The sequence below is a fragment of the Lawsonella clevelandensis genome, from assembly GCF_003241315.1.
In the GTDB taxonomy this organism is placed as follows: domain Bacteria; phylum Actinomycetota; class Actinomycetes; order Mycobacteriales; family Mycobacteriaceae; genus Lawsonella; species Lawsonella clevelandensis_A.
Genome location: NZ_QFOZ01000004.1, coordinates 1 through 57,671, shown reverse-complemented (window position 1 = coordinate 57,671; position 57,671 = coordinate 1). Strand labels below are relative to the sequence as shown.

Sequence of the window (57,671 nt, the reverse complement as noted above, 5' to 3'; positions counted from 1 at the left end):
ACACGCCATCAACGCAGCACTATTCAGTGTCCTTGCAGCATTCGGCGGTATCAACGCGTTTGGTTTCACCAAAGCCAACATTCGTAGTGCTCTCCTCTCCCTGGCAATCTTTGCCATCACAGCACTGGCAGGACTTGCTATCAAGGCACTGAGCAGCAGTGTTGGTACCACACTCGGCGCACTCGGCGGTGGAATCTCACTAGCAGCCCTCGGCGCAGGCGTAGGTGCCACCATCACAGGCGCACTCGGTGCCGCAGCTGCCCTTGCCTACCGCTACTACAAGACGAAGACGACGACAGCTCCCGCCCCCCATGCCTGCCCCGAAGAAAAAGGGAGGAAACAGCAAGGGCAACAAAGGTGGTAAGAAAGGCAGCAACGCCAAGAAAAAGAAGGCCATGAGCCTTCACGGCAACTACGCTGCCCAGGGCGACTACGTGCTAGCCGCCTAGCATGGGAAACCACTAGATAGGTGCAGGAAGTTCATTACAAGCCGCCAAAAACATCAAATACGACGGCAAAATAATGACAACAAAAATAAAAATAAGGACACTACTAGGACACTAACAAGAAGAACGACATCGAGAAGAATAACAAGATTCTCATCGTTCACACTGGCACTGCCCTAACTGCCCAAAATCCTGTACCGCTAGAACAATTCCAGACAGAACTACAACACGAACAATAATTTAATAAGACCAGTATGTGGCGCTTTTCCTAACAGGAGAGGCGCCACATATGTATGCAGCCTATATAACAAGCAACAGCACATATAGCACACATAACTAGATAGCGTTTACGCAATAACATTATGTTTCCTACATATGTCCAGGACATAAACATATGCACCAAAAACAACAAAGAAACGCGTAATTTATCACACCCCCACGCTAAGTTCGGTAGAAACTCTTACTTTCCCCCCTCGAGAGAGCTACGTTAAAAGTAGGCAACTATTTGACAATACCTATTACTAAACCTATTACTAGCTTTCTCACGGAGGAGAACACCATGAGAGGAATAACCAAAGTGGCCCTCGGATTCGCCGCAGCCACACTATCTCTCAGTGCTGGTGGCGCGATAGCAAACGCACAAGAGGTACCCACTCCACCATCGCCCACAACGCATACTGTTGTCCACCATGAGCCGCTAGCACTAGCCGGCACCATTGAACAACACATACAAAACCACCCAACGGTGCCCGCAGGAGAAATCCTCGACTTCCTCTCCCAGTCACTCACCCTCATAGGGCGTGACGTCCTAACCAACACCGGCAGCAACACCGCCCACCCTGCACAAAAGAGTGACGGGACCACCACAGACGGCTCCAACGAGGACATCCTGGGAGAAATTACCACCGCAGCCACAGGCACTCTTGTTGGTGCACTAACAGGAGGTACTGCCGGAGGACTCCTCAGCCTACCCGGAGCGCTCATAGGCGGCGGAACTGGCTCACTCGCCGGCATCGTCATCGGCAAAATCGGTGGCGGCCTTACTGGCACAGCTATAGGCACCGTCACAAAAACCATTATTGACCTACCACTAGCAGTACCCCTAGCACTAGCACACGCAGTTGAAGGCGGCATTGTCGGAAAACTAGCACTACCCCTTACTAAAGGGGGAATATCTGCCGTCGCCGGGGCACTACCCGGCGTACGAAATGCTGGAATAGCAGGCGTACTGTCCTTTATCCCAGGACTAGTAGTAAACGGCATCTTCGGTGGTCTACTCGGCAAGCCGATACTCATCATCGTCAAGAACATCGCCGACCTCGCAAACGCCACCATCATTCCGGCTGTAACAGGACTCCAAGGACTCCTAGTAGGCAACGTGTTGGGAGGCTTGCTTTCTGACGGTATTCACTTCATTGAAGGAAGCATCGTTGGCCAGGCTGTTGGCGCAGGTATCGCCCTCCTCAACGACGGAATAGCAGCCCTCGCCGGAGGACTCATCGGAGCAGGAATTACCGGCCTTATTGCTGCCAGCATTAATGCCCTCATCGGACTCTTCAACAGCTGGCCAATAGGAGCCACAATAGGGGCTATTGGGGCTGGCGTTGCTGGCATCATCACCGCCCTCCTCGGTGACGGCCTCGCTATCCCACTACGCTGGATCGGCGCCCTCGGCGGATTCCTCACCGCCCCCATCGCCGGCATCATCACCGCCCTCCTCGGTGACGGCCTCGCTATCCCACTACGCTGGATCGGCGCCCTCGGCGGATTCCTCACCGCCCCCATCGCCGGCATCGGAGGACTATTAGTACCTACTGCTATACCTTTTGCAATCGGAGTCTTTGGATCTCTGATGGCAAGCTTTGTCATGGTTCAAGTTGGTGCGATTATGGCCATAATTGGTCTCCTCCACATCACAGGTATCAACATCTTCCTACTCGGTGTAGCAATAGGCTTTAACAATCTGCTTAATGGTCTAGGACTAGCAGTACTGTTCCGTGTAATACACGGTCTCATCGGACGTGTTCTCGGATTCCTCGCCGGAGCAGCCATCGGCAAACTCCTCGTCTTCGCCGCTAACATCGGCCTCGCCCAACTCCTCGGCCTCACCGCACGCATCCCCGGATTCCTCCTCGGAGCAGCCATCGGCAAACTCCTCGTCTTCGCCGCTAACATCGGCCTCGCCCAACTCCTCGGCCTCACCGCACACATCCCCGGATTCCTCCTCGGAGCAGCCATCGGCAAACTCCTCGTCTTCGCCGCTAACATCGGCCTCGCCCAACTCCTCGGCCTCGCCGCAGCAGCCTTCGCCTTCCTCCCGGTGGCTGGTATCGGTAAGGCTCTTGCTGCAGGATTCGGCTTGGTCGTGGCTTTCATCATTGGTCATATAGCAGGGAAGCTGGCTTTCCTGCCTGCCGCAATCATCGCCCCGCAGATCATCTTCGCTATCGGCCTGCTGGTTCCCCTAGCTGTCGGTTTCATCGGTGGTATTGCCGGTGTTGGTCTACTTCACTGGATAGCCCGCATTGCTGGCTGGATCGTTGGGCCCATGGGTGCCATGCTGTTCGGTATTGCAGGTTTCAATATTGCTGTAGCCATCAACACTGTTTGCTGGTTCCTCCTTCTGCCTCTCTTGCTCACACCGCGCCTCGGTAAGGGACTGCTTGTTCTGCCCCTCGCCCTCGTGTTCGCACTGAAGATTGCTGGTCTGGCCTTCATCATCACTGAGATGTTTGTTGGTCTCCCCGTAGCAGGCCTTGTCTTCATCGGGCTCAGCGTAATAAACGGTCTCATCGGTGCAGGCGTCTTCGCCGCAGTCGGTGCTGTCCTGGACCTGGTGCTGAATGTACCGTTCGCCTTCATCACCAGCCTGCTCGTAGAACGACTGATAGGTGCCACAATCTTCGGATTCTTTGGCCCCATCCTGGGAAGCCTGATCGGTGCAGTTCTTGGATCCATCATCGGCATTCCCGGCGCCATCATCGGGGCTATCATCGGGGCTGTTATCGGAGCTATCTCCGGTACTGCCAGCGGGCTCCTCTTCAGCAAGGGAATTCCCTACATTCTGCAGACTCTCATCCCGCAGATATGCGCACAGATCGGTCGCCCCGAACTTGCCAAAGACATCAAGAACACTGTTATCGGCGTCCTCAAGATTGTTGGTCCGATCCTCTCCATAGCGCCCGCCACCTCTGCTGGGGCACTTGTTGGATTCGGCCTCGGAGTTGTTATAGGAACCGGAGCCATCATCATTGGCACAGTAGCCGGAGCCATCATTGGCAGCATCATCGCCGTCATTATCCCGATCCTCTTCATTGCCGCACCCATCGGCTCCATCATTGTTGGATTCGGCCTCGGAGTTACCGCCTTCGTTATCTCCGCTGGAGTTGGAGCAGTAGTTGGTGCCGTCATCGGGACAATCATAGGCAGTGTAGTTACCGCTATTCTTCAAGGAAACAAGAAGAATCCCGCCACTGTACTGGCAGAAAAATTGCAGACCACCACTTCGGTTGACACCCCAGTTACCGTCCGCAATAACACCATCCAAAACGACTACGCGCTAGCCACCTAACAACCACAACCACATAAACAACTCAATACATAACAAAACTGGGGTGCCCTCCACCAACGGACGGGCACCCCAGTTTTATGCATGGGGGGCAGCGCACAGACCGCTGCGCCCCGGCACAGCTGCAGCGCGCAGGCTACACCACCCCCTGAGAGGTACTCTGCACACACCCCACCTAAGCGGTCCAAGTCACAGTGCGCACTGTACAGTCAGCTGCACCAATGCGAGTAGACTCGAAACGAACCTATGAACTCATGGAGGACAACAGTGAGCACTCCGTCACAACCCCCATACGACCTGCACACCCAGGCAAAAACCCTAACCGGCTGGGGACGCACCCAGCCCTCCACTGCCCAGGTACTCTCCACCAGTGACCCGGAGGAGATTATCCGTGCCGTCAGTATGGTCGCCGATGACAACCAGACGAAACCCAGCTACCTGAAACGCGGTGTTATCGCCCGCGGCCGCGGCCGCTCCTACGGCGACCCCGCCGCCAACTCCGGTGGACTCGTCATCGACATGGAGCCGCTCAACACCATTCACAGCATCGACCCCGACACCGCCATCGTTGACGTAGACGCCGGCGTCACCCTCGACCAGCTGATGAAAGCCGCCCTCCCCTACGGCCTCTGGGTCCCCGTCCTCCCCGGCACCCGCCAAGTCACCATCGGCGGTGCCATCGGACCCGACATCCACGGCAAAAACCACCACTCCGCAGGCTCCTTCGGCAACCATGTGCGCAGCATGGAACTACTCGTCGCCGACGGCCGCGTCCTCCACCTAGAACCCGCCGGCACCCCCGACGACCCCGACGGCAGTCTCTTCTGGGCCACCGTCGGCGGCATGGGCCTCACCGGCATTATCCTGCGCGCCACCATCGAAATGACGCGCACCGAAACCGCCTACTTCATTGCCGACGGCGACGTCACCCACACCCTGGACGAAACCATCGCCTTCCACTCCGACGGCTCCGAAGTAAACTACACCTACTCCTCCGCCTGGTTCGACGCCATCAGCGCCCCACCCGCACTCGGGCAGGCCACCATCTCCCGCGGCTCCCTCGCCACCCTCGACCAGCTGCAGGAATACGCCCCCAAACTGGCGAAAGACCCCCTCAAGTTCAACGCCCCCCAGCTGCTCACCGTCCCCGACGTGTTCCCCAACTGGTGGATGAACAAATACATGATGATCGCCATCGGCAAAACCTACAGCGCCCTCGGCGGCACCTACCGCAACAAGATCAAGAACCTCACCCAGTTCTACCAGCCCCTCGACCTCATCGGTGAGTGGAACCGCGGCTACGGCTCCAACGGCTTCCTGCAATACCAGTTCGTGGTACCACGCGAAGCCGTCGACCCGTTCAAAGAAATCATCTACGACATTCAAAAATCCGGGCACTACTCCGCCCTCAACGTGTTCAAACTGTTCGGCGAAGGCAACCAAGCGCCCCTCTCCTACCCCATGCCCGGCTGGAACGTATGCGTGGACTTCCCCATCAAACCCGGCCTGGGAGACTTCCTAGACGACCTGGACGCCCGCGTCGCAGAATTCGGCGGCCGCCTCTACCTGGCCAAAGAATCCCGCACCAGCGCCGAAATGTTCCACAGCATGTACCCGCGGATGGACGAATGGATAGCCACCCGCCGCCGCATCGACCCCGACGGTGTGTTCATGTCCGACATGGCCCGCCGCCTAGAACTCAACTAGCCCACTGCGGGGTGGTGTACTGCACCCGCTGCGCTGCCCCCGCCCCCCACACTGCGTCACCCTCACACTTTGACCCGTTCCCCCGGCTGGCAGGACGCCAGCCATTAAGGAGACCAACCCCATGCTGAACGCTGTAGGTGTACCCCAAAAAATCCTGCTCCTCGGCGGCACCTCCGAGATCGGCCTAGCGATCTGCGCCGAATACCTCCACCGCGGCCCCGCTGAAATTGTCCTGGCCGCCCTCCCCGGCGACCCCGCACTTGCCGACGCCGTCACCCAGATGGAATCCGCCGGGGCGAAAAAAGTAACCACCCTAGACTTCGACGCCACCGCCTTCGACACACACCCGGCCGTCCTCGACGCCGCCTTCGCCGGCAATGATGTAGACATCGCCATCGTGGCGTTCGGCGTACTGGGCGACAACGAAGAACTATGGCAGAACCAGGCCAAGGCTGTACAGGCCGCCCAGATTAACTACACGGGCGCCGTCAGCGTGGGCGTGCTCCTGGGCCAACACATGAAAGCCCAAGGCCACGGGCAGATTATCGCCATGAGCTCCGTCGCCGGGGAACGCGTCCGTCGCAGCAACTTCGTCTACGGCTCCACCAAAGCCGGCCTAGACGGCTTCTACCGAAACCTAGGCGAGGCCCTATCCAAGGATGGTGTGCACGTGCTAGTTATTCGCCCCGGGCAGGTGCGTACCCGCATGTCCGCCGGCGTGAAAGAAGCCCCGCTGACCGTCAACAAGGAGGATGTGGCACAGATGGCGGTGGATGCTGTGGATAAGCACAAGACGCTAATCTGGGCGCCGCCGCTCTTCCGCTTCGTCATGATGGGCCTGAAACACATTCCCGCCCCGCTCTTCCGGCTACTGCCCATCTAGGATATGTACAGATATAAAGTGGTGCCCCTCCGATTGGAGGGGCACCACTTTTCTATGTTGTTTCGTTGTCTCTCTTACAGAAACAACTTATACAGGCAAGTTATGCAAGCAACTTATGCAGGCTCAAACACCTTACGCAGCTACAGGTCCGGGAAGAGCACCAGTGGCAGCAATTTCCTTGAGGAAGGCGAGCACTGCAGGTGCGTACTTAGCGACAAGAGCATTAGCACCCTTCAGACCCTTCACAAGTACCTTGCCCAAAGCAACCGTTTCGGCAGTAACAGCCTTGGGGTCAAGATGAGACTTGGGGAATAGAAGGATAATCACAGCAGTGAGGAAGCTCGGGTCCAGAACACCCAGGCCGGTAAGAAGTGCGGTTCCATTAATGATGCTTGGAACGAACAGGACTACCTTGGTGACCTTTCTGGTAAGACGAGCTTTCCGAAGAGCACGGGGGAGATTCTTTGCAGCACCAAGAACGAAGAGGCCAGCGCCAACAGCAAGCAAGGTAGTCTTTTCAGCCGCATCGGCAGGAGCATAGGCACCACCAATCAGCAGACCGATGCCAACAAGCTTCTGCAACTTACCAAACTTATTTACCTTATGAGCAAGGAATCGTACGGAAAGAACAGGGGTCAGAAGGGCTGTAGCCACAATAACGTGCCTAGTGATGTGGGCAATAGCAAGAGTATTCACAATCGCTAGGTTGTTGAAAACACGAACCGGGGTAAGAGCAACGTGAGCAATAACCAGGCCATTGACAAGCGCTGCCTGGGTAACGACAGCAGCGGTCGTAGCACCAACAGCCAAACCGCCAACGACAGCAGCGCCCGCAAGACCAATACCAGCTGCGGCAGTTGCGCCGACGCCCGCGAGAGCAAGACCAGCAACAGCAGGAACGAAAGCAGGAGAGGACGTGACCATATCAACGACTTCTTCCGGCTCCATGCTAGTGATGTCGTTGTACACCTGGCCTATGCCACCGTGGACTGGAGCGTTGGAATCTTGATCGTCGTTGTCGGAATCCTTCCCGCTGCGAGCGTCAACAATACGAATGCTGGTGCCGTTGGACATACGATCCCGGGAGGAAAGAACATTGTATCCCGCTAGATTAATGGAATCTGAGAGGAAATTGAGAACCTCATTGACAGGGATAGATGGCTCTGGGGTTTCCTGAGAAACACCGAGAGTATTAACAACATGAAGCGAGGGGACTTGCACAGGAGCAGCTTCTGCACTTTCCTGTGCGTGAGCCATTCCGCCACCAAGGCACAGTGACAACGCAGCTGCGGCAAAAGCGGCTGCACCAGGCAACACAAATTTTCTCACGAATACTCCAAAAGTGATAACGCCCTGAAATGCACCCACCGAGAAATAATTTTTGGTGACAAATGATGCACAGACGCTGAATTAATAAAGACAAGAATTATAAAATGCTTAGAATTTACTCCCACGTAACGGTAATGATTTTGTTGCATATTATGCAGGAAAAATTCCACCACTATGCATTTACACGACACCTAGCGCACACTATAAATGCTACATTCCCCCTGCTACAGCACATATTTCGCGCTACACACACTATGCACCCAGCTCGCAACCATCATGCAACTGCAGTGCAACTATCATGCAACCAATGCATAACTGCTGGGCACCATAAAGTAATCATCATTACTTTTAGCCGCATCGTCTTCAAGCCGAGAAATCTTAGCAATCACAATAGCGGCGATAGTAAGAATAGCCAGTACAGAAGCAGTAATACCGCCAAGCACACCGCCCGCCGCAAAACCTACAACAATACCCGTAGGAAGAGCCAAAACAGCAGCCTTACCTGCGCTAAAAGCACCCAATGTTAAAGCCGGGAATATCCCCAATGTCGCCAGCGGCGCGGTAACACCACACAGGATAACTATCGACAACAGATGTAGAAGATGAGCAAGTCCGAAAAAAGCACCCACCGCAGTAAAGGCAATACCGGGCAGCAGGCCAAGCACCATCATCACAACACCGGCAGTAAAAATAGGGCTCCCCACACCAGTCTTAATAGTTTTAACGCCTAATGCTTCACCACTAATACCAATGAGAAACATGGCAAGGCCTCCATGAAACCAGAAGGGCCACGTTACCTCCATCACAGCAGTAGTAAGAGAACTCAACAACCTAAGAAAATGGCTCGCTACCCCCGCCACCATAGACGGCAGTAAGGAAACACCAAGGCCAGCAATAATAAACGGAGACTCAACAAGCGCAGCAGAAGAAACACCAGCAAAAGCCACCGCCGCAGCAGCCAGGATAGTACCTGCCAGAGCCCCGGCACCAGCACCAAAAATACTCCCAGGAATCGCGCACACAAGAATAGCCAGAGGAGCCGCCGCCAAAGGTTTTAACTGCTCCAGGAGATCGGGGAGAGTGACGGTGCTATCATCATCGTCCAGCGGGTCTATAACACTATCCACCAGGCGGGTGTTCATATCAGAGGAACGCTTATCTCGGAGCTTATCTCGGGACTTACCCCAATATTTCCCCCGGTGTTTACCCCAGTACTTACCTCAGTGTTTACTGCATGGATAGTGGAAGCAGGGAGGGAAAGGATAGCATCCGATAATTCTTGCGCATTCGCCACTCCACTATGGGTAAAGAGTGACAGTGCAGCTGTTATGACCGCAGCTGCCGCGGGAAGAATAATTTTCTTCAAGGAATCTCCTAGGGAACGTCATACGCATACCACATGCACTTACATATACGGAGTGTGTGCACATGTTTATGGTGTTGACTGAGTGAACTTATCGTATCGAATTTTCAACAACAATAAAGATAAAAAGCTACTTATCTCTAACAAAGGCGACTAAGAGTGCTCGCAACAGATACATGGATACACAATGGGGCGGTGTCCTCTTTACTGGACACCGCCCCATTGGCGACTATTTAATTAGTGTCTCCTTGTTATCTCCCCAGATAAAACATAGGAGAGTCCATGTGATCCGAATTAAGCAGCGAGTGCGTAATCAGACTGGATAGCCTTCAGAGCATCCTTAGCGCTAACTTCTCCCGAAGCAGAGGTACGGAAGAGATCACCGGAACCGATGACCGCTATAGCGATGAGGAGTCCCAGAAGGGCACCGAGAGCGAAGCCGCCGAAGAAGCCTGCAACTCCACCCACGAAAGCACCGGCGGGAGTAGCAGCAATGGCAGCGAAGGGGAGACGGTGTGGAAGAGCACCTACGGCAGCGCCACAAACGAAGCCAGTAAAGAAGTAGATGAGAGTACTGGCAACGAAGAGGAAGATACCAAAGAGTTTAAAGGCAATACCAAGGCTGAGCCACGGTAGGAGGAAGAGGCTGAACCCAATGAGGAAGGTATTGACGAGAGTCATAAAGGTGATAATCATTGGGAAGCAAAGCAGAGCAAGTGGCCACAGGAGAATGCACAAGCCTACTACAACGACGTTAATCACTATTCCGAGACCACCGAAGAAGAGGGGGAATAGCATACCGATAGCGTCACACAACACACCAACACCGAAAGCACACATATTCAGGAGAATGCCCCACCACATTCCGTATCCAGTGGGGAACAGGGAGAATATAACCCCGTTAACTACCATGGACGCTATTGGTGACGTCACAAAACCGACAACAGCACCAACGACGGAGCCAACAACGGCGCTCATGAGTCCAATGGAATCCGCAAATGCGGGAACAGCAACAATAGTTCCCATAATGGCGGAGGGGGTGAGGTGGCCGAGGAAAACGTTGAAAACAGCTCCGAAGTTAATGTCACCATCGGGGCCAACCAGCTGCGGCGCAGGAGCGGAACCAGCCTGGTTACCATCAGCAGGAGTCTGACCAGATGCAACTGCATGGCCCAGAGCCTTAGCTGCTAGTCCAAGAAGAAGGGCAGGATTTAAGCCAGCACCGGCAGCACCGGCAGCGGCACCTGCGGCAGCGCCAGCAGCATCGGCACCGGCACCTGCACCGGCACCAGCAATGTTACCGAGAACGTCGCGGCCAACGAGGTAAATAGAATCAGAGAGGAATGACAGAATGTCTCCAACGGGGACGTTGGGGGAACTACCCTCACCATCGCCCTCTTCTTGGGGAACACTCAGAGGATTAAGGTTAGCGGCGTGGAGTGAATGAGTTTGCACAGGTGCAGCAGGAAGATCTGCCGTCTCCTGTGCATGTGCCACACCTCCACCGAGGCAAAGTGACAGCGCAGCTGCGGCAAAAGCAGCCGCACCAGGCAACACGAACTTCTTCTTCACTAGAACTCCAAAAGTGAGATGAGAGTCATCCTGCGAACGCCACTTAATAGCTTCTCAAGAAATTCTTAAAAGCTTCCCAATACACGATTGAGTTCAGTGGCACAGGATAAACGATTCAGCAGTACGGAAGAATCGTAAGCCGTGCGAAATAGTTACTACAAAGTAATGAAAAAATAAACAGCAACACAAGTACCCCCAAAACTACCCCCGTTATATTTAAGAAACCCCTAACCTGTGGATTTACCTGAGAAAAATATAAACTTATTACAGTGATAGGAAAATGCAAATGTACTACACTGTGCGCTGTTTTGTACTGCTTAGGCACAGTGAGACACACTCATGCGTCTACTTGTCTTACTTTTGGAGAACGTTATCGGATAATCATAGATATCCAATAGTGAACACTAGGTAAACAGTACACCAATAACAAAAATATCAGCAAACAAGTACCCTAAAGACAGCTCGCATCGTCGTAGAACAGATACCGGCGCGACAATAAGGATACAAAGGAGCACCATGGGACCATCACACGGAGCACAACGCACCCGACGCGATACCCTCACACTCACCCTCCTGAACCTCCTCGCACTCCTCGGCGGATTCCTCCTCCCCCTCCTTATCCTCTGGGTCCTCACCCACAACCACTTCCCCGCCTACGGAAACAGCCACTTCATCCGCAGCCTCACCACTGTCGCCCAAGTAATCCTCTGCCTGATCGTCCTCGGCTGCGCCGCCTGGGCACACGCAGAACGCCGATACGCAGAACGCCACCGCACACAGCTCGAGCAACTGAACCAACTGACAAACTCCCAGAAACAGTCGCACAAAAACTCCCGTACCAGTGTGTGGCGCACCCACTTCGGGCCCGGATTCCTTGCCTCCCTCTCCATTTCCGCGCTGGTCACCGTCTCCCTCGGCCTCCCTCTCTCCGCCACCAAGCTCTACCTCCACGGCATTAGCGCAGACCAAGCCTTCCGCACCGAATACCTCACCCGACTCACCGACAGCACCACCCTCCACGACATGGCTTACCAGGGCATGTCACCCTACTACCCCAGCGCCTGGTTCTGGCTAGGCGGCCGCTACGCCAACCTCGTCCACCTGCCCGGCTGGGAAGCCTTCAAACCCTGGGCCATTATTTCTCTCGCCCTCACCGCCAGCATCATCACCACCCTCTGGTGCACCATCGTCCGCCCAGACCTCGGCATCCTCATCGGCACAACGACAGCACTGGTCACCACCGCCTACGGCAGCGCCGAACCCTACGCCGCCATCGTCGCCATGACGCTCCCCCTCGTCTTCGTCCTCGGCTGGCGCGCCCTCCACCCGCAACCCGACACACCCGCCAACGGCTGGCCTGACGCCGCCGGTGCCGCTATCCTCCTAGGGCTCGGCGCCTGCACCTATACCCTCTTTACCGCCCTCGGCGCCCTCACCCTCGTCCTCATGGCGATAGCTCTCTCCATCCACCGCGCCCGCCAGCAGCGGGACAAGCAGCGTGATATGCGCAGTGAGCAGGACAGTACGCGCAACACGCAGCGCAGTGTACCCAGTACACAGGACAACACGTCCAGCGCGCAGCGCACCCGACGGAGCGCATGGCAGCCCATACTGCGGCTCCTCATTATGGGGGCCGGCGCCCTCGCCCTCTCCTTTATCCATTGGGGCCACTACCTGGCCGACGGACACGGCACAACACACAGCACCAGCGGCAGCGCCCTCCACTACCTGCCCGAGGACTCCGCCAGCCTCCTCCTCCCCATGTTCACACCCGACATTGTGGGGCTCCTCTCCCTCATCGGCCTTATCTGGCTTGTTGCCGCATTCCGCAAACGCCGTATGGCCCAAGCACTTAGCATCGGCATTATCGCCATGTACCTCTGGGAACTCATCTCCATGGTGGACGTCGCCGGCGGCGTCACCCTCCTCGGCTTCCGCATTAACCTCCCCCTCATACTCGCCTTCGCCCTCGCCGGCGTCTGCGGCATAGCCGACGGCACCCGCTACACCCTCACCCGCATAAAACAACGCGGCGATAACGCGAGTACTGCCCGGACTGTCCACGCCGTCATCACCGTTATTGTGGTTCTCCTTGGGGTAGGCCTAGCCCAAAACATTCCCGCCACCCTCGACAGTGACATTCGCCTGGCCTACTCCGACACCGACGGCTACGGCACCCGCGCCAACCGCGAACCCGCCACCGACGCCGCCCACTACCCGCAGGTCAACCAGGCACTCCTCGACGGTGCCACCACCCGCCTAGGACACCCCGCCACCGCCCACGACATCACCATCCTCACCACCGAGGAACCACTCCTGGCCTACTACCCCTATTGGTCCTTCCAAGCCATCAGCCCCCACTACGCCAATCCTCTCGGCCTCTACGAGCAGCGCAACCACCTCATCGAGGACTGGGCGCACGCCACCAGCACAGACGACCTCCTCCACAAACTCAACACCAGCCCCTACCCAGCCCCCAATGCTTTCGTCTTCCACCGCGACGGCAACACCTACACACTCCTGCTTAGCGAAGACGTCTACCCCAACCAGCCCAACGTGCACGACTACACCGTCGCCTTCCCCGCCAGCCTCTTCCAGCACCACTGCTTCCTGGTGAAAAACGTGGGGCCGTTCGCGGTAGTGACCCGGCTCTGCCACACCACACAGCACTAGCCACACTACACGTGGCAGCATTCTAAGACACGGTATCCTGGGACTATGAAGAACACGACACGAATCCTCAGCGCAGCCGCCAGCGCCCTCCTCGCCCTCGCCAGCGCCGGCACCATCGCCCACGCCGACACAAACTCCGACACCGCACCAGAAGGCCCCCTCGGCCCACTAAGCGACCGTAACCCCTTCGCCAAAGACGCCAGCCAACTGAGCTGGGGAAACAAAAACATTCCCACCGGCAGCCAAATCCGCCACGAAATGAAAGACGGCAAACGCCCCAGCTGCACCGTCAACCTCAAGGACAATAAAGCCTCCGCCAAGTGCGTCAACAACACCAACACGCACTACTACGCCATCATCACCACCACCTGCCCCGTTAAAGACCAGAATGGCCGCACCACCTACAAACCAGCCAACAGCCCCTTCGCCATTCCCGCACACCGAAGCGGTGGAGCAACCGCCCGCTGCGCTGCAGGCACTAAAGCCAACGGTATTAACCTCATTGGGCCACTTACCAGGGAAGAAGTTGAACTAATCCAAAAGAGTGAAGACAACCAAAAAGAATTCACCATCAAAACATTCCTATAAGCACATTCCTTATAGGCACAGCGTTAGTTACTAGCTAGCCAGGCGCAAAACAGACTCCCCATAGTTGAGGATAGTTAAGGGTGGCGACTCCATTACGGAGCCGCCACCCTTAACTTCTTTTATGAACGTGTACGGTACAGTACTCTTCTATCTCTACCGGTTCTATCCCTTACCAGTTCTTACCTGCAGATAAGCCCTACAGATAAGCCCAGTATGGGATCAGCCGGAGATCTCACTTACGCTGCAAGCGCGTAATCAGTGGGGCGAGGAATAAGATTTCCGATCTTCTTACCCGGCTCCTGCGGATCATTCAGCGGCGAATTCTTACGCATTAGCGGATTAACAAAGAATGCATACATAATGGCCAGCATAAGATCAGCGGAACCACCCAAAACATTCACAGCGAAACCGCCTACAAGGCCTACGACAGTACCAAGCTTAAGCCCCACAAACATTCCACTAAGAGCGCCAATAACAAGACGGGCAATAACAGGGATAAACAACCCTATAAAGAAGCCCGGTATGGAGCCAAGAATACTGTCCAGCCCAACAATAGCAACGGGGACAAAGGGAGGAAGCATAAGTATTCCAACAACACTAATAGCACCAAGAATTGTTAAGACAGCCTTCAATAGGCAGCCCACACCTATCAACAGACCGATACCGCGAAGCCCCGGAATCAGTAACAGGACGAAACTTAAGACAACTTTCACGACGTACACAGTGACCGCAATTCCGCTAAGCAGAACAGTCGGGATAAAAAGTACCGGAGAAAGAAGTAGTGCCTTCGTCACTAGCAGTGCGCACGCAGGCCAGTGAAGTAGCGCCCATCCCACCATCACAGATACCACTGGCAGTAGGGGAATGAACAGCAATTTAGACGTTATTTGTGCTGAGAATACAGGGGCAAGAAGAACATTCACTAGCGGTCCAACAAGAAAACCGTCAATAGCACTTTTCAGGCCAACAGCTATACCACTAGCAACCGTTCCCACAACAATGGCTACCCCCGCATGCATGAAATTTGATGCAAGCGCAATAGCTCGGGGAGCGAACGCTTTCACAATATTCATAATCTCCTCAGCGCTAGGAGCATTTCCCCCTTGAGCACTGGGATCATCCCCCTTCTGCGGAGCAGGAAGAGGAAGATTACCGGATTTCACCTGGGCCAGAAGATCCTTTAGTTTCGCAACAAAAGCTACAGCAGCCTCATTCTGGTCAGCAGTATTGTTCTTATCGGCAATACTCTTCTGGATAGCATTATTCTTCTGACCAACAGAGCCCTTCTGACCAGCCTGGCCAGCAGCGTTATTCTTACCGTCCTTACCGGCCGTATCGTTCTTGCCAGCAGGGACAACCTTTCCTGTCAGCACATCTCGACCAGCCAGATTAAGAGAATCAGCCAGGAATGAGAGTACCTCACCAGTAGGAACCATCGGAGACTTTTGCTGGACATCACGTTGCTGAGCATTACGAAGAACACCAGCAGTGGCTTCCTTTACATGGTTAACCACCTGTGCGGACACGTGCCCGGTAGAAACCTCTTGAGCATTTGCCGCCGCACCACCACAGCACAACGACACGGCAGCTGCCGCAATAGCGACACCACCAGAAACTAGAAACTTTCTCACAAAAACTCCTTGTAAGACAACATATTTTGCATGGACTACAACGTGTCCGCACCCGTCATAGTAGTACGAACTACCTACCTATTTATCCAGTGCAGGAGCTCTTATTTATCGTCGGAAAAACACTAAAAATACAGTGCTACAACATTTCTAATAGAAAATACTGCTGTATTGTCTATGCGGATGCACTGGTACAGTGTTATTTTCTCGCCATCTGTTCAACTAAAAAACAAAAATTTACACAAAAGATTAATCTCCAAGCAGCAAGAACGTCATCTACCTGACACCCATATCCCGAAAATAGTGGCAAACAAGTAGGCTTAGAGCGTGACTACCAGCCCCCACCAGAGCACAAACCCCACCAGTATGACCACAGACGCCACGTCCACTTCCCAGCCTGCACTCGATACACACGAGAGCTCACACGACAACACACGCAGGGACACACATAAGGGCGCACGCGGGAACATGCACGGTAAGCGCGTCGCCATTCTGGCCACCATCACCGGCATTATTGGCTTCCTCCTGGCCATCGCCTCCGCTGTTCTTCCCGTCCAGCAAAGCGTCGCCACCATCGACTGGAACCAAAACACCCAGCCTGCTGGTATCACCTCCCCCCTCGTCTCCTACATACCGCAAAACCTGGTCGTCACACTCCCCTGCGGTAGCGTTACCAACGCCCCCCAAAACACACTTCTTTTCTCCACTGTTCCCGCTAAATCCGCTAATGCTGGCAGTGAGGGCATGCAGATCCGCCGCGCCCCCGACGGCACCGGCACCGACACCCTCTCCATCACCTCAAAAAGCCACCTCCTGTTCGCCATTCCCGTCTCTGAACTAGAGAAACAGCCCGCCGACTGCCGCATTACCACCACAGTACGGGCAGATGCCGGACCCTCCGACCCCTCCGTATTTGTCACCGCCACCGCCACAACTTTCGCCATGTCAACAGCGGATAGTGACAACCCCAAAACCGACAGCCCCATCAGTGGCGAACTTGCCACCGACTCCACCACCCGCCCACAAGTTGTTGGCTTCTTCACCACCCTGCCGCATGGCACCCGCATTCCTGGACTAACCGCCCACATGGTGGTAGACACCCGCTTCTCCACCAGCCCCACCCCCCTCAAAACCACTCTCATGGTTCTTGGGATTGTCGCCAGCCTGGCCAGCCTAGTCATGCTATGGCGCATTGACCGCATGAGCTGGCGCTACCGCCGCGACAGCCACACCACAGACGCAGACAGTGCAGACGTAGCCAGCGTCAGCAAACCCGGCGTAGGCGTGTGGGTGACGGACGCCGTCGTCACCATTCTGTTGCTTGTCTGGCACTTCTTCGGCGCCAACACCTCCGACGACGGCTACCTCCTGAACATGGCGCGCGTCGCCGACCACGCCGGCTACATCTCCAACTACTACCGCTGGCTCGGCTCCCCCGAATCTCCCATCGGCTGGTATTACAGTATCCTCCAGGCACTCACCCGGATCAGCACCGCCAGCCCCTTTATCCGCATCCCCACCCTGCTCGCCGGCATTATCAGCTGGTTCATCATTTCCCACAGTCTTATCCCCCGGCTGGGCGCCGCCTTCCGCACCAACACCATCGCCTACTGGACCGCCGGCATGTTCTACCTGGCCTGCTGGATGCCCCTCGACAATGGTCTCCGCCCCGAACCCATTGAGGCCGTCCTCTTCATCGCCTGCTGGGCACTGGTAGAGCGCGCCATTGCTAACGGCACTCTGCTGCCCGGCGCGTTCGCTATTCTGGCTGCCGCGTTCGCTATTGGTGCTGGCCCCACCGGCATTATGTGCCTGGCTATTCTCTTCGCCGGGTTCCGCAGCTATTGGCAGAACATTCGCATGGGTGTCTACACCCTCCGCACCGCCGGGGAGGGCAGCGAAGGCAGCAAAGGGGCAGGCAAGGGTGCCCATAAAGGTGCCAGCAAGGGGCTGGCTATTGTCAGTATTATTTTCCCCATTCTGGCCACCGGTTTCCTTATCCTCTACACGGTTTTCGCCGACCAAACCCTGGGCGCTATGCGAGAAGCTGTGCGCGTCCGCACCGAAATTGGCCCCAACCTGGGCTGGTTCGAGGATAAAGCCCGCTGGATTGCCCTCTTCGGCATTAGCCCCGACGGCTCCGTCACCCGCCGCTTCCCCATCTTCATGATGCTCATGATCCTCGGCATCATGGTATTCATCATTGCCCGACGCAAACCCATTGCGGGCCTCTCCACCCCCGTCCTCACCCGCGTGGCCGGCATTAGCATTGGGTCACTCCTCCTCCTCACCCTCACCCCCACCAAGTGGACGCACCACTTCGGTACTTTCACCGGCATTATCGCGGTTGTAGGCGCAATAGGTGCCGTCCTTATGACAAACCGAGGTATTGCCGTCACCCGCAACCGTTGGCTAGCCGCCGCCACCACCGTCGCCGTGACCGCGCTGGCTTTCACCGCCAACAATGACTGGTGGTACGTCAGCCAATTCGGTATTAACACCACGCACGATGAGCAAAACTTCCCCACCTTCTGCGGTAAAGCCATCTCCACCTGGTTCCTGGGGCTAGCACTCCTCTTCCTGCTAGTGGCGGCCATTCTGCACTTCTTCCCCAGCATTGACCACAAACTAAGCACCACCAGCAAACCCGCCATTCGTAAAACCACGAACTGGCTGGCCAGCAAACCTATTGTGCTGGCTGTTCTCAGCACTTTCGTGGTGGCATTCAGCCTGGCGTCCTTCCTGGGCGCCTACATTAGCCGCCGCCCCGCCTACACCGTGGGGTCCGCTAATATGGAGGCACTCCGCGGGCGCCCCTGCTCCCTGGCCGACCAAGTACTTGTAGAGCCGGATCCGGGCCGCTGGATCCTCCACCCCGTTGACGGGGGCAGCCTCGCCAACGCTCTCGCTGGTACTGTCCGCAATGGTTTCCAGGAAGGTGGCCTGCCCGACAGTATCGACGACAACCAAACTGAACTGAACACTGGTGATGCCGTAGAAACCCCCGATCGGCAAAACCACAAGATTCCCCCCTTCGGCCTCCCCCTAGATGTTCCCATTCTGGGCACCTACCGTCCCGATAACCAAGTATCCGCGCACCTTGTCACCAGCTGGTATCGTCTACCCGCACAGCGCGACGATAGCCCCCTCCTGGTCCTTACCATTGCCGGCACACTTAAAGACACGGCCGTACACGTGGAATGGACCACGGACGACCTCACCGCACCCAACGCCAGCACTTCCGGCACCGGCGCGCCCAGCACTGACGCGCCCGGCACCGGCACCTATCGGGTGGCCGGCCGCCTGGTCCCCATGGACCCCGGCCCCACCCCCAGCTGGCGCAACCTACGGCTCCGCCGCCCCCACGACATTCCCGCCAACGCCACCGCTATCCGCATAAGTGTTGACGACACCTCCCTCGACACAGACAAGTGGATAGCCGTCACCCCGCCGCGCGCCCCCCAACTCCGCACCCTCAACGAGGTTGTGGGCAGCACCGACCCGGTTCTCATTGACTGGTCCGTGGGCCTTGCCTTCCCCTGCCAACGCCCCTACCACCACCGCAATGGCATTGCAGAACAACCCAAGTGGCGTATCCTCCCGAACGGCCGCAACGTTGAATCCGCCAACTCCTGGGAGGACACTTTCGGCGGCGGACCCCTCGGCTGGACAGACCTCCTCTACTACGCCGAAAACGTCCCCACCTACCTCAACCACGATTGGCTACAAGACTGGGGCGCCCTCCACTAGCCCCAAGCCACTAGCCCCGGAGCACTAGTGCGCCGGGACAGTCCGGGGTGTGGCTTAAGAGCACCCGACATGGCCTAGGCATGACTCTGGGTAGGCTGGGCTAAACCAGGGTAGGTCGGGGTGTGGCCGAGACTGCCTCGACTAGGTTTAGCCCAGGGGGTACTAGGTAGAATGAGGGGCATGTCTGAGCCTGCACCTCACACCTCGCGCCACACATCGCACCGGCGCACACACGGCCATACACACCGCCACGCATCACAGAACACGACACAGCGCACATCACAGTGCACACCACAGAGCGCGTCACAGAACACATCACATGATCGCGTATCCGGTTTCTGGAATCTTAAGGCAGCCCGCCTGACGGCCGCCATCACCGGTTTCCTCGGCATGGTCCTTTTTATCCTGGCCCCATTCCTGCCGGTCAACCAGACCACCGCCACCGTCACCTGGCCGCAGCATAAAAGCGTGAAAAGCGTTGAGGCACCACTCATTGCACACAGTCCGCAAAGCATTAGCCTAGACGTCCCGTTCTCCGCTATCCAGGCCATGAAAGGCCAAAAAGACGGCATTATTGCCAGTACACTCCCCGGACAATCCCTGCAGGCCACCCAGCGCGGTCTTTTCATTCGCGTCTCCGAACACACCGTGGACGTTCTCTCCCGCGACACCCCCTTCCTTACCCTCCACCGCAGTGAGGTAGAAGCCGCCCACGACGGCACCATTCATATTGAGGTGGATAAAGACGGTGCCCGCGCCCGCGTCACCGGGCTTGGTAACCCCGTCACTTTCACCTCCGATGATGCCCACCTACGCCCCATCACCATGGGCATTTTCTCCGACCTTCCCCTGGACACCCCGCAGGCTGCCGTCCAGGGCATGAAAGTCACCGTCCACATTGATACCCGCTTCACCACCAGCCCCACCCTGGTGAAACTCCTCGCCATGATTATTGGCGTCATATGCATGATCCTCAGCTGGATCGCCCTGGCTCGCATAGACGCCATCGTGCAACCCACACCTCACACCCCCACCGGCTACCGGCGCCCCGACGGCACTATCCGCAGCCACTGGAGCAGCTTCACCGCCCTGGACGCCGTCGTCTACATTATCCTGCTGATCTGGCATTTCATTGGCGCCAATACCTCCGACGACGGCTACATTCACACCATGGTGCGGGTAGCGAACCAGGGTGCCGGCTACATGGCCAACTACTACCGCTGGTATGGCGTTACCGAATCCCCCTTCGGCTCCCCCTACTACGACATTTTGAAAGGCTTCGCCGCCGCCAACCCCACCAGCCCCTTCGTGCGGCTCCCCGCCCTCATCTGCGCTGTCCTCACCTGGATGCTGATCTCCAAATCCATCATTCCGCGCCTCGGTGAAGGCCTCTACAAGCGCAAGATCACCACCTGGACTGCCGCCGGTGTTTTCCTCATCTTCCACATGGCGTTCAACAATGGCATGCGCCCTGAACCATTCGTCGCCATGATGGCCCTGCTCACCTGGGCCCTGCTGGAGAAAAGCATTGCCACACATCGGATGCTGCCCGCCACCATCTCTGTGCTTACCGCTGCCTTGGCACTCTCCGGCAACCCCACGGGTTTGATGGCTGTGGCCGCCCTCGTCGCCGCCATTCGCCCACTCCTTCACGTTATGCGGGAACGTCGCCCCCGCGTTGGCGTGGCCGCCCAAATTGGGCCCATTGCCGCATCCGGCTTTGCTATTCTGACCTGCGTCTTTGGCGACCACAACATTGGTGCTGTGCGGGAAGCCACCCGCGTCCGCGGCGATATTGGCCCTAACATGCCCTGGTACCGGGAAGTCCTCCGCTACTTCTGGCTGACCATTCAAACCGTGGACGGCTCCATGTCCCGCCGCATTGCCGTCTTCACCATGCTGTTCTGCCTTATTGTGGTGACGGTCGTCCTCCTCCGCAATCGTAAAATTACGGGCGCTGACCCCGGCCCCAGCTGGCGTGCCCTCGGCATCACCTACGGCACTCTTATCCTCATGATGTTCAGCCCCACCAAGTGGACCCACCACTTCGGCGCCTACGCCGGCATCGCCCCCATTCTGGCGGCACTGGCCGCCCTCGCCATCGGCAATACAGCCCTCCGGTCTAGCCGTAACCGCAGCCTCGTCCTGGGCGCTATGGGATTCGTCCTGGCATTCTCCCTGGCTACCGTCAACGACTGGTGGTTCGTCAGCCACTACCACATTCCCTGGTTCGACAAAGTCCCCCAAATCCACGGGGTGGAGCTTTTCAAGATTGTCATGGTCATTGCCATCATCGCTTTCCTGGTGGCCGGCTGGCAGCACATGACGCAAGACTTCCGACCCCCCAAGGAACCCTCCACTGCGAAAGGCCGCGAACGCCTCCGCATTCTGGGTGCCGCCCCCGTCACCATCGTTGCCTGGCTCACCGTTGCCTTCTACCTACTGACCTTCGGCAAGGCCGCTATCTCGCAATACCCCGCCTATTCCGTGGCGAAAGGCAACATGGATGTTCTCGCCGGGCACAAATGCATGATGGCCGACAATATCCTCGTTGAACCCGACCCCAATAAGGGAATGCTGACACCCCTCCCCCACCAGGAATGGGAACGCACCCCCCAAGACGGGAACACTATCGCCCGCGGCCCCCTCGCCGGCCCCACCACCAAAAACTTCGAGGCCTGGGGTGTTCCCGACCATATTGAAGCCGACCCCGTCTACATTCAGCAAGGCACCGCCGGCACCGACTACAAAGCCGAATTGCCTTCTCTTACTAAACAATCCGGGCAGCAAGGCGGCATTGACGGTGGCGTAGAAACCGACCTGGGTGTCAATGGTTCCCATGCGAAACTCCCCTTCGGACTCAACCCGAAAACCACCCCTGTCCTAGGCTCCTACCAGTACGGCATGCAGCACTCCGCCACCCTACAAACCGCCTGGTACAGCCTCCCTAAAGCAGACGACGCACACCCCGTTATCGTGTTCACCGCCGCCGGGCGCCTGAAATTCTTGAACGTCAACGGCAACGAATCCTACGGGCAGCCCGTCTACCTACAATACGGCGTCACTCAACCCGACGGCAGCGTAAAAATGCTGGGCCAAGTACTCCCCTACGATGTGGGCCCCATTCCTGCCTGGCGCAACATGCGTATTCCCCGCAGCGCTATCCCCGCCGAAGCCAACGCCGTCCGCCTTGTCGGTGAGGACACTAACCTGGACCCCGACCACTGGGTGGCCGTCACCCCGCCGCGCCTGCCGCACCTGGTGACCCTGCAGAACTATGTGGGCTCCGACGACCCCACCCTGCTCGACTGGGAAATCGCCCTACAATTCCCCTGCATTCACCCCTACAGCCACTACGCTGGCGTTACCGAACGCCCCAAGTGGCGCATCTCGCCCGACCGTGAATCCACCGTCAACAATACGGACACGTGGCAAGCCACCAAGTTCGGTGGATCCCTCGGCATTACTGAAGGCCTTAGCAGTGATGAGGAAGTGCCCACCTACTTGAAGGACGATTGGGGACGCGAGTGGGGGTCGCTGAAACGACTCACACCCTACGGCACCCGCCAGCCAGGACTGCCAGTGCGCGCCGATATTCAGTACGGTACGGAGAAACGCTCCGGCCTATGGAACCCCGGCAAAATGAACATCGGCTAAGGTACAACAGCCGGGCCGTTCCGAATAGGCTATGCCCAGCTAACAGCGCCGTGTAAAAGGATCCCCCGCTCACCTCATCAGGAAGCGGGGGATCCTTTTATCTCAGTATTTCAAAGCGTACAAACACCGCACACTATGCGATGCCTAGTCTGCACGTAACGTCTACTACATCAACGGCACTTCGTGGCGACGCGGCGGCAGGAGTGTTTCCTTATCCCGCAGCTGGGCAAAAGCCTTCCGCAGCATAAGGCGCGTATCAGCAGGTTCAATGACGGCATCAACGTAGCCGCGCTCCGCCGCAATATACGGGGTGGCCATATACGTGTTGTACATTTCAATGAACTGCTTGCGGATCTTCGCACCCTCTTCCGGGCCGGCAGCCTCAATTTCGCGGCGCTTCAACAGGTTCACGGCACCTTCTGCACCCATCACCGCAATGCGGGCGGTGGGCCAGGCGAAGTTAATATCCGTACCCAGGTTCTTTGAGCCCATCACTGCGTAGCCGCCGCCATAAGCCTTGCGCAGCACCACTGTTACCTTGGGAACACTAGCGCCCACAATGCCATCCAGGAACTTTGCGCCACGGTGAATAACACCGTTCTTCTCCTCCTCGAAACCGGGGAGGAATCCAGGCACATCCACCACGAACGTGATGGGAATGTTGTAGGCGTTGCAGAGGGCAACGTGGCGGGCAGCCTTTTCCGCGGCGCGCGCATCCAGGCAGCCGGAAAGAACTGTCGGCTGGTTGGCAATAACTCCTACCGGGTGGCCATCTACGCGGGCGAAGGCGGTAATGAGGTTAGCGCCGTAGCCGGGGGTGACCTCCAGGACGTCACCATCGTCAAAAATCTTGACCAGCACGTCCATCATGTCGTAGGAGGCATTATCGGAGTCCGGAATGATGCTGTTCAGGGACAGATCCGAGTCCGTCACTTCTGGTTCCAGACCGGTGCGCCCCAGCGGGGCGGGATCGTTTGCGGACGTGGGGAGGAAGGACAGGAGGCGCCGCACATAGGCGAAGGCCTCGTATTCGTCCTCAGCCACATAGTTGACGTTGCCGTATTCCATCTGTTTTTCGGCGGAGCCTAATTCTTCGATGGTGATGTCCTCGCCGGTGACGGAGCGGATAACGTCCGGGCCGGTGACGAACATGTAGGAGTCTTTGGTGGCCACCACGAAGTCGGTGGTGACGGGGGCGTAGACAGCGCCGCCCGCGCATTTACCAAGCATGATAGAAATCTGCGGCGATAGGCCAGATAGTGGGTATTGGCGGCGGCCGATCTCCGAGTACATGGCGAGAGAGGTGACGGCATCTTGCACGCGGGCGCCACCGGAGTCGTTAATACCAATGACGGGGCAGCCGATTTTAATAGCCAGATCCATTGCGGCACAAACCTTCTTACCGAAGGCTTCACCGACGGAACCGCCGAACACAGTATTATCGTGGGCGTACACCACCACAGGGCGACCATCAATAGTGCCGTGGCCGGTGACAACGCCATCGCCATAGGGGTTATCGGGATTTCCGGGCATTTTCGCCAAACGCCCCATCTCCACAAAAGAGCCTTTATCCAGGAGGGCATCGATGCGCTGGCGGGGAGTTGTTCGGCCCAGCGCGGCGCGCTTCGCCTTGGAACGCTCACTGCCAGGGTCCTCGGATTGGGCCATTTTAGCCCGGAGGTCAGCTAGCTTTTCGGCGGTGGTCATGCTCACAGTTGCTGTCCTTTCTGAGTGCACCATTATTTTAGTCCACCTGCACCTATCCCAATAGTTACACGGTGCTAGTAGTTACGCAGTACTCTCGTTCCCCTATGCCAATGCGGTATTAATTAGTTTCTCCATCCACTGCACTATCCACCGTGTGGCAGTAGTACCGGGAACAACATCGGGATTCGTATTGTATTGGGAGTGAATAGGGTTGTTAGAGAAGAAATTATGCCCTTTTTCTATGAGCGTGACGGGGTTCTTACTGGCGTTGCAGACAATATCCTTTTCTGAACACAACTGGTAGGTGCGCTCATTGAGCACCCCAAAACCGTCACTGCGACGGCCCTTCATAGTGGCGTCAGTACCGGATATGATGCCTAGCCCACTACCCATGGGCCCTAACGTAACCTCTAGCCCCTGCCCATTTAACGGTTTACCAGGATTAATACCCTGCCCATTCACGCGCCTGCCATCTGCCAGCAGTGCCACACCCAGCATATTCTTGTCGGGAATGGTAAGGCGACTATTGCCAATATCGGAGGCAACGTCACCGGCAATAACAGCACCCTGCGAAAAGCCCGTCAACAGGAACTTCGTCTGTGGACAATGCTGATTCATGCGGCTCATTTCCGCCGCTAGACGGTCCTTCCCCTGCTCGCGGGAATCATCATAGCTGGCCTCGTGTTCGGAATTCATATTCCGGAACTGGGCCAGGTAAGGAATGGTGTATACCCGTACGCGGGACGAGTCATAATGCTGCTGCAGGGGGCGAGTAACGTTCAGCAGCATGGCATTACGGCGGAAATGGGGGTGGAAGGGGTCATCATTGGGCTCGGATTCCCACGTCCCTGGCACCGCCAGCACCTCCACCATGGGGCAGCCGGCAGGATTCACCGCCGCTGTTTTTGCAGGCTTACTCTGAGGACGGTTCCCCACCACATTCCACAGCAGCGCACCAACTACCACCACAACAACAAGCAGTGTGAGCACAATAATTCCCACACTACGTTTCTTACCGTGTTGCGGGCTCGTCTCTTTCCCCCACATAGACAGTCCCTCCTTCACGGACAACCGGTAATGGCAGACTGTTCCACTCTACTGGCAATAGTGCTTCACTGCCGTGTTCGTAAGAATAGTGGAGGTCTGCTTCGTGTCCTGGCTAGCTTTCCCCTGCTGCGCGAGCTGCCCTGCGACAGCCCGCGCCAGCACGGGATCGACCCGGCCGGTCTCCGCCTTCCCCTGGCACAGAGACTTTCCGGTTCCGATAAGGGAGTCCTCCACACCATCAACCGTAATGCCCTGATTCTTGAGATCCTGCAGATACTCATCATCTTGGGCAGTACGCATGACAGTGGAGGGCCCCGGGTAATCCTCCGACAATTCACTCGGCTGCGCCGGATTGGCACCATCGGAGGAACGCGGGGACGCCGATGTCGTGGAGGTTTCCGTCGCGGAATCTCCACCAGTACCGTCTACGTCAGATTTTCCGCAGGCAGTAAGCCCACTGCACGCTATAAGCACAGCCATACTGAGGGCGGCAAGACGATACTGCGGGCGACGGTTACTCTCTCGCATAATGAAGTCCTTACGGTAGTAAGACGTACAGAATAGTTACTTCTTGTAGTACTTCGCCGTGTTATTTTTAGCGGTCCACTCAATACGACCGTGCTCAAAGGAAGAGACAGCGCCCTTCTTCGTCGCTTTCTCGTTAGAGGTTGGCCAGCCCAGCTTGCCGGACGTGTAGCCCATCTGCCGATACTTATCCAGAATGGTACCGCGCACCCAGTGCGCCCCATTCTGGAAGGACCAATACAGCCGTCCACCCTGGAAGTCCTGGTAGTAGCCGCGTTTATCGTGGGTCTTGTGTTCCTCATCGACGGGTAGTCCTAGCACGGAGCCGGAGGATCCCATCTTCTTGTAGGCCTCATCAACCTTGCCTTTAACAAGGACGGCACCTGTCCCGGGGGACCAGAATATGCGTCCATGCTCAAAGTTTTGGGCACGTCCGCCGGGTACGGCATACTCGTCTGTTTGGCAGTGCCCAGCAGCTTTTGCGATAGCCGGGTACCCCTTCAGATACTTTTTAATGTCCCCCACAGTCTTACACTTGGAGTTATTTTTGGGTGTCTTATAGGGGATAGGCTTATTCGGATTCCGCTTATTGAGTTCTGCCGCTACCTTGGCGGGGGCATGGTAGGGCTTGCGTGTAGGAGTCGCTTTCCCAGATTTAGCGGGCTGCGCAGACTGTGCAGACTGAGCAGTACTGTCACCGTGCTTTGCGTAGCTGGACAGTGAGTCGTTGTACTGGATATTGCCGGGGGTGGTACCCACAGTTGGCAGGCCGAGAGCCTTCGCAATCTGTGGCAGGGACTGCTTAAATTCAAACTGCCAGTAAGGCCACGAGTGTGTTCCCGAGGGACGGAATTTAACCGTCATGCGAACATTGGCCTGCTCCGCCGCACTCACAAATGTTTTCGACGTCAGGTGGGAAAGGATCTCTAGCGTGTAGGCGGCAGTATTTTCGGGAATACCTTCCACTTGGGAGGGTTTATCGTAGGGGCCAGTGTTGCCAGATCCGGCGGAGATATAAATACTCTTCCCGGAGAGTCGATCCACGTGCAGTTTCGGATCGTGGGCACGCCAGTTAGCGGACTGGTACTTCCCCCACATTTGGGTGGCGTGGTACTTCGGTTTCACTTCCCGCATGGCCTGGTCAATGGCCTCCCCCATACCATCGGAGGACGTATCCAGATAGCCGGAGTAGGAGCCCACAAAGCGGTACAGGCTGGGGTGGCGTTCGGCCAGGTTCACGGCGGCAGTACCGCCCATGGACAGCCCCGCCACACCGGCGCTCTTATTCACGCGCCAGTGGTTCCGCAACACGTTGGGGAGTTCCACCGTGAGGAATTTCTCCCACTGCATAGCGTTCTTCGGCTCGGGGGATTTCTCCCAGTTCGTATAGAACGATGCCGCCCCACCAATGGGGAGAACGGTAATGAACTCGGCCTTATCAACTGTTTGTATAATGTCCGTATACTTCGTCCAGCCACTATAGGAGGTGGCGGCACGCATACCGTCTAGCAGATAGAGGGCAGGGTACGACAGTCGGGGATTGCTCTTGAAAGTGGGCGGCAAGAGGAGTTGTACTTGCCGCACGCATTTCATGGCGGGGCTATTGATCCAGATAGCGACATGGCGATCGGAGAGCCACTTCGTTTTGGTGATGGTGGGCTGCCCCGCCGCCTGGGCGAAAACACCGGCCATAGGCCCAATGTTGTGTGCGCCCAGGGTGGGGACAACGACCGCAGGCGTGGCAATAAGTAGCGATGCCGCGACAATGGTGCCAGTGGCACGAGCGGAACGGAACGGACGAAGCATCATAAACCTCACAGGTAACAAAAATGAACAGTGGGCTTAGCTATCCCTCCGTGGGTTCCCCTCCCCCGGAATGAGAGCTACTTTCTATCCAAGAACAGCTTTTACATACGGGTAGGCAGTAACCAGCTGGTCATGCCAATAACCCCAGTTGTGAATACCATTGGCCATAAAGACGTGACGGCACGGAATACCGAGTTCCTCCAGGCGCTTTTTCATCTTGATGTGTTGTTGACGGGCAAGCCCCTCCAGCATGAAACCAACAGTTGTGTTGATGGCTTCCTGCTTAGTCTTGGGGTCGTCGTAGCGGCCGGGAATGCCCGTGGAGGAGGACATGAACAGGTGAAGTCCACGTAGCTTTTCCGCATTGACATACGGGTCGTTACGTACCCAGGCAGGGTCGCTGTAGGGTCCCCACATGTCTTCGAGGTTGTAGTTACCGGCATCTTTCGCTGCGTACTGCAGGAGACGCTGCATAACGGGGTCGGACACATTCATGTATCCGGAGAAGCTCAATGCCTGCGTGAAGTAGGGGCGGTGGTAGAGGGCCAACGTGTAGGCGGCAGATCCGGACATGGACAAGCCACCGACACCATTACCGGTGTAGGCTACACCGAAACGACGGTTGAGGTAGCCGGGGAGTTCCTTAGTGAGGAACGTCTCCCATTTGTAGGTGTATTTCTGGTTGTTTGTGGAGGACTTACGCTTCCAGTCTGAATAGAAGGATGTTTCGCCACCTACGGGCATAACCAGGGTAATGTCAGAGTCCACAAAAACGGAGGGGGCGTGACCATCGTGGGACCAACCATTCCAGTCCTCGCGGGCACGCATTCCATCAAGCAGGAAGAGCGCGTGCTTGCCACCATTCTTGGACGGCTGCACCTGCACGCGGATCTTACGGTGCATTGAGTCCGACCATACTTCGCACTGCTGAACCCAGTAGTGTGCGGGATCCCACTCGCAATGGCGGTTGGAGGAGTTGTCACGACGGAGCGAACTGCGGTTACTTGCGTTCGCGTTGGGAAGGTTAACACCCATTCCGGCGACCAAGGAAATAGCTAGGAGTGATGCTCCTAGGGACGTTATCCATTTATTTCGCTTGTTCACAGTCATAGTTCTTTTCCTTGCGCTCATACCTTGCGCTCATACCCTGTTTATCGTCATCTACAGTGAGATTGTTACTTTAGTTGAATTTTTTATGAACAACCAAAGCGAACAACTCATGTTCAGCCCACGTTCAGCCCGTGCTCAGCCCGGTAATCGGCTAGTAATTGGCTAGCGACCGGCTACTACTTAACTGTTACTGCTGTGACGAGATGGGAGAGTTTATTACTCCTCTGACTATACAAAACTAAATCACATTAGTCACACTAGTAACACATGAATCAGCAAACTTATTTACTGTTTCTAGCTATACATCTACTGTTTCCGTCTACATGCGATAACAAAATAAATTTGACGCCCTTTCTGAATCCTTATACCTTAGGTAAGGCTTACCTAATATATGTATGGTGTTCGTGGAATACACACGGACAATTATTGGCAGTCGTCACCAACTATGCCAGCCATGCCAACTATGGACAGTCACTGAAAGGACACACTCCCTTGAATATCCGCACCCACCTCATTAAAGCTGCTGCCACTATTAGCAGCTCCGCTCTAGCCCTCGGCCTCTTCGCCACCACCGCCTGGGCCGCACCCGCCGCCACCATCACCCTCGACAAAGACACTGTTAGCTGGGGCGATACCGTCAACGTCACCGTCACCGGCCTAGACACCACCAAAGGCTACTACCTCCTCTTCTGCGAAGCACACCCCAAAAAATTCCCCATCTGCGTCAAAAACGGCAAAAACGCCAAATCCCACCTGCGCATTAACAACAACGTCACCGACGCCGGCGGAGTCCGCATCAACAAAGACGGCGTAGCCACCTCCCCGCTAGAAATCACCAAGAAGGACACCACCCTCACTGGTCCCGTCCCCAACCCCTTCGTTATCACGTGCGCCACCGGGTGCCGTATCGCCCTCACCTACGACCACCCCACCTCCGCAAAAGAAGCCAAAGCCACCGTCCCCATGCTGATCGCAGAAATGCTATTTTTAGTGCAAACTTAGCCGCCGAAAACGTAGACGGCCAGTACGATACACATTAGCCACAATAGGGCAATGACCTGCAGAACATGGTCTTTGAGGGCAATATCCTCCGGTGCCCCCGCATCGCCACGATCCACATCCACCGCGTAGCGCATAACGGCAATCGCCCACGGCACCATTGAAATCTCGTACCACAAACTGCCACTATGGTCAGCCGTCGCCTGCCCCTGCTGAAACGCCCACAGTGAATAGCAGAGAATAAGCGCCGTCGCCGACATCGTCCACACAAAACGCAGATACGTGCCTGTATAGGACTGCAGCACCTTCCGAATCTGCCGGCCTTCCTTATCTGCCAACAGTTTCTCCGCATAGCGTTTACCGCTGGCCATAAAGATGGAACCAAACGCCATCACCAGCAAGAACCACTGTGACAGTGGCACATCCGACGCCACACCACCAGCAATAGCACGCAGCAGGAATCCCGAGGACACCAGCACAATATCCAGCACCATCTGGTGTTTCAGCCCAAAGCAATAGCCCAACTGCAACACAATATAAACAGCCAACACTATCGCCAGGGAACTACCGGACAAGAAATAGCCCAGCAATACCGACACCAGCATGAGCACAACACCCATCACATAGGCCAGCCGCAGCGGCAGCACACCAGACGCAATGGGGCGGAAACGCTTTGCCGGATGCTGCCGATCCGCCTTCACATCCCGCGCATCATTAATGAGGTAAATGGACGACGATGCCAGACAGAACGCGATGAACGAATACAGGACCTGCAGCAACACATGCGGATCCGTCACCACCTCCGTACCGGCAGACAGTGGCGCCATCACCACCAGAATGTTCTTCACCCACTGCCGCGGGCGCAGAGCCTTCCACATTGCCTCAGCCAGATTACGGGGTGGCCGCAGTTGGCGACCCTCCTGCGTCATCTCCGCCGCCGACTCCGTTTCCTCAAACATGGCGTCGTCGGCGGTGTCGCTATTCGCGTTCGCTGGATCCTGTGCCATTACTACAATCCCAAGTTTGTCCGACGCTTAATAATGTCGCGGGCAATCTTCCCCACTTCCGGCTCATCAATAACCGACAAGTGGTCACCCTTCAGATGCACCACGGTAAGATCTTTCACAATCTTCCCCCAGCCACCATCTGGATCAATATGGGCGTAACGTGGCTCCAATTCAATGGCACCATCATGCATACGCTCAGCCCGATACAGTGTGACAGGCACCTGCACAGACGCCCACTTACTCATATCAATACTGGCCAACATGCGGTTATCCACAAAGGACGCACGCTGATGCTCCAACACCGCCGCCGACACGCCAGCGCGCGCAAGATTCGGGTTAGTAGCCATCTGGGCGAAGAGCTTCATCATGCCCTCTTCACCCTGCGCGTCCAGCATTTCATGCGGCACCTGGAAGTCCAGACCATATGTCTTCTTAATGAACGCACCGTAGCGATCCCAGCGGGCATGGAGTTCCTCCCGCGTTCCCGGATCCGGCTCAGAAGCCTGCACAGTATCAATGAGGAGAATAGAAGCAACCTCATCGCCGGCGGCAATAAGCTGTTTAGCAACCTCATAGGCCAGTGCACCACCCAGCGACCAGCCACCCAACGTGTAGGGGCCCTCCGGCTGAATTTCCTTAATAGCCGGAAGGTATGCGGCAGCGCGCTCCTCCAGTGGGCCCTCCACACGCTCCAAACCGAACACGGGAAGATCCTTCGGAAGATCATCCACCAGTGCAGAATACTGGGCGGTAGTACCACCCGCCGGGTGGAAGAGGAAAAGTGCCTTCGCATGCTGTTCTGTGGGGAAGTCCCGCAGAGTACGCACTAGGCCCTCCACTTCCTTCTCCAGGAAGGGGCGAATAATGTTGGCCAACTGCTCAATGTTCTTCACATCGCTCAGGAGTGTTGGGTCAATATCGGAACCAGTGCGCTCCGCTAACCGCTCCGCCAACTTAGCGCGGGTATCGTCACCAATCTGCGGTAGCGGGTGCAGAACATCACCCGCGGACTCGCCAGTAACGGTAGCCCACGTGGAGAAGGCGAGACGCTCGGACGCATCACGCGGCGGCACATTCGTCTCTGCACTATCTGCGGCATGGGCAGCACCGGCGCCAGCGTTAGCACCAGCGGTGGCAGCAGCATCGGCACTGTCGGCACCTGTCTGTGCACCAGTCTGTGTACCGGAGCGCTTCTCCGCCAGTTTCTGCGCGGAAACCTGCGACGCCTCCTCCGCTGACAAGCCCTGCACCTGGGCTTCCCTCACATTAGTAATGTATTCGGCAACGTCACCAATAGTGGAAGAGCGAACCACCATGAGATCCAGCTCCGGAATCTGGAACTCATACTGGATACGGTTCTTAATGCGGATCGCCATCAGGGAATCCAGACCCAGTTCCATCAGTGGCAGTTCGCTGGTGAGATCCTCCGGGTTATAGGCCAAATTCGTGGCAACAATCTTGGTAAGACGCTCCAGAATGGTCTCCCCCGTGGTGGGGTCATAGTAGTCATTATCCGTATTGTTTTCGGCGAGGAAATCCTCCGAATCCAACTCATCCTGGCTGCGCTGCTCGGCAACAATAGCCGGCTCTGCACTGGGGTCACCCACGGTAATAGTGGCAACAGCCAGTTTCACGGACTCGTTATTCTGCTGGGCGAAAATCTCCACTGTAGCGGTCTTTACCGCAGCGTCAGCGTCTTGCGCGGCAGCGTCACTTGTGACCGCGGCGGTTGTAGCAGCGCCCTGTTCTTCCAGCATGGTGACGTAGTGGCCGTCACCAGCAGCGGAATCGCTCGCGTCCTGCCCAAGAATCTCCCAGGCGGTTACTACAGCGTCCTGCCCATAGCAGTAGTCGGCGGCAGCAAGAGCCAGCATTTCTGGCGTCTTCACAGCCTTCTTCTGAACATTCCACACATGCTGGCCGGTGGGCAGAAGAACATGCGTACCCGGCAGATGGGAATCGTTGGACCCAGATAGGCGGGAACTGGTCCAGCAGTATTTACGCTGGAATCCGGTACGCGGCACATCCGCATAGTCGCGGGTAAGAGCCAGGTTACGAAGATTAGTTGGGTGACCATCAGCCGCCAACTGGGCGATAGCACGCACCAGCGTATTCGGCTCATACTCTTTACGACGCAGCGTGTAGAAGAGTTTGGCATTGGGAATCTTGGCGGCGTAGGTAGCGGCAGCCACAGACAGAATAGCCACCGGGTGTGCGGACACTTCCATAAAGCAGGTGTGGCCAGCCTGGCAGGCCTGCGTCACAGCCTGGGTGAACCAGACGGAATGGCGCATACCCTTCGCGAAGTACTTGTAGTCCGTTGGCGTATCGCCAGCCCGGTACACGGCGTCCTTATCAATGGAGGAGAAGAGTGTACAGCGGAGTGGACGCGGCTCAATATCGGCAATCTCGCCAATAAGTTCACCAATAAGCGGCGCCACCATGGACGTGTGCCCGGCGCCATTCACTGGCAGCATGCGGGCGAATTTGCCGTGTTCGGTGGCGTAGTCCACAAAAGCCTTTACATCGATCTTCCGGCCACCCACCGTAATCTGCGTGGGGGCGGCGTAGACGGCGGGCTCTACCGTATCGAATTTGCCGGGGTTCTCGGCTACTAGCTGGGCGATTTCATCAGCAGAGTATTCCACCAATGCCATACCGCCCTGCTCCTCTGCGGAGAGGTTAGCTTCACCTTCGCCGAGGAGGCGGGAGCGGACACAGATAACGCGAACAGCATCGTCAAGGCTGAGGCCACCGGCAGCGTAGGCGGCGGCAACCTCACCCATGGAGTGGCCGATGACGGCAGCGGGCTGGCAGCCGAAGTAGGTGAGGGTGTCAGTGAGGGCTACCTGGATGGCGAAAATGCCGTCCTGGGCAGTTTCTGTATCCCAGTTGAGGGCATCGTCCAGCATAATCTGGCGAATATCCTTATCGGATTCCTCCTGGATCAGCTTTGCCACATTGTCGAAGGAGGCGGCGAAAATACCGCCGAAGTCTCCCCGGAACTTGTCGGCAAGGTAGAGACGCTTACCCATTTTGCGGTGCTGTCCGCCGAAGCCGGAGTACACCCACACGGGTCCTTCCAGGGCGGTGTGGTGGCCACTGTAGACGTTCGGGGATTCTGTTCCCTCGGCAACGGCTAGGAGCCCGGCGCGAGCAGAGTCCATGTCGGTGGCAATGACCTCATTGCGGAAGCGACCAATGGAGCGGGTGGCCAGGGTGTGGGCGACGGCCGCCAGATCCACGTCCGGGTTGTCTTCCAGCCAGTCCGCTACATGCTTGGCAGACTGGCGGGCGCGGGTGGAGAGGGTGCCGGAGATTGGCAGCACGTAGGTGGCGGGTTCTTCCACGTCCTCGAACATGGCGTTTTCCGCTTCCAACTGGGTGCGCTCTTCCTCGCTGAGCTCCGGTGTAGCGGCGCTATCTGCCGCATCAGCAAGGCCAGCAGTATCAGCAGAGCCAGCAGCGGGGCCAGTGTATTCCTCCACCACAACATGGGCGTTAGTGCCACCAAAACCGAAGCCGGACACGCCAGCCACAGCCTTACCGGAGTAGCGTGGCCATTCCCGTAGTTCGGTGACGGGCTCCAGATGGTCACCCTCGAAATCAATGTAGGGGTTGGGGCCGGCGAAGTGCAGCATGGGGGGAATAACGCCCTTATCCATGGCCAACGCCAGCTTGATGAGGGAGGCGGAACCGGCAGCCGATTCCATGTGCCCAAAGTTCGTCTTGCAGGAACCCAAAAGGAGGGGTTTTTCCGCGTCGCGGCCATAGCCCAAAACTTTACCCAGAGCGAGGGCCTCAATGGGGTCACCCAAGATAGTGCCGGTGCCGTGAGCTTCTACATAGTCCACGTCTTGTGGGGCAATGTTGGCGTCCTGGTAGGCGTCGGCCAGAACTTCCATCTGGGCGTCCGGATTGGGGGCGGTAATGCCGTTGGAGCGGCCGTCCTGGTTCACGGCGGAGCCCTTAATGACAGCGTAGATATGGTCCCCGTCGGCTTCTGCATCTTGGAGGCGCTTCAGCAGGACCAGTCCGGCGCCATCGGAGCGGGAAATACCGTCGGCGTCATTGGAGAAGGCTTTAATATAGCCGTCGGAGGAGAGCACTGTCTCCAGGTCTGCGAAGGCTAGCTGTGTGCCGGGTGCCAGAATGAGGTTAATGCCGCCGGCTACCGCCAGGGAGCTTTCGCCGCGGCGGAGTGCCTGCACTGCCTGGTGCACTGCCACCAGGGAGGAGGAACAGGCGGTGTCCATGGAGATGGAGGGGCCGCGGAAGTCGAAGGTGTAGGAGATGCGGTTGGAGAGGATAGCGGGGGATAGGCCTGTGAGGGAATAGGGGTGGAAGGCGGAGTAGTCGCTTTCCAGAATGCGGGCGTAGTCCTGGCTGGAGGCGCCTACGAAAACACCTACTCTATGGCCGCGCTGTTCGGAGATGGGCAGGTGGGCGTCCTCGAATACTTCATAGGTGAGTTCGAGGAGCATGCGCTGCTGCGGGTCTACTTGTTCAGCTTCGCGGGGGGCGATGAAGAAGAATTCGGGGTCGAAGTAGCGAATGTACTCGGGTTTAATGTAGCCACCACGGGTGGGTGCCGCGTCGAGTTTGGCCGCTACTTCTTTATCCTCAAGAAACTCCTGGTAGCGGGTGTCGGGGAGGTCGGTGACGGCGTCCACACCGTCGTGGAGAAGAGTCCAGTATTCCTCCGGGGTGTTGGCGTCGCCGGGGAAGCGGGTGGCAATGCCGATGATGGCAATGTCTGCACCTTCCACGGTGGAGCGGTCGCGGGACTTGTGGAAGGTTTCGGCTGCTGGGTCGGAGTCGTCAAGGAGGAAAACTGCCAGTTTGTTTACTGTGGGGTTCTGGTAGATCACTGCCGCATTGATGGATTTTCCGGTGAGGTCCTCCAACTGCCCAGTGAGTTCCAGAATACTTCGGGAGGATAGGCCGAACTCTTCAAAAGGCTTGTCCGGGTTTACTTCCGAAACGGTAATACTTACGTCGTTTGCAATCCATTCCCGCATCCAGGCAATGAGTTCAACAACCGTAAGATCAGATTTCACAATAAGTCTCAATTCTCCATGCTTCACCCGAGGCGGTGAAAACTGTGTCTACATGGGCAGATAGGCTACCCACAAGCTCTTTAGATTTTACTGGACAGGATGTCTACAACACACTAAAAACGCGCGTTGAGGGCATCATTTTGGTAAGCGCTACGACATGCCGAACGCTTAATCTTCTGCGTCGGCGTGCGGGGGATAACGCCCTGCTCAACAATGCGGAAGTCAGCTACCTGCACACCGTGGCGACGTGCGATCAAAGACCGCACGGAGGTAAAGACCTCTGCATAATCTTCCACTTCGTTATCGGGATTATTCTCTGCCACAATCACCAGCTGTTCCCCCTTCGTATCGGAGGGAATAGTGCGGTTTGTGCGGTTAACAGCAGAATCTAGCAGTTCCCGAGCAGCCACTGAGAATGCAGCAACGGTATTGGGGAGGAATTTACCTTCGCCTGCCATAATTACGGTCTCTTCAATATCGGTGGCAACGTGGTTACGACCATCCACAATGACGAGGTCTTTCACACGGCCTGTGATGAAGAGCTGCCCATTGTAGTAGGCGCCGCAGTCACCGGTGCGCAGCCACTTAGTATCGGCGGCGACGCGTTCACCCTGGCGAATAGTGTGGGTGATGTCGTCGGGGAGTGCCTTAACTAGTTCATTGTCGAAAGTAGCTACTGTTTCTTGGGGACGATTCCAGTAGCCGGAGGCTAGGTTCGGGCCAGAAATCCAAATTTCGCCGATGGTACCGTCCGGTATTTCAGAACCGCGCCTTAGGTATTCGCCGTTCTCATCAAATTCAGTGTGGACAATCACGGCATACTCGTTCAGGAATGGTACGCCAACACCAACTTGGGAAATCCCCTTGTCAGCCTCCTCGGGAGCTATCTCAACGAACTTTCCTTCTGCCAGTTCATGGCCGTCAACTTTGGCGATGAAGGTGGGGGTGCCGCTTTCGAGAGTAGCGGCACCAGTAGTGGTTTCAGACATGCCATAGGAGGGGCGCATAGCATCGGAGCACAAACCGTAGGGGCCGAATGTAGCGTTGAAAAGATCCACCGTGCTCTGGGTGACGGATTCGGAGCCGTTCATCAACGCGACAACATTAGAAAGATCCAGAGATTGACCGTCCTCGGGTTTACCGCGAGCAGCGGCTAGCGCAAAAGCGAAGTCTGGGCCGGAGGAGAAAACATCCTCGCCATTAATGGACTGGAGGGCATTGACCCATCGGGAGGGCTGCTGTAGAAATGCAGCCGGCTCCATGAAGTCGAGGCACACATAGGAAAGTGGGGCAGCGAACAGATAAATGAGGGACATGGAATGGAAGATTGGGATCCAGTCGACAGCACGCATGTGCGGTTTTAATCCCAGTGTCCGTATGATTTGGAGAGTATTGCAGAGGGCAGCATGGTGGCTAATCTCTGCGGCGGTGGGACGGCGCGTGGAGCCAGAAGAATATTGCAGATAAGCAATATCTGTGGGTTCTACTTGGGGATCAACCCAGGCATCTGCCATGCCGTCTTCAATTCCTTCTACGGCGATAATGCGTGGCTTGTTTTTAACGTCAACGCTCTTTAAGAATTTCCGAACAGCGCCTGCCACCTTTACGTCTGTCAGAATAACCTTGGGTTCTGCATCTGTGAGGATGGCTTCTAGGTAGCCAGCGTGGGAAGGTTCTGTGGGGCTGAATGCGGGGATAGCGATCTGGCCGCCGAAGAGGGGAGCAAAGAAGCCCGTGACGTAGTCAAGGTGCTGCGGCATCATAATGACTACTCGGTCACCGCGTTCACACACTTGTTGTAGTTGTGCCGCAATAGCTTTCGTGCGGGTAACAAATGACAGCCATGTTAATGATTCGGGAGTGGGCTGTGGGTCCTGTAGATAGTCGAAGAATCGGTAGATCGGATAATCTTCCGCCTCGCCAGCAACAATCTGCGCGACTCGTTTCTCTGCAAGATCAGGGAATGTGGTCAGGAGGGAGGTATCGATAGTGGTGCCGCGGAAGAACGACTCTACTTCAAAGGACATGTAAACCTTCCTTAAAGGTGTGATGTTGACTGTGTCACTGGGTTCATCGCTGCTACCGGGAAAAATGTTACACGGGCTAGTTTTTCCCAACGCTTTTTTCTAAAGCCGGACACAAATGTTCATCAGCAGCCTGCGCAATAGCTTTTCTAGCCTTTTCTTTCTTCACTCCGGGTGTCATCTGCACAAAAGTGTCCATCATGACATCTTCAACTTCTTTGGCCTGCTTGTTAGTGTCACTGCCGGCATATAGTACCTGACAGTGCGTGTAGCCCATCCCTAAAACAGCAGTTTCCATGCCCTTTCTTACCGGCATACCGGCCTTCTTCAAGGCTGCAAAATATGCTTTCGAATTGGGGTCAGTTGATGGATCCATGGAGAGTTGCGAAAAGTCCAGAGGGATATCACCGTCGTCGCCAGAACCCTCTTCTGTGGGAGTACTAGTACCGTTTTCGGTTACCGTTGTAGAAGTGGTGACGGTTGCATCAGTGGACTCATCATCGCTGTTGGAATTGTGGTGGGCTACGGCCAGCGAAATCACAATGATAAGCACCAGCACAATAGCGCCAATAATGATGGTATTGCGCTTTGTGAAGAAACCTGCGGCAGAAAATCGGCCAGAGCTTTTTGGCTCAGCATTTTCCGGTTGGGTTTCATAGTTAGCACCACTGACATCACCCCAGGCTCTTCCCCAATCTTTATCCCAATTCTTGTTCTGAGAGTTTCCCCCTGCTGGAAAAGAGTTCCGGTTACGACCGGACTGCCCACCACGGCGAGGCTGTCCACCGCGAAGTTGCGCACCAGTGAGAGATTGCGCAGTACTCCGAGATTGTGCAGTACCGCGAGGCTGTGTGCTGCGGCTAGTCTGTGCACTACCACGTCGGGGTCGCATACCGCCACGCTGATTATCACCACGCGACGCACCGGCGGCAGATCCGCCGATACGCTGTGCAGAAGCACGACCAGGCTGGCCCGCTCGGGGAGTCCGTTTCGCAGCAGAGGAAGGTTCCGCGTTAGTCGACTTCCGTGGGGGGCGCGAATGAGGGAAGCATGGTGAGTTGGGCATAGTTGCTCCTTAGGGGTACTTACGACGCCATACTAATGATTTTTTCTACTCCGTAACCGCTGCAACACGGCCGGACCCCATTTATGGGTCACCACACTGCTGACAGCCCCTAGAGCAGCACCTGCAGCAACATCCGTGGGGTAGTGAACACCAGCTATCATGCGGGATGTCATCATGATGGGGCTAAGCACCAGCGGCAGTGGATTATGGCTAATAGTAGCGGCGCTAGTCGCCCAACTGGTGGTGCTGGTGGCGTGCGAACTGGGGAAGCTCAGAGCGCTAGGGGTTTTCACATTGACGTCAATAGCCGGGTGGTGCGGGCGCGGACGCCACACAATTCTTTTAATAATGACAGCTAAAGCGTGCGACCCGAAGGCAGAAAGAGCTGCCAGCCCCCACTGCTCCCGATGCTTAGGGAAGGTAAGCGCCGCTAGACCGGATAAAACAAGCCAGCCCAGGGAATGCTCACCGAAGTGGGAAAGCCCCTGCGCAACTTTTACTGTCCAGGGGTAGGGGCGGCACCATTTCTGTACCGTGCACAGAATTTTCTCTTCCGGGGAAAGATCGGAGGGAGTGCTGGACATGTTGTCTGTGACGGTGTTCTCCATGTCAGTATTCTCTATGCTCATGCGGGATTAATCGAGTGTTTCTGGCCCGAAAATCTGCGACCAGGCTTCCATACTGGTCAGCTGCGGGTGTGCGGCACGGTAGCGGCGCTGCATATCCGACCATTGTTCCCGCAACTGCTTATGCATGGCGAATGTTTCCCGTAGTAACTCTTTAGCTTTATCCAGATCACGCTGGCGATACACCACGCCGCGCCCATCTGCGGTGGTGACGGTAGCCCCATCTAGTCGGCTGAGGGAATACCAGCGGGCATCAATAGGGGGCAGATTCATCTGCGGAGTGCTGTGGTGGTCGGAGTCTGCTGGACGTACTGAATGCAGCACGCCTTTTGCCAGTGCCACAACCTTTTTACGGATACCGCGCGGCTCTACCGTCACCCCACCGGGACCACCGGAGGGAGCGGGGAGATCACTGGCGGAGTGGAGAACAACCGCATCGGGGTAATCGCGACGCATGGCTGCCACCTTCGGAAGTGCGGTGGGAAGAAGCTCGAAGAGAGCATCGGGGCCGCGCAGGAAGTCTTTAACCGCCTCAATCTGGATGGCGACAGTACTGTATTCCAGGCAGAGAGTGTGTTTCATGGCGGCTTTCGCCATGGAGGCCAGCAAGCCGTTAATAGAGGCGCTTGTGGGCTGGGTGAGGGCAGCTACCACCAGGCGGTTGCGGAGGTGGAAGTAGGCCTGCCAGTCGATCGCATCATCCTTGTCTGACCAGGCCATGTGCCAGATGGCGATACCGGGCATGGTGACGGTGGGGAAGCCGTGGGCGCCGGCGCGCAGGCCGAACTCGGCATCATCCCACTTAATAAACAGTGGCAGGGGCTGGCCGATAGTGTCGGCCACAATGCGCGGAATGAGGCACATCCACCAGCCGTTGTAGTCCACATCAATCCGGCGGTGCAGGTCGGCGGTTTCCTCCCAGCGGGGATCAGCCAGGCCAGTGTTTTTGGCGCCGCGGTGGTCGCGAGCGGCCGACAGCGGGTACTGGCTGAAATCGTGGTCGTAGTGGACGTGCGGGGCGGAGGTCCACATGAAGTCGGCGCGGTTGACGACCTCACCCATGGAGTGCAGGTGGCTGCGTTCCTGGAGGTTGAGCATTTGGCCACCCACCAGCATGGGTTTCTTGGCGAAGCGGGCGAAAGCGACAGCGCGCAGAATACTGTCCGGCTCGATGGCAATATCGTCATCCATGTAGAGGATGAACGGCGCGGTGGTGTGTTGGCGGGCCTCATACATGATGCGGCTGTATCCGCCGGAGCCACCCAGGTTGCCTTGCTCAAAACGGAAGAAGCGACCATCCGGGGAGGTAGTGAGGGGTTTACCTGCTGCGTCGGTGGCTCCGTCTACACCTCCACCGATACCGAAATGTCCTGCGGCAGCAGCGAACTCGGGGTGGTCGATAACTTTCTTTGTGCCCTGGTCCGGCATCAGGACAGCCTCAATGACGGCGTCCATGTCCGGGTCGGAGGCTAATGCTTTCAGGGCGGCGACGGCATCATCGGGGCGGTTGAAGGTGGGGATACCGATAACCACCTTGTTGGAGTTATCCAGTTCCTGGGTTAGGCCCGTGTCGGGGTCCACATAGTTGATAGTGGCGGGAGCCGGCGTGCGGGCGTACCAGCCGCCCTCCAAAAGTTCTACGGGGGTGTCGGCGGTAATGTCGAACCACATCCAGCCGCCATCCTCAAAAGGCCCCAGATCCAGGGTGATTTCGACAATGCTGGAGCCGTCTGCGCAGCGAGTTACCTGCGGGCCAATAGCGGATGCGGCAGGTGCGGATACAGGTGTGGCGGCAGCGTCAACATCACCAATAAAGGACGCACCCGTAATGCCGATGCGGGATCCGTCGATCTTGGAACGGTAGGTATCCACGCGGCCCGACCCAGTAAGGTGCAGACGTAGGACAACAGAAGTGAGAGTGCTCCAACGTCGCCAATAGGAGGCGGGCAGACCGTTAAAGTACGTTTCAAAAGAAACTTCGGAGTCTGCCGGGATCCGCAGGGTGGTGCGGCTCGGGGCGTGGCAGCGGCGCGGATTGGTGGAGGCTTCCACCATGTAGAGACTGCGGACGTCGAGAGGCTCACCGGGGCGCGGGGTGATGATGTGGGCGAGCCGCTCCCCCGCGAAGGAGGAGAATTGTGCGGACGTTGGAGCAGTTGTCATTAATGCTGTCCCTTTCCTTTCAGGGGAGCACCCTCAGTCCAGTAAGGGGTCAGGTTGTTATCGAACATGGTGAGGGCAGAGGCGATAGCCATGTGCATGTCCAGGTACTGATACGTTCCTAGACGGCCACCGAAGAGTACCTGGTCATTAGCGGTTTCTTGGGCAGCAAGTTCCCGATAAGCAGCAAGAATCTTGCGATCCTCAGGAGTATTGATGGGGTAGTACGGCTCGTCGTCTTCCTCCGCGAAACGACTGTACTCCTTCATAATGACGGTCTTGTCCTTGGGGTAGCGGTCGGCGCGCTCCGGGTGGAAGTGTCGGAACTCGTGAATACGGGTATAGGGGACGTCTGCGTCGTTGTAGTTCATGACGGCAGTGCCCTGGAAGTCGCCGATGGGGAGGACTTCCACGTCGAAGTCCAGGGTGCGCCAGCCGAGACGACCGGCAGAGTAGTCAAAGTAGCGGTCGAGGGGGCCGGTGTAGACGACGGGGGCGTCGGGATTGGCGGCGCGAATGTCGGCGCGGACGTCGAACCAGTCAGTATCCAACTGCACGTCGATGAGGTCATGGTCGATCATGGCGCGGAGCCAGGCGGCGTAGCCATCTACGGGGAGCCCCTCGTGGGTGTCGTTGAAGTAGCGGTTGTTGAAGGTGTAGCGCACCGGCAGGCGGGTGATGTTGCTGGCGGGGAGTTCCTTCGGGTCGGTCTGCCACTGTTTGGCGGTGTAGTCGCGCACGAAAGCCTCGTAGAGGGGGCGGCCGATTAGCGAGATGGCTTTTTCTTCCAGGTTGGTGGCGTCTTCCGTGTTGACTTCGCTGGCCTGCTCTTTAATGAGGGCGCGGGCTTCGTCCGGGCTGTAGTACTTGCCGAAGAATTCGCAGATAAGGCCGAGCCCCATGGGGAATTGGTAGGCTTTGCCGTCGTGCATGGCGAAGACGCGGTGCTGGTAGTCCGTGAATTTGGTGAATTGGGTGACGTAGTTCCACACACGTTCGTTGGAAGTGTGGAAGAGGTGGGCGCCGTACTGATGTACTTCAATGCCGGTTTCTGGTTCGGGTTGGGAGAACGCGTTACCGCCAATATGGGAGCGTTTTTCAATGATGAGGACGCGCTTGCCAAGCTGGCTGGCGGCACGTTCAGCAATGGTTAGTCCAAAGAAGCCGGATCCGACCACGATGAGGTCGTATGACTGGGTGCTCATTATGTAAACGCCTTTTCTCATGTCAGGAAAGAAAACTCGCGCGGAAGGGTGCAACAGAATATGGGTACGATTCGTCTTTGGCACTGCCTTGGCTGTGAGTCTCTTTAAGCCTAGCGAAAATTAGGGAGATCGCGTGTAGTAGTTTTTTCAGAATTGTTAATACTGTTAAAATTGTTACAAATGTGACTTGCCTTGAGTTAATCTATCTATCGTGATACTTTTCTTGGTTCACGCTTTGGATAGGGATTAAGAAAGAGAATTATGAAGCGTTTGACTACACGACTCCTCGCTGCAGCAGGCGTGCTTGCTCTCACCGTCGGCCTCATCACCCCGGGAACAGCTGAAGCCGCTGCTACCATGCCGACCCCCATACTTGACCCGTTCTTCAACGTTCCTACCTCCCAATACAAGAACAAGGAACACGGCCAGCTTCTCCGTAGTCGTAAACTCCCCGCTTTTCTTGTCCCCGGTGGAAGTGCCACCCAAATGGTGTTCGCCACCCGCAACACCTTCAACAAGCCCACCTACGGCACCGCTGTCCTCGTCAAACCCGCTAACTTCCCCAAGAACGGAAATGTCATTGTTTACAATGACTTCATCAATTCCCTCGGCATTGGCTGCCAGCCAAGTTTCTCCTATTCAAACCTCAACCCCGAGTGGAACACTCGCAGCTTCATCTCCATGTGGTACGCCGCCATCGCCGCCCACTATGGTTATGCCTTCCTTATCCCCGACCACGAAGGCATGAAAGCCGCCTACACCGCGAATATTCATTCCGGACACGTTATCCTTGACGCCGTTCGCGCCATGAAAACCACCCCTGCACTAGGTATGCAGCACAGTTGGACGGGAATGCTCGGCTACTCCGGCGGCGGCATGGCAAGCCTGTGGGCCCTTAACCTCCGCCAACAGTATGCCCCCAATGTTCACTTCTCCGCCGTGGCAGTCGGCGGCGTCCCCACAGACCTGCAATACTACGGTCTCGCCTTCGGAAACCGACCCAATGACGGTTTCGGACTAGCCTTCGCTTCCCTGGTCGGCCTAGAACGCGAATACCCCCGGAGCATGCGCGTCACCCCTCGCCTGTCTGAACACGGCAAGGACAAACTACGTCGTTTGAAAGATGCCTGTTCCCCGCGCCTCCTGGAATCCCTTAAAGGGGAATCCATCGACACTGTTTTCAACGGTGTCAGCTTGCGCCCGGATAAAGAAAAAGACGCCTTCCGCGTTCTTCGCGCCAACAGTCTCTACTACGACCGCCGTCACCCCAGCCGCGGAACAAAACTCTACGTTTTTGGCTCCTACACAGACGCCTCCGCCCCCATTAGGCCACTACGAGCAACACTGCGCCGTTACTGTGCCGCCGGAGTTCATATACAATACAAAGAGGTGAATAACCCGAACCACGTTTCCACCGCCTACTACGATCTTCCCGTCGCAGCCCAATGGCTCTGGAAAATGGGACACGGTACGCCCATACGAGACGACTGCAACCACATCCCTTCCTAAAATCCGCTATACCAAACCGCTACATCGAACTCGTACAATTACATAAAAATAACTGGGCCCCAGGCTGAGGCTCCACAACTAGGCCAAAACTAAGTCTCATAAAGACTTGCAGAAGAAGATAGGATTACCGCCCATGACGGCACAACGCCACCGTCTGAAAAACTTCGTTGCTGCCACACTTGCCGCCACTATGCTGGCAGGTTCATGCATCTCCACGGGAGAGGCCAACGCCACCCCCATTTTCGACGACACTCCCCTAGGGCCATTCTTCAACGTCAGCCAAGCCAAACTGGACTCCGTCCCCAATGGAACCCTTATCCGCATACGTCCCGTCTCCAATTTTGTTGTACAGGGTACACAGGTTTTCCAATACGTCTTCAAAACCACAAACTCACACGGTAAGGCCGTCCTAGCCAGTGCTGGCGTCATGCGACCCATCATTGCCCGCCCCAATAACAACGTCCTTATCTACAACGATTTCATTAACTCCCTCGGGGTAGAGTGCCAGCCGTCCTTCGCATTTAACGCCGCCGCCGACTACATCACCACTGCTGGTAGAACCCCCAACGCCGCACGCAAAGCCGAAATTACGACTCGCAACGCATCCCTCATCGGCATGGGTGCACTTGCTGCAGTGTGGGGCATTACCACCATCTTCCCCGACTTCCTAGGACTACAATCTGCCTACGGCGCCAACATTCTTGGCGGACACATCACACTAGATGCCATTAAGGCAGCCCGCCAGGTTAAACACCTCAATATCCCCAACCCGAAGATTATCCTGTCCGGCTACTCCGGCGGTGCCATGGTAGCCGCCTACGCCGCCGCCATGGCCCCCACCTACGCCCCTAACCTCAACATTGTGGGCATGGCAGCCGGCGGAATGCCTGCTAACATGGTGTGGATGGGGAAAGCCCTCGGTAACAACCGCCACCCCGGTTTCGGCATCATTATGGGCGCCATGCTTGGGCTGGAACGCGAATACCCCAACCGGATGAACGTTTACAACCGTTTATCCAAGAAGGGCAAGCGCATTGTTAACGCTAACCGCGACGCCTGCACTCCCCGCATGTTGGACGCCATGAAGAACGAGTCCGCCACCACCATGTTTAACAACGTGAAACTGCGCGAGCAGCATAATGAGTTCAAAGTTTTCGCAGAAAACAGCATCATTAACTACAAGCCAGCACCACGCGTTCCCACCTTCCTCTGGTCCAGCGACCGTGACGACCTCGTCCCCATCCGCTACATTCGGACAGTGACAAAACACTGGTGCGCAACCAGCCCACACCTGAAAGTTCAGCTTGTTGACACCCACGTCTTCAACCACGTCGCCAACGCCACAGTAGGCGCCTGGATTGCCTTCCCGTGGGTCCTAGGCCGTTTCGCCGGAATACCCCCAAAGAACACTGAATGCTAAGGCCACTAAACTTTTACACATACTTTGCTCTCCTCCAGCAAGGGAGCAAAGTACCAGCTTAGGCAAGAAATCGCTAGAGTATTGCCCAGCTACGTATTAAGAGAAAGAGAGAAAGCTGATGATTCGCAGTTGTCGAAAAAAAGTCGTGTCGGCACTGTGCGCACTAGCACTAGCAGCGGGTACCGCAGTAACCGTATCCCCCGGCGCTAATGCCACCCCCATTTACCCCTCCAAGGTAAAAGACCCCTACTTCCAGGTTCCGAAATCTAAGTATCAGAACCTCACGCACGGCAAGCTCATTAAGAGCCGCAGCATGAAGCTGCCGCAGTTCCCCCGCACTATGGCGGAACAGATGGTGTTTGCCTCCACAAACTCCCACGGAGAGAAGATCTTCTCCACGGCACTTCTCCTCCGCCAGGCACATTCCTATGCCCTCCCCAACGTGCCAACGCTGGTGTACAACCACTTCATCAACTCTCTCGGCACGGAATGTCAGCCGACATTCTCGCTGACAACCCCCATTAACCAGTTCAACAATGTTGAATCCCTCACCACCGCCGCGGAAATTACCGCTGGGCTTAACGCGGCACTCACCATGGGTTGGAATATCCTCCTCCCCGACTTCGAGGGAATGCAAGGTGCCTACGGTGCCAACATTCTTGCTGGGCACATTATTCTTGACGCCGTTACCGCACTTGTCACCACCCCCAAGTTCAACTCCCGCCACTCTAAAGTTATCCTCGGAGGATATTCTGGCGGTGCCATGACAACCGTCATCGCAGCCGCCATGGCGCCGAAGTACGCACCCATTCCCCACTTCGTTGGTGCTGCCGCCGGCGGTACCCCCGCAGATATGGAATGGATGGGGAAAGCCCTGGGAAACAGGCCAAACCCCGGATTCGGTATCCTCGCCGGCACCATGATTGGGCTGGAGCGCGAATACCCCGACCGCATGAACATCTACGACCGCATGCGCCCAGAGTGGAAGAAACGCATGCGCAATGGGCTTAAAGACTCCTGCGTCTCCACCATGGTTGCCAGCTTCTCCGGACAATCCATGCGTACCGTCTTCAACAATGTTGACGTCTACAAACAGCACCGCGAGTTCAAGGTCGTGCGGGAAAACAGCCCCCTGTACTACCCGTTGAACCCCAAGATGCCGCTCTACTTCTACCACGGCAACCAGGACATTGCAGTGCCCGTCGCCAAGCTGAAGCAACTAGCGCACCGCTACTGCAAGGCCGGCACGCACGTCACTCTAGCCACCATGGACCTCTCCGAGCACCTGCTTGTGGGCTTCGTGGGACTCCCCGGTGCACTAGCCTGGGCACAGAGTCGATTCGCAGGACTTCCTGCCCCGAATGACTTCTGTGAGGGCCGCGAATACAACATTCTGCCCCTAGGACAGTTAAAGCCCTCCACTAAGTAAATAGTACGGGGCACAACCTCTCTATCTCTTCATCGAGTCTCACCACAAAGAGTCTCACTACAAGGGTGGGGCGGGAAGCACACAGCTTCCCGCCCCACCCTTGTATTATTCAGCCAGCAGTTATTATTCAGCTAGCAGTCTCTCCATGACGAGAGCGACGCCGTCATCATCATTGGATGCTGTTACTTCATCCGCCGCCGCCAAAACTGCATGATGCGCATTCTCCACCGCAACACCCCACGTGGATAGCTGCAGCATATCCATATCATTGGGCATATTTCCGAAAGCCACTACGGCCTCCTCCGGCACGTCCCAGCAATCCAGCAGGTACGCCAGCGCTTCCCCTTTGTGGCCAATGGGTGGGAAATCTCCAATAATCCACTGTCGATGGAGTACGTTACGTGTGCTACTGGATCCACCAGTGGGCGCACTATCTCCGCCATCTCCGCGCTAGACAATTCTGTACACCGCACGAGCAGTTTCGCCGCCGGTTCCTCCGACAGTGCCGCCAGGGTAGTGCGTGGGGCATTCTGCTCATACCAGACTTCCTCCGCATTCTCGGCGATAAGGAACTCTCCCGGTAAGTGCCCGTCACCCTGGGATTGCGTATCCGCACCGCTACGCTCTACCGCGAAACACGCCTCCGGGAGAGCCCGGTGAATAGACTGCACAATATCCGTCAACTCCGCCGACTGTAATAGCGTGCGCCGCAGTATCTTATGGCGAAAAGCATCATAGATAAGCGCCCCATTCATACAGATACACAGGGGAGAGACCGGTAATTGCTGCCACACGGGAGGAAGCCACCGAAGAGGGCGACCCGTGGCGACAATGAGTGGAATATGGCGCTCCGCGAGACGTGCGATAGCTGCGCGGCTACGGGGCGACACCTGCTTGTGGGAATCCAGCAGTGTGCCGTCAAGATCGGTTGCTACCAGCCTTAATCCGCCGCGTGCACAAGGAGCGAATGAGCGTTGGCCACCATCACTCATGCATCATCGCCGTTGAGCTCGGGGTTAGGCTCGGCATTAGGCTCTGCATTGCCTAGCTCATTAGCGTCATCTAAATCCGCATCGTCTAGTTCTGCATCGTCGGTAGCGGTGTCGTCAAAAACTCGTATTACTTCCTCGGTGGCGCGGGCAGCGTTCTCCAAGGCCCGAGACGTCTCCCGCTCGGCGTGTTTTACTGCAGCTTCTTCTTTTTGAATAGCTGTACGGATCTCGTCGGCAGCGGCCTGCTCCATGCGCTTCTCACGAGCGATGGCGTGGCGAATATGCCGCTCCTCGCTGGACTTCCGCACTGTCTCCTCAGCATCGGAGAGATACGCCAGCAGCGATTCAGCTTTCTGCGAAAGATACTCCGCACCCGACTGTAACGATTTGGCAGCACGATGCCGGAAACCTGTCGCGAATTCCGTCACCGAATCCGTGCCCGCGCCCAATTTGCGGGAGGCTTTACGGGCAGAACGAACAGTTGCCTGCTCCAACTCCACTGTCGCAGATGCAACCGTCTCCGTCATGTAACGCAGTGATCCGGCACCGGCTTTACGCTTCACTTCTTCCCCGCCTTGCTCAGCGGCCTCCACAAGTTCCTCAGCCGCTTTCGTAAGACTTTCGGCAGCTTCGCGCATACTGGTAAGCCGGGAGAGTTTAGCCTCCGGATCGGCCTCGTCAAGGGTGGCATCTTTTGTGTTGAGGATAGCGGAATGGACCTCTTTGGCCGCTTTCGCCGAGTGCCGCATCACCGAGTTGGCGTACTTGCGGTGCTTGTCGATTCTGTCGTCGTCAGCCTGTGCTTCCTCCAAGGTGGGGGCACTGCCTCCAAAACGAGCGGGTACCCAGGGAAGGCCCGGCTCAAAGGGGCCGAATTCTTCAAAGTAGCGGTTGCGGACGTCCTCTAAGGTGTCCTTGAGAACGGTGTGGAGTTGTTCGGTGAGTTCGTCGACGTCGCCGCCTGCTACATCAATGGGCTCACAGTAGTGCACCATGAAGGGGAGGTTGCGCTCCAGGTTGGGTTTTGTGTTGCGGCGCCATACGCGGTGGGATCCCCACACGATAACGGGATAGATTTTGACGCCGGCGGTCTGCGCCATGCGCACTGCACCTGTTTTTAGGCTCTTAATCTCGAAGGAGTCGGACATGGTGCCTTCGGGGAAGATGCCCACAATTTCCCCGTTTTTGAGTTTGTCGATTGCCATATTCATGGAATCGCGACCGGCGATACGATCCACCGGAATTTGCCCCAGGGCACGCATGAGCGGTCCCGCGATGGGGTTTTCGAAAATTTCTTGTTTTGCCATGAAGTGCGGTTGGCGTTTGGCGGCCAGAAGCGGCATGGCAGCGAAGTAGAAGTCTACGTATCCGGTGTGGTTGATGCAGAGGAGGGCGCCGCCTTTGCGGGGAATATTCTCCTCCCCGGTGATGATGACATTGTATTTAAGGGCACGCGCAATAAATTTTGAGAGGTGGTTTGCCACTGCAAAGAGAGGTTCGAACGCCATTCCCCCACTGTAATGCGAAAATTAGAAGAAAACTAGATAACAACATTTTCCATTGAAACTGGTGCTTTTAGACATGACAACCCAAAAGTGTGACGCATACCACTAAATTAGGGCGGTATTTGGCCAGTTCGCCTGCAAAATTGTGTAATCCACCCCACAACTAGCTATTTAGCTGCAGAAACAACGTTTTACCGGCACGCGGGTACGATGTACGGTGAAGCAGTACCCACTCCCTAAGTTATTAGGGATATAAAGGTTTTCTTACAGGAGGACTCACTTGTCTGCACCGTCCGAACTCACGCTTGAGCTCCGCGAAACTAACTGGGATCGCCTCGGCTCCGAAAAATTCGACATTCTTATCATCGGCGGTGGCTCCGTCGGTGTAGGCGCCGCTCTCGACGCCGCTACCCGTGGCCTCAAGGTTGCCATGGTTGAAGCCCGCGACCTAGCTTGCGGTTCCTCCAGCCGTTCATCCAAGATGTTCCACGGCGGCCTGCGTTACCTGCAGCCCAACCCAATTCCGCAGTTCGGCCTCGTCGCAGAATCCCTGCACGAGCGCGAACTGTCCATGCACACCCTGGCACCGCACCTCGTTAAGCCACTAAAGTTCATCTACCCCCTCACCAAGCCCTTCATTGAGCGCCCCATCATGTTCTGCGGCTTCACCCTTTACGACCGCATGGGTGGCGCTAAGACTGTCCCGATCCAGAAGCACTTCAGCCGCAAGAGCATCCTCAAGAAGATTCCTTCCTTGAAGCCCAAGGCTACCTGCGGTGGCGTTCAGTACTACGACACCCTCGTCGACGATGCCCGCCACACCATGATGGTTGGCCGTACCGCCGCCAAGTACGGTGCCGTTATCCGCACCTCCACCCAGGTTATTGACTTCCTCAAGGAAGGCGACCGCATTGTCGGCGTCACCATTAAGGACACCGAAGACGGCCGCACCGAGAACGTCCACGCTTCCGCCGTCATCAACGCCACCGGCGTATGGACCGACGAAATGCAGGACCTCGCTGGCGCCAAGGCTGCGTTCCACGTTCACCAGTCCAAGGGCATCCACATTGTCGTTCCCAAGGAATGCATCAAGTCTGACTCCGCTCTGTGCTTCGTCACCGAGAAGTCCGTCCTCTTCGTTATTCCGTGGGGCAACTACTGGATCGTCGGCACCACTGACACCAGCTACAAGCTAGATCTGGCTCACCCGGCTGCCACCAAGACCGACATCGACTACGTGCTCGATGAGCTCAACTCCCGTCTCCAGGAGCCCGTCACCTACGCCGACATCGTTGGTGTGTACGCCGGCCTCCGCCCGCTCGTTGCTCAGGCTGGCCAGGAGAACACCGAGAAGCTCGCCCGTAACCACGAAGTTGCTCACCTCTGCCCCGGCCTCGTCTCCGTCGCCGGTGGTAAGTACACCACCTACCGTGTCATTGGTAAGGACGCCGTAGAAGCCGCCCTCCAGGACGTTCCTGGCCAGGTTTCCGAGTCCACCACCGAAGAGACCCCCATCATCGGTGCTGACGGCTACTGGGCCCTCACCAACCAGCTCGACGCTCTGGCCGCCAAGTACGGCATCACCGTCGCCCAGGTTGACCACCTCCTCAACCGCTACGGCTCCCTCATCTTCGACGTACTCTCCTACGCCAAGGATGACGAGTCCCTCAAGAAGCCCATCACCAACGCTGAAGGCTACCTCCGTGTTGAGGCCGTCTACGCCGCTGCTGTGGAAGGTGCCCTGCACCTTGAGGACGTTATCGCCCGCCGTACCCGCATCTCCATCGAATACGATGATCGCGGCATGGATTCCGCCCAGGAAATCGCCGACCTCATCGCCCCGATCCTCGGCTGGGACGACGCCACCAAGGCCAAGGAAGTTAAGCTCTACCAGGATCGCGTGGTTGCCGAGCTCAACTCCCAGAAGGCTCTTACCGACGAAGAGGCCGATGCTCGCCGCAACGAGGCTGCTGAAGCCCGTGCCGAGTACGTCGACAACGTTGACAAGAAGTAAGATACAAACCACACCACGGCTTACTTTTTTACACAAGTAAGTTTCTGATGTGAAAGACCGCCTCCCTGTACTCCCGGGGGAGGCGGTCTTTTTATGTCTTTGTTAAGCGCACCTTCATCGCATATTTTTTAACGATAAATCCGCTTTTTATTCCCCTTTATGTCTCCTAATTTCCGTAAAGTTGCCGTAATTAAGACATGTCACCTGCACTAACCGATTTGCGTGAGGCAACAAAACTACCACTTGGCGGGGAACAAAATACCATTAAGTCAAGATCTGTCATTGCACTATTCCGTGTGCTCAGATTCTCCCCTTCGCTCCCCTGACAAGGACTAAGCATATGTACATGATCAACGGAAATGAACTCAGCGGCGCTGAAATTTTCGGCTGGGAATTCCTCGGCACTATGGTGCTGCTGCTACTCGGTAATGGTGTTTGCGCAGCAAACAGTCTCCGCACCTCTGCCGCCAAGAACACCGGCTGGCTCCTCATCGCTTTCGGATGGGGCCTCGCTGTCTTCGCCGGCGCATCCGTCTCTCATCCCACTGGCGGACACATCAACCCCGCCGTAACACTGGCCCTCTGCATTGCAGATAAGACTCCCTGGGGAGCCTTCATCTACTACATTCTGGGCCAATTCCTGGGTGCCATGGTGGGAGCCCTCCTCGCATGGGCTGCCTTCAAGCAACAGTTCGACGCCAACGCCTACAACGACGACGGCACTGAATCTGGTGCCAATGCCACTATCGGTAACGTCTTCCACACTCGCCCCGCCGGCAAGAGCATGGTATGGAACCATGTGACCGAGATCATTGCCACCTTCGTACTGGTACTTTTTATCCTCGTTGGCCTTTGGAATAATGACCCAACTAACCTCGGTAACCTCACATACGCCGGCGTAGCAGGTATCATTGTTGCTATCGGCATGAGCCTCGGCAGCCCCACCGGTTACTCCCTCAACCCGGCACGTGACCTCGGCCCCCGCATCATGTACGCCTTCGTTCTTCCCATCAAGGGCAAGGGCACGGGCGAATGGAAGAACGCCATTCACCCCACTGTTGGCCCGCTGATCGGTGCCGCACTGGCCGCCGCCGTTTACCTCGCCATCGCCTAATCTGTATAACCGAATAGGCTCTACTAAACTTAATGAACTCTCTTGAGGAGAAAGTCCCGTGACTAAAAAGAAGTACATCGCAGCCATCGACGAAGGCACTACCTCCGCTCGCTGCATCATCTTCGACCACGACGGCGAGATCGTGTCCGTTGGCCAAATGGAATTCGAACAGATCTTCCCGCAAAAAGGCTGGGTTGAACACAATCCCCTAGAGATCTGGGACTGCGTCCGCCGCGTTGCCGGTGAAGCACTAGCCGACGCCGATCTTGCCCCCTGCGACCTTGCCGCCCTCGGTATTACCAACCAGCGCGAAACCACCATCGTGTGGGACAAGAACACTGGCGAGCCCATCTACAACGGCATCGTCTGGCAGGATACTCGTACCTCCGGCATCTGCCACGAACTCGCTGGCGACGACGGCATCTACAAGTACCAGAAGAAGACCGGCCTGCCGCTCAGCTCCTACTCCTCCGGCCCGAAGATCAAGTGGATCCTAGACAACGTTGACGGCGCCCGCGCCAAGGCAGAAAAGGGAGACCTCCTCTTCGGCACCCCCGACACCTGGATCCTGTGGAACCTCACCGGCGGCGCCAACCCAGAAGGCGAACCAGCCGTCCACGCCACCGACGTCACCAACGCCTCCCGTACACTGCTCATGGACATCAACACCCTGCAGTGGGATGAGGAACTCTGCGACGCCATGGGCATCCCCATGTCCATGCTCCCCGAAATCCGCCCCTCCTCCGGCGAATTCGGCGTCGTCCACGACCGTTCCAACCTGGCTGGCGTCCCCATCACCGGTATTCTCGGCGACCAGCAAGCTGCCACCTTCGGCCAGCTCTGCTTCAAGCCTGGCGAAGCCAAGAACACCTACGGCACCGGCCTGTTCCTCCTCATGGGAACCGGCACCGAGCCGAAGTTCTCCGAGCACGGCCTCATCACCACCGTCTGCTACCAGATCGGTGACGAGAAGCCCGTATACGCACTGGAAGGCTCCGTCGCTATGGGCGGTTCCCTCGTACAGTGGCTGCGCGACAACCTGAAGATGGTCCCCAACGCACCCGCCTGCGACCGCCTGGCCGAAACCGTAAAGGACAACGGCGGCGTCTACTTCGTCCCCGCCTTCTCCGGCCTACTGGCCCCTCGTTGGCGTGACGACGCCCGCGGCGTTATCGTCGGCCTCACCCGCTACGCTAACCGCGGCCACATCGCCCGCTCCGTCCTGGAGGCCACCGCCTACCAGACCCGTGAGCTTGTGGACGCCATGGTCGCCGACTCCGGCGTACAGCTGAAGGAACTGAAGGTTGACGGCGGCATGGTGAAGTCTGAGCCGCTCATGCAGTTCCAGGCAGATATCCTCGACGTGCCCGTCATCCGCCCGAAGGTGGCCGAGACCACCGCCCTGGGTGCCGCCTACGCTGCCGGCCTACACGTTGGCTTCTGGGATAGCATTGACGAGCTGAAAGCCAACTGGAGCGAAGACAAGCGCTGGGAGCCCAAGATGGATCAGGACACCCGCGATCGTCTCTTCGGCGAATGGAATAAAGCCGTTGAACGCACCTACGGCTGGGAAGAGTAATTCCTTCCTGCATTCTTATGCGCTAGCGCATTAGCGCTTTGAACATACTAAACGGTGGGCACCCCTGAGGGGGTGCCCACCGTTGTTTATGCGGCCAGCTAGTTGAGTCACTTCCTATTCTGCATAAGTACTACTTAACAGTAGCGATAGCAGGGACGCGACTAGGGGCGCGGCTGTGGTGGTACATGCCGTCACGCCGCAGTATCCAATTATGCAAGCACAGTGCGTGTAGCTAATGGGATAGGGGCAGCGCAGGAAAGAACAGAAATGGAGTTCACGCCCGGCGCTAATCAGTGCTTGCGACTGTGCTTAAGACTGTTAGTGCTGGGCGTGAACTCAGTGGTATGAAGTTGTGACGCTATAGGCACGTGGATAGCAGGCGCGGAATGCGTGCGCTAAACAGCGTGCATGCTTAGGCCGCGAAGCGGACCTGAATGGCGCCGTTGCCGAGCTGCTTGACGTGGGCGGAAAGTGCCTTGGCGAGGTTAATACGCTGCCAGAAGCCATCTTGTCCCTCGAAGTCTAGCGGGGAGCCAGAATCCATGGAGGACAGCATGAGGATACGATCACGCTGAGCATCAGTGAGCTGCGGGTACTTGGCAAGAAGGAGAGCGGAAGCTGTTTCAGGAACAGTCATTGGCTGTCCAGCCTTGCCAACATTCGGAAGGTTGTAGTTCATGCGAGCGGTGTAGACACGGATGGACTCTGCCTCGGAGAGGAAGGGCTTACCTTGTTTCCAGCATTTCATGATGGTGGTTCCGCATGCCTTCTCAACAATGGCACGAGTGTCGCGAGCGGCTTCTGCAATCAGCGGGTAGAAGCGCTTATCGGCGAAGTGCCATGCCATGGAGGCGGTGCCGGTCATACGGCCGGCGACGGTATCCAGTGGGTAGTGCACACCCATCACCACGCGGTTGAAACCAACTTCGGAAGCGCGGGCGAGAAGCTGAGGTGCAAACTCCGGGAAGACAGCCGCAAGAATGATGCCCTTGATGTAGGCGCGGTTAGTGTGGCCGGAGGGGTAGGAAAGGGCAAGACCAGAGTACCCTTTATCGCTATTAAAGTCGCCCTGGGTCTCGTAGTAGTACTTGAGATGCTCAGGGAACTCCTTGAAGGGGCGCGGGTTGCGGTAGTGGGCCTTCTCCAAACCGGTGGCATTGGTGAAGTTGAAGGCGCGGGACATGTCGCCACCCACCAGCTGCTGGAGTTTCACAAGTTTGCCGCCGATGTAAAGATCGCGGTAGATCTTGCCGAGGCGGGTGCCCAATGCGTCGGACATGGTGATGAGGTTCTCATCATTGGAGTCTGCAACGGCGCGCTGAATTTGGACGAGGCTGGCATTATTGTTGATGGACATCACAAGGTTTGCGTTGGCCGTCTTGATATCCGCACGGTCCATAGCCGCATAGAATCCAGAGATAACCTTTGAATAGCTGATGTTCTTGGGGACATCGGAGCGGTAGAGGGTGGCCAGCTGCTCGGGCTTGAAACCCTCTTTGCTATCCATGGAGTTTTTGTCGGGGCCTTTACCCATGGGGGCTACAAACTGGTAGGGGTTGTAGCCGGGCTGGCGGGTGAAGAGGCGTGCGTTGGCAGGCTTGGTTTGCTTGCCTGCAATCATGATGTAGCCGCGGGTGGGACCGCTAAGTTCTTGGGGTGCAGAGGTGTATTCGAGACGCGAATTTCCTTTAGAGGTGCCCTTGTTGAGGGTCATTCCGTCTTGGCCAATGGTGAAGACGGTAGCGTCTTGCTGTTGTGTAACAGGAAGAGCCTGGGCGGTGCCGGCCAGCAGTGCGGTCATGCTAAGTGCAGTGGCTGCGGGGACGGCGAAGCGCTTGTAAAGGCGAGAAGCCATGATGTGTTAAACCTCAGAAACGATCTAGTTGGACACTATGTATCGTAGTTGGATAAAAGGGGGTTCTGATATCCCAGAACCTCCTTTTATCAGGGAATTAACCGTTTATTTGCACAGAATTATATTTTTCGTTGACGACTATGTAAGCGCCATGCCGCCGCAGCGACTAAGACAATGGCCAGATGTTCCGCTTATACCATGCATATCCTGTAGATACATCGCACACCACAATCTGATACCACACCCCATACCGCAGCCCTATACCAACAGAGTGGGTGACGATGGCCGCAGCCACCATCACCCACTCTGTTAGATACGATATATTTACTTGTATTTACTCAGACGTGTTGCCGGGCATGCTATTAGAAGAGTTGTCGGCGGAACCATCATCTGTAGTGCCATGCGGCGCAGAAAAATCCGGCCGATCAAATGGGGCAGTCTGCGTAGGCTGTGCACCCTGCGCAGTCTGTGCGTTCTGTCCATGGTTGCGGGGATCTGGGTATTCCTGCCCGAACTGATCCGACTGCGGGGAATAGGGCGGCTGACCCGGCTGGGCAAATTGGCCAGGCTGACCAGAGTGACCATAGGGAGCAGCGGGCATCTGCTGGCCATACGGAGCACCATAACTAGGCTGATCCATCTGTCCCATAGAGCCCATGTTGTTCTGCGACCCAGGATAACCGGCCTGGCCAGGCTGACCCGGCTGGCCAGGTTGTTGCCCAGGCTGACCGAAGTGCCCAGGCTGACC

Annotated in this window: 34 protein-coding genes and 2 pseudogenes (1 of these 36 running past the window's edge); 15 read left to right on the top strand and 21 right to left on the bottom strand. The window is 56.7% G+C overall.

Annotated elements, in window-relative coordinates:
• From DI579_RS03825 to DI579_RS03810, 4 genes are all read left to right on the top strand, one after another.
• Positions 1-364, top strand: the 3' portion of a protein-coding gene (locus DI579_RS03825; protein ID WP_303678732.1) for a hypothetical protein. 1,013 nt of this gene lie to the left of the window's left edge; the window shows 364 of its 1,377 coding nt (coding positions 1,014-1,377); the start codon falls outside the window, past its left edge; it ends in the stop codon at positions 362-364.
• A gap of 641 nt (positions 365-1,005) precedes the next feature.
• The gene (locus DI579_RS03820) at positions 1,006-4,017 is read left to right on the top strand and encodes a hypothetical protein (RefSeq protein WP_303678731.1); all 3,012 of its coding nucleotides are present in this window, start codon (positions 1,006-1,008) and stop codon (positions 4,015-4,017) included.
• A 243-nt stretch (positions 4,018-4,260) separates the two neighbouring features.
• Positions 4,261-5,721: an FAD-binding oxidoreductase gene (locus DI579_RS03815; RefSeq protein WP_303678730.1), complete on the top strand. Its 1,461-nt coding sequence runs from the start codon at positions 4,261-4,263 to the stop codon at positions 5,719-5,721.
• Positions 5,722-5,842: 121 nt separating this feature from the next.
• A complete protein-coding gene (locus tag DI579_RS03810; protein ID WP_303678729.1) occupies positions 5,843-6,604 on the top strand; it encodes a decaprenylphospho-beta-D-erythro-pentofuranosid-2-ulose 2-reductase in 762 nt (253 codons plus the stop codon).
• Positions 6,605-6,736: 132 nt separating this feature from the next.
• Here the strand turns inward: DI579_RS03810 and DI579_RS03805 are convergent, their stop codons facing one another.
• The 4 genes from DI579_RS03805 to DI579_RS03790 form a co-directional block, all read right to left on the bottom strand.
• The gene (locus DI579_RS03805; RefSeq protein ID WP_303678728.1) at positions 6,737-7,933 is read right to left on the bottom strand and encodes a hypothetical protein; all 1,197 of its coding nucleotides are present in this window, start codon (positions 7,931-7,933) and stop codon (positions 6,737-6,739) included.
• A 296-nt stretch (positions 7,934-8,229) separates the two neighbouring features.
• Positions 8,230-9,075, bottom strand: a complete 846-nt coding sequence (locus DI579_RS03800) for a hypothetical protein (RefSeq protein WP_303678727.1) — start codon at positions 9,073-9,075, stop codon at positions 8,230-8,232.
• Positions 9,072-9,299: a hypothetical protein gene (locus DI579_RS03795; protein WP_303678726.1), complete on the bottom strand. Its 228-nt coding sequence runs from the start codon at positions 9,297-9,299 to the stop codon at positions 9,072-9,074. Before DI579_RS03795 ends, DI579_RS03800 begins: the two co-directional genes overlap by 4 nt.
• Before the next feature lie 291 nt (positions 9,300-9,590).
• Positions 9,591-10,868 carry a hypothetical protein gene (locus tag DI579_RS03790; RefSeq protein WP_303678725.1) on the bottom strand — a complete coding sequence of 426 codons (1,278 nt, stop codon included), beginning with the start codon at positions 10,866-10,868 and terminating at the stop codon, positions 9,591-9,593.
• A gap of 516 nt (positions 10,869-11,384) precedes the next feature.
• Here DI579_RS03790 and DI579_RS03785 point away from each other — a divergent pair.
• Together DI579_RS03785 and DI579_RS03780 are read left to right on the top strand one after the other, a co-directional pair.
• Positions 11,385-13,541: an arabinofuranosyltransferase gene (locus DI579_RS03785; RefSeq protein WP_290598559.1), complete on the top strand. Its 2,157-nt coding sequence runs from the start codon at positions 11,385-11,387 to the stop codon at positions 13,539-13,541.
• Positions 13,542-13,586: 45 nt separating this feature from the next.
• Positions 13,587-14,129 (top strand): hypothetical protein, encoded by a 543-nt coding sequence (locus DI579_RS03780; RefSeq protein WP_290598561.1) that lies wholly within the window; start codon positions 13,587-13,589, stop codon positions 14,127-14,129.
• Positions 14,130-14,365: 236 nt separating this feature from the next.
• Here DI579_RS03780 and DI579_RS03775 read toward each other — a convergent pair whose 3' ends face one another.
• Positions 14,366-15,760: a hypothetical protein gene (locus tag DI579_RS03775; protein WP_303678724.1), complete on the bottom strand. Its 1,395-nt coding sequence runs from the start codon at positions 15,758-15,760 to the stop codon at positions 14,366-14,368.
• 324 nt (positions 15,761-16,084) lie between these two features.
• Between DI579_RS03775 and DI579_RS03770 the strand changes: the two genes are divergently transcribed.
• Positions 16,085-19,507 carry an arabinosyltransferase domain-containing protein gene (locus tag DI579_RS03770; protein WP_303678723.1) on the top strand — a complete coding sequence of 1,141 codons (3,423 nt, stop codon included), beginning with the start codon at positions 16,085-16,087 and terminating at the stop codon, positions 19,505-19,507.
• A 180-nt stretch (positions 19,508-19,687) separates the two neighbouring features.
• Entirely contained in the window at positions 19,688-23,164 is a 3,477-nt protein-coding gene (locus DI579_RS03765; protein WP_303678722.1) for an arabinosyltransferase domain-containing protein, read from the top strand.
• A 165-nt stretch (positions 23,165-23,329) separates the two neighbouring features.
• Here DI579_RS03765 and DI579_RS03760 read toward each other — a convergent pair whose 3' ends face one another.
• From DI579_RS03760 to DI579_RS03740, 5 genes are all read right to left on the bottom strand, one after another.
• Positions 23,330-24,877 carry an acyl-CoA carboxylase subunit beta gene (locus DI579_RS03760; RefSeq protein WP_290598567.1) on the bottom strand — a complete coding sequence of 516 codons (1,548 nt, stop codon included), beginning with the start codon at positions 24,875-24,877 and terminating at the stop codon, positions 23,330-23,332.
• Between the two features lie 96 nt (positions 24,878-24,973).
• On the bottom strand, positions 24,974-25,918 hold the full coding sequence (locus DI579_RS03755) for a cutinase family protein (RefSeq protein ID WP_303678721.1): 945 nt from the start codon (positions 25,916-25,918) through the stop codon (positions 24,974-24,976).
• 48 nt (positions 25,919-25,966) lie between these two features.
• The gene (locus DI579_RS03750; RefSeq protein WP_303678720.1) at positions 25,967-26,446 is read right to left on the bottom strand and encodes a DUF732 domain-containing protein; all 480 of its coding nucleotides are present in this window, start codon (positions 26,444-26,446) and stop codon (positions 25,967-25,969) included.
• 36 nt (positions 26,447-26,482) lie between these two features.
• Positions 26,483-28,249 (bottom strand): alpha/beta hydrolase-fold protein, encoded by a 1,767-nt coding sequence (locus DI579_RS03745; RefSeq protein ID WP_290598573.1) that lies wholly within the window; start codon positions 28,247-28,249, stop codon positions 26,483-26,485.
• 84 nt (positions 28,250-28,333) lie between these two features.
• On the bottom strand, positions 28,334-29,359 hold the full coding sequence (locus DI579_RS03740) for an alpha/beta hydrolase family protein (RefSeq protein WP_290598575.1): 1,026 nt from the start codon (positions 29,357-29,359) through the stop codon (positions 28,334-28,336).
• Positions 29,360-29,785: 426 nt separating this feature from the next.
• Here DI579_RS03740 and DI579_RS03735 point away from each other — a divergent pair, with 426 nt between their 5' ends.
• On the top strand, positions 29,786-30,361 hold the full coding sequence (locus DI579_RS03735; RefSeq protein ID WP_303678719.1) for a hypothetical protein: 576 nt from the start codon (positions 29,786-29,788) through the stop codon (positions 30,359-30,361).
• On the opposite strand, the gene DI579_RS03730 is transcribed toward DI579_RS03735, so the two are convergent.
• The 7 genes from DI579_RS03730 to glf all read right to left on the bottom strand — a co-directional run bounded on the left by DI579_RS03730 (position 30,358) and on the right by glf (position 43,506).
• A complete protein-coding gene (locus DI579_RS03730; protein ID WP_303678790.1) occupies positions 30,358-31,317 on the bottom strand; it encodes a decaprenyl-phosphate phosphoribosyltransferase in 960 nt (319 codons plus the stop codon). The two genes, DI579_RS03735 and DI579_RS03730, sit on opposite strands and share 4 nt — an antisense overlap.
• A 50-nt stretch (positions 31,318-31,367) precedes the next feature.
• A complete protein-coding gene (locus DI579_RS03725) occupies positions 31,368-36,425 on the bottom strand; it encodes a type I polyketide synthase (RefSeq protein WP_303678718.1) in 5,058 nt (1,685 codons plus the stop codon).
• Positions 36,426-36,538: 113 nt separating this feature from the next.
• Positions 36,539-38,452: an AMP-binding protein gene (locus DI579_RS03720; RefSeq protein WP_303678717.1), complete on the bottom strand. Its 1,914-nt coding sequence runs from the start codon at positions 38,450-38,452 to the stop codon at positions 36,539-36,541.
• Between the two features lie 76 nt (positions 38,453-38,528).
• Complete coding sequence (locus DI579_RS03715) at positions 38,529-39,515, bottom strand: DUF732 domain-containing protein (RefSeq protein WP_290598581.1); 987 nt, start codon at positions 39,513-39,515, stop codon at positions 38,529-38,531.
• 32 nt (positions 39,516-39,547) lie between these two features.
• Positions 39,548-40,144, bottom strand: coding sequence for a phosphatase PAP2 family protein (locus DI579_RS03710; RefSeq protein WP_290598583.1), 597 nt, complete (start codon positions 40,142-40,144; stop codon positions 39,548-39,550).
• A gap of 6 nt (positions 40,145-40,150) precedes the next feature.
• Complete coding sequence (locus tag DI579_RS03705; protein WP_303678716.1) at positions 40,151-42,304, bottom strand: glycosyltransferase; 2,154 nt, start codon at positions 42,302-42,304, stop codon at positions 40,151-40,153.
• Positions 42,304-43,506, bottom strand: coding sequence for a UDP-galactopyranose mutase (glf, locus tag DI579_RS03700; RefSeq protein ID WP_290598586.1), 1,203 nt, complete (start codon positions 43,504-43,506; stop codon positions 42,304-42,306). Before glf ends, DI579_RS03705 begins: the two co-directional genes overlap by 1 nt.
• Positions 43,507-43,767: 261 nt before the next feature.
• Between glf and DI579_RS03695 the strand changes: the two genes are divergently transcribed.
• From DI579_RS03695 to DI579_RS03685, 3 genes are all read left to right on the top strand, one after another.
• Positions 43,768-45,015: a lipase family protein gene (locus tag DI579_RS03695; RefSeq protein ID WP_303678715.1), complete on the top strand. Its 1,248-nt coding sequence runs from the start codon at positions 43,768-43,770 to the stop codon at positions 45,013-45,015.
• Between the two features lie 133 nt (positions 45,016-45,148).
• Positions 45,149-46,435 (top strand): lipase family protein, encoded by a 1,287-nt coding sequence (locus DI579_RS03690; RefSeq protein ID WP_290598588.1) that lies wholly within the window; start codon positions 45,149-45,151, stop codon positions 46,433-46,435.
• A gap of 118 nt (positions 46,436-46,553) precedes the next feature.
• On the top strand, positions 46,554-47,864 hold the full coding sequence (locus DI579_RS03685; RefSeq protein WP_290598589.1) for a lipase family protein: 1,311 nt from the start codon (positions 46,554-46,556) through the stop codon (positions 47,862-47,864).
• A gap of 123 nt (positions 47,865-47,987) precedes the next feature.
• On the opposite strand, the pseudogene DI579_RS03680 reads toward DI579_RS03685, so the two are convergent.
• A pseudogene (locus DI579_RS03680) lies at positions 47,988-48,856 on the bottom strand (HAD family hydrolase).
• A complete protein-coding gene (locus DI579_RS03675) occupies positions 48,853-50,364 on the bottom strand; it encodes a 1-acyl-sn-glycerol-3-phosphate acyltransferase (protein ID WP_290598592.1) in 1,512 nt (503 codons plus the stop codon). Before DI579_RS03675 ends, DI579_RS03680 begins: the two are co-directional and overlap by 4 nt.
• 277 nt (positions 50,365-50,641) lie before the next feature.
• Between DI579_RS03675 and DI579_RS03670 the strand changes: the two genes are divergently transcribed.
• The 3 genes from DI579_RS03670 to glpK all read left to right on the top strand — a co-directional run bounded on the left by DI579_RS03670 (position 50,642) and on the right by glpK (position 55,068).
• On the top strand, positions 50,642-52,375 hold the full coding sequence (locus tag DI579_RS03670; protein WP_290598593.1) for a glycerol-3-phosphate dehydrogenase/oxidase: 1,734 nt from the start codon (positions 50,642-50,644) through the stop codon (positions 52,373-52,375).
• A 346-nt stretch (positions 52,376-52,721) separates the two neighbouring features.
• Positions 52,722-53,489, top strand: coding sequence for an MIP/aquaporin family protein (locus tag DI579_RS03665; protein WP_290598594.1), 768 nt, complete (start codon positions 52,722-52,724; stop codon positions 53,487-53,489).
• Positions 53,490-53,547: 58 nt separating this feature from the next.
• Complete coding sequence (glpK, locus tag DI579_RS03660) at positions 53,548-55,068, top strand: glycerol kinase GlpK (RefSeq protein ID WP_303678714.1); 1,521 nt, start codon at positions 53,548-53,550, stop codon at positions 55,066-55,068.
• Positions 55,069-55,480: 412 nt separating this feature from the next.
• Here the strand turns inward: glpK and DI579_RS03655 are convergent, their stop codons facing one another.
• A complete protein-coding gene (locus tag DI579_RS03655) occupies positions 55,481-56,923 on the bottom strand; it encodes a phosphatase PAP2 family protein (RefSeq protein ID WP_290598596.1) in 1,443 nt (480 codons plus the stop codon).
• A 334-nt stretch (positions 56,924-57,257) separates the two neighbouring features.
• A pseudogene (locus DI579_RS03650) lies at positions 57,258-57,671 on the bottom strand (hypothetical protein); the annotation flags it as partial.

What these genes read in the sequence shown, in the direction of transcription:
- DI579_RS03675 (WP_290598592.1), bottom strand. Translation starts at nt 50,364, where the DNA reads ATGGCGTTCGAACCTCTCTTTGCAGTGGCAAACCACCTCTCAAAATTT.
- DI579_RS03715 (WP_290598581.1), bottom strand. Translation starts at nt 39,515, where the DNA reads ATGCCCAACTCACCATGCTTCCCTCATTCGCGCCCCCCACGGAAGTCG.
- DI579_RS03730 (WP_303678790.1), bottom strand. Translation starts at nt 31,317, where the DNA reads ATGTTTGAGGAAACGGAGTCGGCGGCGGAGATGACGCAGGAGGGTCGC.
- DI579_RS03705 (WP_303678716.1), bottom strand. Translation starts at nt 42,304, where the DNA reads ATGACAACTGCTCCAACGTCCGCACAATTCTCCTCCTTCGCGGGGGAG.
- DI579_RS03690 (WP_290598588.1), top strand. Translation starts at nt 45,149, where the DNA reads ATGACGGCACAACGCCACCGTCTGAAAAACTTCGTTGCTGCCACACTT.
- DI579_RS03820 (WP_303678731.1), top strand. Translation starts at nt 1,006, where the DNA reads ATGAGAGGAATAACCAAAGTGGCCCTCGGATTCGCCGCAGCCACACTA.
- DI579_RS03815 (WP_303678730.1), top strand. Translation starts at nt 4,261, where the DNA reads ATGAACTCATGGAGGACAACAGTGAGCACTCCGTCACAACCCCCATAC.
- glf (WP_290598586.1), bottom strand. Translation starts at nt 43,506, where the DNA reads ATGAGCACCCAGTCATACGACCTCATCGTGGTCGGATCCGGCTTCTTT.
- DI579_RS03800 (WP_303678727.1), bottom strand. Translation starts at nt 9,075, where the DNA reads ATGAACACCCGCCTGGTGGATAGTGTTATAGACCCGCTGGACGATGAT.
- DI579_RS03720 (WP_303678717.1), bottom strand. Translation starts at nt 38,452, where the DNA reads ATGTCCTTTGAAGTAGAGTCGTTCTTCCGCGGCACCACTATCGATACC.
- DI579_RS03655 (WP_290598596.1), bottom strand. Translation starts at nt 56,923, where the DNA reads ATGGCTTCTCGCCTTTACAAGCGCTTCGCCGTCCCCGCAGCCACTGCA.
- DI579_RS03745 (WP_290598573.1), bottom strand. Translation starts at nt 28,249, where the DNA reads ATGCTTCGTCCGTTCCGTTCCGCTCGTGCCACTGGCACCATTGTCGCG.
- DI579_RS03765 (WP_303678722.1), top strand. Translation starts at nt 19,688, where the DNA reads ATGTCTGAGCCTGCACCTCACACCTCGCGCCACACATCGCACCGGCGC.
- DI579_RS03810 (WP_303678729.1), top strand. Translation starts at nt 5,843, where the DNA reads ATGCTGAACGCTGTAGGTGTACCCCAAAAAATCCTGCTCCTCGGCGGC.
- DI579_RS03685 (WP_290598589.1), top strand. Translation starts at nt 46,554, where the DNA reads ATGATTCGCAGTTGTCGAAAAAAAGTCGTGTCGGCACTGTGCGCACTA.
- DI579_RS03780 (WP_290598561.1), top strand. Translation starts at nt 13,587, where the DNA reads ATGAAGAACACGACACGAATCCTCAGCGCAGCCGCCAGCGCCCTCCTC.
- DI579_RS03755 (WP_303678721.1), bottom strand. Translation starts at nt 25,918, where the DNA reads ATGTGGGGGAAAGAGACGAGCCCGCAACACGGTAAGAAACGTAGTGTG.
- DI579_RS03695 (WP_303678715.1), top strand. Translation starts at nt 43,768, where the DNA reads ATGAAGCGTTTGACTACACGACTCCTCGCTGCAGCAGGCGTGCTTGCT.
- DI579_RS03665 (WP_290598594.1), top strand. Translation starts at nt 52,722, where the DNA reads ATGATCAACGGAAATGAACTCAGCGGCGCTGAAATTTTCGGCTGGGAA.
- DI579_RS03785 (WP_290598559.1), top strand. Translation starts at nt 11,385, where the DNA reads ATGGGACCATCACACGGAGCACAACGCACCCGACGCGATACCCTCACA.
- DI579_RS03750 (WP_303678720.1), bottom strand. Translation starts at nt 26,446, where the DNA reads ATGCGAGAGAGTAACCGTCGCCCGCAGTATCGTCTTGCCGCCCTCAGT.
- DI579_RS03740 (WP_290598575.1), bottom strand. Translation starts at nt 29,359, where the DNA reads ATGACTGTGAACAAGCGAAATAAATGGATAACGTCCCTAGGAGCATCA.
- DI579_RS03710 (WP_290598583.1), bottom strand. Translation starts at nt 40,144, where the DNA reads ATGAGCATAGAGAATACTGACATGGAGAACACCGTCACAGACAACATG.